Here is a 57,671-nt window from a genome sequence, read left to right as displayed (position 1 = left end):
GATCCGGAACTCCATTTCCAGTTTGGCACCATCGGCTAGGGTGGCGATATACTGACCTGGATCAACAAATTCTACGTCTGATGGTAGATCAAACTGAGCCGATCGCACGGTCGAAGGTCCGGTGATCATGACTCGACCAATATGGGGTCCGGGCGTATAGCTTTTGAGGACGACTTCCTTCATATTCAGGAGAATTTCCAGGACATCCTCTCTGATTCCCTCAATGGTGGCAAACTCGTGATTGACTCCCGCAATCCGGACAGCGGTAATGGCTGTTCCTTCTAGGTTAGACAGGAGAACCCGTCTCAGGGCGTTGCCCACTGTTGTACCTTGACCGCGTTCTAGAGGTTCTAGGACAAATTTGCTATATTGACTTTGATTCTTTAGTGTTTTGGATTCTACGCACTCAATCTGAAACTGCGCCACGGAGTGACCTCCCTCCTTTAATTCATAGGAACCCATCAAAAGCACTCAGCCAGTACTTTTGAATTTTTGTTGCGCCTAACCCACAATTTGGTACAAGTGGCACTAAGCAAAGTATCAGGGGTTGGCATAATTGGCTCGATGCTGACACTTGATTTTGGTGTCGAGTCGAGACGGATGCGGGGTCAACTGACTTAAAGGTTTGATTGAGGGTATATCTCAATCAAACTCTGGGTTTAACCGCCCCCATTCCCGTTCCCGATTTCCCGATCCTAGACGCGGCGTCGTTTCGGGGGACGGCAACCATTATGCGGAATTGGCGTGACATCCCGAATCAGGGTAATTTCTAGTCCTGCGCCTTGCAGTGCGCGAATCGCGGTTTCTCGACCTGCACCAGGACCGCTAACCATTACCTCAATTTGACGCATTCCTTGGTCTATGGCTCGACGGGCGGCGTTATCGGCAGCGGTTTGAGCGGCAAAGGGGGTGCCTTTCTTCGCGCCTTTAAAACCACTCGATCCGGCTGATGCCCAGGAAACCACATCGCCCCGTGTGTCCGAAAGGGTGACGATGGTATTGTTGAAGGTAGACTGGATGAATGCCATTCCATTCGGAACGTTGCGTTTCTGTTTTTTTGTACCTGTTTTTTTAGTTGGTCGCGGCATATCGTTTTATTTGTGCTGTCTTAGGAGTGGGTGTGAACTGAATCAACGTCTTACTTCTTCGCCGGTGCTTTTTTCTTACCCGCAACGGCAATACGTCTACCCCGCCGGGTACGGGCATTGGTGCGGGTGCGTTGACCGCGCACAGGTAACCCTTGGCGATGGCGACGTCCGCGATAGGTGCCAATATCAACGAGACGCTTGATATTCATGGCTTCCCAGCGCCTTAAGTCACCCTCGACCTGATAGTCGCCCTCGACTACCGATCGCAGGGTGGCTACGTCAGCATCGCTTAAATCCTTGACGCGGATATCCGGATTAATACCCGTTTTGCTAAGAATTTCTTTGGAGCGAGATAGACCAATTCCGTAGATGTAGGTTAGACCAATTTCTATTCGTTTATCGCGAGGTAGGTCTACACTGGCAATTCTTGCCACGGTATTTTTCTCCCTTTTGCTGGTTTTGTGCTACAAATGAGTCTTATAGAGTCTCTAGATTACCCCTGACGTTGTTTGTGCTTGGGGTTTTGACAAATTACCATTACTCGACCTCGGCGTCGAATAATGCGACATTTTTCGCAAATTTTGCGGACGGATGCTCTAACCTTCATGGGTTTTTTAGTTACAACGCAAGCACATTATCATATCATTTTTTGGTTTTCGCGTCAAATAAGCCAATCAATCAGCCCGAACGATGTTTATTTTTTACGCAGTCGGTAGGTGATTCGCCCCTTGCTCAAGTCATAAGGGGTCAATTCGACTTTGACGCGATCGCCCGGTAGAATTTTGATGTAGTTGCGGCGAATTTTGCCGGAAATATGGGCAAGGACGTTGAAGCCGTTATCCAAATCAACCCGAAACATGGCGTTCGGTAAGGATTCGGTTACCGTCCCTTCCATTTCAATTAAGTCTTGTTTAGCCAATTTTGTCGTTCCTCAATACGATTGGTCACTAAGTCCCCCTCCACACAGTTAGAGATTTGTCCAGGGAGTTGTTAACTTATGTTATCAAAATCCTCCCTAAAACGGCTTTTTGATCCCGCGAGTGTTAAGAAAAGTTGAAACACCAGGAGCGACTTCCCAGAAGCGTTGCTGTCACATTAAGGGAAGCCTTAGAAATAGTAACCACATCACAGAGACGAGAACATCCCTCCAAAGTGGGACGGTGTTCGTTTTCCGGCTTGGGCAATTGATGAGTGAACGGGTTCAGGACATCACCTGCTTGAGAGAATCCGTCACCTCCTCCATGGGTTGGTCTCCATCAATCTCGCGTAAGATTGAGTGATCGCGGTAAAACTCAATCACCGGCGCCGTCTGTTGGCGGTAGACATCTAGGCGTTTACGAATCGTCTGCTCATTATCATCTTGGCGTCCTCGTGAGAGTAACCGTTTCAGGATTGATTCATCGGGGACATCCAAATAAATGGCATAATCGCACTGCTGATCGAGATCCTGAAGCAGATTCTCCAGAAAAGCCGCTTGGCTAACATTACGCGGAAACCCATCCAAAATCCAACCTGATTGAGTATCCGGTTGCTTGAGGCGATCGCGAATCAGATCCAGAATCAATTCATCTGGCACCAACTCGCCGCCATTCATATAAGACTGCGCCTTTTGTCCGAGGGGGGTAGATGCGGCGATCGCACTCCGGAGAATATCCCCGGTCGATATGTGAGGAATCTGATAAAGTTCAGCGATATGCTGCGCTTGTGTTCCTTTGCCTGCCCCTGGTGGTCCTAAAAAAACTAATCGTGTCATTGGTTATTTGTCATTCGTCCTTTGTCCTTTGTCATTTGTCCTTTGTCCTCTGTCAATTTGATGTCTTTTCTACAACGCGGAGCAAATCCAGCTCTCACCTCTAGAGAAAACCTAACACTGAACAAAGGACAAGTAACCAATGACATAGCCAAAATTTTACTGCTTCACCATACCCTCGTAACGCTGTGAAATCACATACGTTTGAACCTGTTTTGCCGTATCAATTGCCACACCGACCAAAATCAGTAACGAAGTCGCCCCTAACCCTCTAAAGGTTGTCACTCCCGTCGCACTTTCTACAGCCGTTGGCACAACCGCCACCAGTCCCAGGAAAATAGCGCCCAAAAACGTTAACCGATTCAGCACTCGCTCCACATAGTCGCTGGTAGCTTTACCGGGGCGAATTCCCGGAATACTCGCGCCCATTTTCTTCAAATTCTGCGACATATCAACTGGGTTGACGATTAATGACGCATAAAAGTAGCTAAAGAAGAGAATTAACACCAGATAAACCAGTACATACAGCCACGGCGTTGGACCATTGGGACTAATATACACAGCCACCTGATTTACCCCTTGCATGAATGAGCCAAAAACACCTTCACCGGTGCCACCGCGAGCAAAGCCAGCAATAGACGTGGGCAGAATCAACACCGCTGAGGCAAAGATGATCGGCATTACCCCACCTTGATTCAGTCGCAGCGGCAGATAACTCGTTCGTTCCCGATAGAGGCGACGCCCAACTTGTCGTCTTGCCGAAATAATTGGAATTCGGCGGGTTCCCTCCTGAACGAAAACAATCCCGACAATCATCACCAGGAAAACCAGGAGCAAAATGACCACCTTACCTGCCATTTCTCGCCCCCCCGTCTGTGCCAATTCAATCGTTTGACCCAATGTCCGGGGCAGAACTGCCACGATATTGACAAAAATCAACAACGACGCGCCGTTGCCAATCCCGCGTTCGGTAATCAGTTCCGAAATCCACATGACAAACATTGAGCCAGCCGTGATTGCCAGAACGGTTTCCACAAAGAAGAGGGTTCCGGGATTAGTCGCAAATTGGCTAGCAAAAATTGCCAGACCGATGCTTTGCAATATCGCCCAACCCAGGGCAACATACCGGGTAATCTGAGAAATCTTCCGACGTCCAGCTTCCCCTTCATTCTTCTGTAAATTTTCCAACGTGGGGATAGCTGCCGTCAGCAACTGTAAGATAATCGACGCATTAATATAGGGCAAGATTCCCAGGGCAAAAATCCCCAAAGCCGAGAATCCTCCCCCGGAGAAAAAATCTAAAATGCCAGCGATGGGAACATTGCCACTTTGGATAGCGGTGGCTAGTTGTTCCCGATCAATTCCCGGTACCGGTAAAAAGACACCAAACCGGGCTAGGATCAACAAACCGATGGTCAACAGCAACCGACCTCTAAGTCCGGCTGCTTGTGCCATCTGCATAAATGTTTCTTGAGCCGTTGGAGTTTTGTCTCGACTGACGACCATAAAGGACTACCTCTAGAGGACACGGTGGTAAGGGAACTCCGCCGCCACAGACGGCAACTTTAAAACCGAAAAGTTACGCCTCAATCGTTTCACAACTCCCGCCAGCCGCCTCAATTTTTTGGCGAGCGCCCGTCGTGAAAGCAGCAGCTTTAACGTTTAGCGATACATTCAACTCCCCGTCACCCAGAATTTTCAACGGTCCGTCATCCGTGGTGACGATCCCCGCGTCCATCAGTGACGGTAACGTCACCTCTGTATTGGCAGGGAGCGATGCCAACTTACCTACATTTATCGTAGTGTAATGTTTGGGATTAATCACCGTAAAGTGTTTTAACTTAGGGATGCGGCGATACAAGGGCATCTGACCCCCTTCAAATCCAGCTCTTGTCCCCCGACCCGATCGCGACTTTTGACCCCGCATCCCATAGCCACAGCTTGCGCCTTGACCCGCGCTAATCCCGCGACCAACACGACGACGACCTTTCTTTGCCCCATCTTGGGGTGCTACAGTATGGATTCTCATAATTTAGCTCACTAAACTCAAAACTCTCTCATTTAAGGTCAATGGTGGTAGGTGTTAGGTTTTTGAGCCGACACCCGACACCCGACACCCTTGCTCAACCGAGCTTTTCACCTTAAGTTGACGCGGATGGTTCCTAAACCCGCCCCTACACAATCAGACATAGAGCTTCTCAATCTCAACCCCGCGTTCTTGCGCCACTTCCTTGAACGTCCGTAGCGCATCTAGGGCGTTAATGGCGGCTCTAGCATTATTCAAGGGATTATTAGACCCCAGTTGCTTGGCTAAGATATTACGAACTCCTGCCAATTCCAACACCGTCCGTACCGCGCCGCCAGCAATTACCCCTGTACCGGGGGCGGCGGGTCTTACCATCACCTTGGCACCAACAGCCGCCCCATTCGAGGGATGAGGAATGGAATTGGACTTGGTTAAGGGCACATCAATGACTTGCTTTTTGGCATCAACTACCCCTTTGCGAACAGCGCCAATTACATCACTGGCTTTGCCCACACCAACGCCAACTTGACCCCGCTCATTGCCAACCACAACGATCGCTCGGAAACTTAATTTTTTCCCCCCTTTCACCACCTTGCTGACGCGACGGATTTGAATCACCCGTTCTTGCCAGTTGCTATCTTTTTCTTTAGCGCGGTTGCTTTTGCGACGATTTGCCATAATTTAAATTGTGCTTTCCTTAACGTCTAAAAGTTTAACCCAGCATCCCGCGCCGCTTCTGCCAAAGCTTTAACGCGACCATGGTAAATATTTCCGCCTCGGTCAAATACCACCTGAGAGATCCCTTTTTCCAAGGCTCGCTGGGCAATTAACTGACCCACCTTCACCGAGGCGTCACAGGTGGCACCGGATTTTAACTCTGACTTGAGTCCAGGTTCTAACGTCGAAGCCGCCACTAGGGTATGTTGCTGATGATCATCAATCACCTGCACATAAATGTGCTGATTCGACCGAAAGACCGATAATCTCGGACGTTCAGCATTCCCTTGTACGGTTCGGCGCACCCGCCGATGTCTACGGCGAACTGATTCTTTACGAGTAAGTTTCATTGTTTATTTCTTACCTGCTTTACCAGCTTTACGTCTAATCATTTCATCGGCATAGCGAATGCCTTTCCCTTTATAAACTTCTGGGGGACGCACCGCCCGAATTTTCGCCGCTGTGTTGCCGACAATTTCTTTATTGATCCCACTAACAATGACGTTAGTATTCCCTTCAACCGCTAACTGTATGTCTTCAGGAGGAACAATTTCCACCGGTTGACTGTAGCCGACATTCAGAATTAAGTTCCGTCCTTGCACCTGGGCGCGATAACCGACGCCTTGGATGGCTAAACGCTTCTGAAAGCCTTGGGACACCCCTTCCACCATGTTGGCAACCAGGGTACGAGACAAGCCGTGGCGCTGACGGGCAAGTTTGGATTCATCCCGCCGCAAAACTTGGATGGTTTGTCCTTCTTGTTCAACTTTGACTTGTTTGGGCAGAACTCGTTGGAGTTCGCCTTTGGGTCCTTTAACGGTAACCTGTTGACCGTCAATGGTCACGGTTACTTTATCGGGAATTGTGATTGGGCGTTTGCCAATACGCGACATGATTTTATACTCCTTATCCGGGCAAAAGAATGTTCAGGTTCTGAAGGGCTGATTGTCGCCGTGTTACCAGATGTAACACAATACTTCACCACCGATTCCTTGTCGTCGGGCTTCCCGGTCGGTCATGATCCCACTAGAGGTGGAAATAATCGCAATCCCAATACCACCCAGAACGCGGGGTAATTCCTTGCGGTTTTTGTACACGCGCAGACCGGGTTTACTCACCCGTTTCAGCGCTCGGATAATGGGTTGGCGAGTTTTTTCCTTGTATTTCAACGAAATCACCAAGTATTTTTTAACGCCTTCCCCAGCTTCTTCAAAGTCGGCAATAAAGCCTTCTTCTTTCAACACCTGGGCAATTGCCCGGGTCATTTTTGTTGCGGGGACATTTGTGGTTTGATGTCGTACCAAACACGCATTCCGAATGCGGGTTAGCATATCTGCAATTGTGTCGTTTGCCGCCATTAGTTCCTTCCTATGCTTACAGGCTTATTTCTCCCGGAAAGGCATTCCCATCTCTTTGAGTAAAGCGCGACCCTCTTCATCGGTGTTTGCGGTGGTGATAATTGAGATATCCATGCCCCGAATTTGATCGATACTGTCGTAGTCTATTTCCGGGAAAATCAGTTGTTCTCGGATGCCTAGGGTGTAGTTGCCGCGACCGTCGAAACTGCGAGGGCTAATCCCACGAAAGTCACGAATTCGCGGTAGGGCTAAACTAATTAAGCGATCCAAGAACGAGTACATCCGTTCTGAGCGCAGGGTAACCATGACCCCCACGGGCATTCCTTCACGGATTTTAAAGCCCGCGATCGCTTTTTTGGCACGGGTGACCACAGGTTTTTGACCGGTAATGATCGCCAGTTCACTCAAGGAGGATTCCAGGGCTTTCGCATTTTGAGAGGCTTCGCCTAATCCTCGGTTGACGGTGATTTTGGTCACACGCGGGACTTGATGGATGTTGGTATACCCAAACTGTTCTTTAAGTTTGGGAACAATTGTCTCTTGATAGAGTGTTTTCAGTCGGTCAGACATGGTGGTTTATCCTTTTCCCTGGGCTTGGTCAGGGTAATTTGTCTTATGTCTTTTGTCTTATGTCCTTTGTTTTTTTTGATAACTCCAAAGGACTTGACGAAAAGATTAGTCGATGATTTCACCCGTTTTCTTCAGCATTCGTACCTTGCGTCCCTCTTCAGTCAAGGTATAACAGATACGACTTGCCACTTTTTGCTTGTCCGAATACAGCATGACATTGGAACTGTGAATCGGGGATTCAATGGTCACAATTTGACCGGTTTCTCCTTCTTGCTGAGGCTTAACGTGTTTGGTTTTAACATTCACGTTTTTGACCACAACCTTACTTTCTTTCGGTAAGGTTTCCAGAATTTCTCCGACCTTACCTTTATCGTGACCACTAATCACTTGCACCGTGTCGCCTTTTTTGATGTGCATTTTGTAACGCACTGGCGCTTTTTTTGTTGTTTTAGCCATCAGAGTACCTCCGGCGCTAAGGACACAATTTTCGTGTAATTTCTCTCCCGTAGTTCTCGCGCTACTGGACCAAATACACGAGTTCCTCTGGGATTACCTTCCGGGTTAATAATCACAGCCGCATTATCGTCAAAACGAATACTCATGCCGCTTTCCCGGCGCAATCCTTTACGAGTGCGGACAATAACAGCCCGAACCACATCGGACTTTTTAATTGCCATGTTCGGAATCGCATCCTTTACCACAGCAATAATCACGTCACCCACACTACCGTAACGTCGATTTCCAGAACCGACGACGCGAATGCACATTACTTTACGCGCACCGCTATTGTCAGCCACATTTAAATAGGTTTGTTGTTGAATCATCTGATTTGTACTCTTGATTCCGAGTTATGAATTGTGAGGCAAGTCGGAGTGGGTTTGACGATTCTCGTTTCTGACCGATTCGTGAACATTCAAAACCCAAAACCATACCCTTGCGGGGGTTAAATTGAGGCACTACTGAGAATGTCCATAACCTGCCAGCGTTTCGTGCGACTGAGCGGTCGGGTTTCTTGAATGCGGACGCGATCGCCTTCTTGACAGCGATTGTCTTCATCGTGTGCCTTATATCGCTTGGTCTTGACAACGATTTTGCCGTATTTCGGGTGGGGCGATCGGTTTTCGATAGCAACAACTACGGTTTTATCCATTTTGTTGCTGACAACTACACCAACTCGTTCTTTAACTGCCATCGCGGTTTACTCCTCTTCGTTTGCCTCAGATGGTGAGGATTCAGGGGTGGCTTCAGTTGCCTGTTCACCCACTGACCCTTGCTCATCGGCTTTAACTGCCTCTTCCGCCTCGGCTTGAGGGGGTTGAGTCGTCGCCGTTGTCGCTGTCGGGGCTGAATCGCTCACGGATGGGGGGGTTTGTTCAGATGCGGCTGCCAATTGCCGTTCTCGTGCGATCGTCATCATCTGAGCAATGCGATGTTTGAGATGCTTAAACTGATGCGGTTTTTCTAAGCGGCGAGTGGCTTGTTGCAACCGCAGTTCAAATAGCTCACGCTTGGCAGCTAAAATTTCATCGGCTAGTTCTTGATCGCTTAATGTTCTCGCGTCATCTATTTTGGACAAAGGCATAACGTATACTTATTCCCCTTCACGGGTAATGAACTTCGTTTTAATGGGAAATTTGTTAGCCGCTAGACGCATGGCTTCACGGGCAATGGGTTCGGATACACCGGCGATTTCATAGAGAATTCGACCAGGTTTCACGACCGCCACCCAATATTCAGGAGACCCTTTCCCCGAACCCATACGAGTTTCCGCTGGACGCATGGTCACCGGTTTATCGGGGAATACACGAATCCAAATTTTTCCGCCCCGGCGAATATAGCGAGTCATCGCTCGACGACCGGCTTCAATTTGACGGGCAGTAATCCAGGATGGTTCAGTGGCTTGTAAGCCAAAGTCCCCAAAATTGAGGGAGTTGCCGCGAGTGGCTTGACCTCTCATCCGCCCGCGATGCTGTTTGCGGAATTTTGTTCGTTTAGGACTTAACATAGTGATTTTTGTCCGTTATCAGTTAATCGTGCTGGTTTCTCCTTTGCCTGTTTTCAGCTGATCCAGGACAAAAGACTATTCATTAGACCGATCTTCAAATTGCTGGCGACGCCGTTGTTGACGACGACGGGGTTGAGCGGTTGGCGGGGGAGCGACTTCTTCGGTAGAGGGAATAATTTCGCCTTTGAAGATCCAAACTTTCACGCCAAGAATCCCATAGATGGTGCTAGCGGTACGGTAGGAATAATCAATATCCGCCCGCAGGGTATGCAGGGGAACTCGACCTTCCCGAGTCCACTCCGTTCGGGCAATTTCCGCCCCATTCAGGCGACCACTCACTTGGACTTTGATGCCTTGGACATCTGCCCGTTGCGCCCGTTGAATCGCTTGACGCACCACGCGACGGAAGGACACCCGACGTTCGAGCTGTTGGGCAATGTACTCGGCAATTAGCTCCGCATCGGCATCCACCCGGGCGACTTCAATGACATTGATGCGAATTTGACGATTGCTCCCTAAAAGGTCTTGGAGACCTGTACGCAAGGATTCAATGCCACTACCGCCCCGACCAACCACGACACCAGGTCGAGCTGTATGAACTTCTAAGTCAATTTGATCGGCTTTGCGTTCAATCCGGGTCATCGAAATCCCGGCGTTACTCAGGTTTTTTTCGACATATTGTCGGATGATGTAGTCCTCTTGCAGGACTTCTGGGTAACGCTTGGTATCAGCAAACCAACGGGAGCGATGTTCTTGAGTGACACCTAAGCGAAAACCAATTGGATGAATTTTTTGTCCCACGAATCCTTCCTTTACTTTGTGTTTATCCGTTGTCAATCAGGATTGAGCGATGACAATTAACTACTCCTCAACTTGAGGGGAAACCGCCACCGTGATGTGACAGGTTGGCTTGCGAATCTGATAGGCTCGACCTTGGGCTCTGGGGCGATAGCGCCTAAAGCTAGGTCCCATATCAGCCGAAGCATGGCTAATCACCAAGGTGGTGGGATCTAGACCCGCATTATGTTCGGCATTCGCCACGGCAGATCGTAGGACTTTCAGCACGGGTTCGCACGCCCGGTAGGGCATAAATTCCAGAATGATCAGGGCTTCGCGGTAGGAACGCCCTCGAATCTGATCTAGAACCCGCCTGACTTTTAAGGGGGACATCCGAACGTAACGTGCGATCGCTTTGGTTTCTACTGTCGTATCTATCGTCGCCATAGTTTTTCTAATCTCTAATCGGCAAGAGCGAGATCAAAGCTGCCAACTCCAAGGGACAGCCTTGTGCTAATTAACGCGCCCGGCGATCGCCCTTAGCATGACCGCGAAAGGTACGAGTTGGGGCAAATTCGCCCAGTTTATGTCCCACCATCTGCTCATTGATAAAAATCGGCACATGGGTTCTACCGTTATGCACGGCGATGGTATGACCCACCATTTGCGGCAGAATGGTTGAGGCGCGTGACCAGGTTTTAATCACCTGCTTTTCGCCTTTTGTATTCAAGGCTTCAATCTTACTCAGAAGACTGTCGGCAATAAATGGACCTTTTTTTAACGAACGACCCATAATTTCAACGTAGTAAATGGTCAGTAATTGGATACAAGCCTTAAGCTTGACGTCCACCCCGTCCTCGCTTCGAGGATTTGCGCCGACGGCGGACAACCAGAGAGGAGCTTTGTTTTTTCGGTTTGCGAGTTTTCGCGCCCAATGTGGGTTTACCCCAGGGTGTAACTGGACCGGATTTCCCAATCGGCGCTCTCCCTTCACCACCGCCGTGGGGATGATCCACCGGGTTCATGACGCTTCCTCTGACTTTGGGGCGCCGTCCCAAACGACGGCTACGACCTGCTTTTCCTAAACTTAAGTTACGAGCCTCACTATTCCCGACCTGTCCAATCGTGGCATAGCAGTTCCGCTGCACCATACGGACTTCTGTGGAGGGTAGCTTCAGGGTGACATAGTTCCCTTCTTTGGCGACAACTTGGGCGCTCACCCCAGCCGCACGGACGATTTGACCGCCTTTTCCAGGGACTAATTCCACGTTATGTACGCTGGTGCCTAGGGGGATATTGCTCAACGGTAAAGCGTTACCCACTTCAATCGGAGCATCGGGACCCGAAATCACAGATGCCCCGACTTCTAAACCTGCTGGGTGCAGAATATAGCGTTTTTCGCCATCCTGATAGTAAAGTAGGGCAATCCGGGCATTCCGGTTGGGGTCATATTCAATGGCGGCTACTTTCGCCGGAATATTATGCTTTTTGCGGTGAAAGTCGATGATCCGGTAGAGGCGCTTATGTCCTCCACCCCGACGCCGACTGGTGATCACCCCCCGATTATTGCGACCTTTGGGACGGTGATTAGAGGTGGTTAGTGATTTTTCTGGCTCACTGCGGGTAATTTCCGCAAAGTCTGAGAGTGTAACCTGACGGGTACTTGGGGTATACGGTCTATAACTACGAGTTCCCATAAAACTATCCTTTATTTGTCATTTGTCTTATGTCATTTGTCCCTGAAAACTCGGTCGGGGCGGGTTTAGTTGCATCTGGATTGGGTAATAAAAGATAGTAGTCAAACCCGCCCCTACACATGCAACACTCACCATTGTTTTATACGTCTGGGAACAACGTAATGGAGTCTTCAGGAGCCAAGGTAACAATTGCCCGTTTATACTGGGGCTTGTACCCGATAAATCTGCCGACGCGACGCTTTCGGCGCGGTGGCATTAAGGTGTTAACACCCGTAACTTTGACATCAAAAAGGCTTTCTATTGCCGCTTTGATTTGCGGTTTAGTGGCTTGGGGAACCACATCAAAGACATATTTATTATCTTCTAAAAGCAACGTGGCTTTTTCAGTCACAATTGGGCGCAGCACCATATCTGCCAAGTCGCGGGGGTTAGTTGATTTAGTCACTGTAAACCTCCTGAATTTTGGCAAGGGCTGTATTGGTGGTGACAATTTTGTCAGCGTTCAATACATCGTAGACATTTAAGCTATCCGCATAAATTAGCTTGATGCTTGGCACATTACGGGCTGACAAATAAACCTGTTGTGCGGGTTGAGGTAAAATCAACAGGACTTTTTGATTGGGATCAATTCCCCAACGGGCGATCGCCTCCATCAAGTCTTTGGTTTTCGGACGAGGCAGTTGATCGGCAAACTCTTCGACGACAATTAGATCCTCCGCTCGACTCTGCAATGCGGTTCGCAGTGCCAAGCGCCGCTCTTTGCGGTTCATCTTCAGGTTATAGTCTCTGGGCTTGGGACCAAAGATAATGCCCCCGCCGCGCCACAAGGGTGAGCGGTTTGTACCTGCCCGGGCGCGACCTGTTCCTTTTTGCCGCCACGGTTTGCGTCCGCCGCCTCTAACTTCGGCGCGGGTTTTCGTGGATGCGGTTCCTTGACGAGCATTGGTCATTTGTCGAACTAATGCTCGATGAACAATGTGAGACGCACTATCTTCTTTGGCGACTTTCAGCTCCAGGGTGGCTTGTCCCACTTCTTCCCCTTGCCAGTTTCGCACTATACAATCGACCATAGTTTTTAGTCCTTAGTCTTTAGTCTGGTTGTTCAAGATTCATCGGTGGGCATCAACAATCAGCCATGAACCCTAAATAACTATTTTCCGACTTTATTGGTGGGTGCAATGTTTAAAAGCGCTCCTGGCTTACCGGGAACAGCCCCTTTAATAATCAGCAGGTTTCGCTCTGAGTCTACGCGCACCACCTGTAGTTTGCGAATGGTTTGACGTTTACCGCCATAACGACCCGCCATCTTCTTTCCGGGGAAAGTACGACCGGGCGTTGTTCCGGCACCAGTGGAACCGGGTAAGCGGTGGTTCTTGGAACCATGTGCCATCGGTCCGCGCTTAAAGTTATGGCGTTTTTGATAGCCAGCAAAGCCACGACCAATGGTATTTCCAGAGACATCCACCAGTTGACCTGCACTAAAGATCTCGACATTCACCACTTGACCGAGTTGGAAGTCGTCGGTGCTATCGAGGCGATATTCGCGCAGATGACGTAAAGGGGGAGCCTCAGATTTGGCTAAATGCCCCTTTTCTGGCTTATTGACTGCCTTTTCTTTAACTTCGTGATAGCCCAGTTGCACAGCACTGTAGCCATCCGTTTGCTTGGTTTTGATTTGAGTCACCCGACAAGGACCCGCTTGAACGACTGTGACAGGAAGGGCGCGTCCTTCCTCGTCAAAGACTTGGGTCATGCCGAGTTTGGTGCCGAGGATACCGACAGACACGGGCTTCTCCTTTCTAGACGGTACAGCGAGGCAGGTTTGGCGTTGATTCACGAGTGAATCCGCTAGTGCCTCAGCAGGTTATCTTCCTGACTAATCGACAGGGATTGCCTCGATTGAGGGTAATTCTTGCCTGGTTAGTTGGGGAAAGTTGGGTTAGTAGTAGACTAACCGCGTCGCCTTGGAACGCTGGGACTTAAAGAGTTATCTCCTCAGTATCCCTACGAGGCGCAGTGCAAGTGCCAAAGGTCAGAAGCTGCTACTACAAGCGCCTTATGGCTGTTTTATCTGAGTTCACTCGAGTTCTACAGGAGAACGAGCTGATCTCAACTTGGTGGTTTGACTGGATAAATCCAAGACCACAGCTTCTGTTGACCTGAGTTGCGATCGAGTAAGTCGCGATCGCGCAACCTGGCAATTTGGTCACAATTGCTCAGTATAGAATAATTCTCTAGCTTTGTCTAGGAAATTGGCGACAATTTTATCCATCCGAGCCAGCCAGCCTCCAAAGCCGCATCAATGAGGAGGAGGGGCATAGCTGGTATTGCCACTCCTGACCTCGGTTAGGACGCATAAGAATATGGAACGTCCCAACCACAGTTCGTTTGTCCCAAGAATCGTTATCTTATGGTCGTTTAAGCGAAATGGCTTACCCAACAAACAGTTTATCTGTCATCAGCCAAATATAGGAAAGCAAATTAAGAATTATTGCTGAGGTATTTGTTTACCCGACTGAGGCAGTCTGGAAGTGAAGACAGAAGGAGTAGCCCAACCGTGATAAAGACTCTTCGCTGCATATCTTCTATGGCTCACCTGTTCAATCATCCAGACACGGGGGGATTGCTTCTGTAACGCAAATTGTGTTTTCACAAGGCTTGTGAAGGACAGGATATTTTTGGGTAAAATTGGAAGAAGGGAGCAACTGACTCAATTTAAAAAATGGATGCTAAAAATGTTTTGAAGTCTTATCCAGAGAAAGCAAGGATTTTTCCTGAAGTATACCCTAGTCACACCAACCTGGAACAGGTAACGTCAAAAAGAAGTCAACTTTACACTGACGAGTGGACGCCACTCCCAAATTGGGGAACTTTTTTCATTGAGCTAGGTCGTCGTGTTGCAGAATGGGAAACTGGCTCAAATCGGTTAGTCGTAGCACTTGCTATTCCTACTAGGGCTTACGCCGCCGCTTTAACTGCCTTTGGTGTGGTCGTTACAAGAGCTACTCTTTCCAATTCTCAGATTGAGGATACAAACAAGTATTTTGAACGACTATGTAATTTATCCCAAGGTACACCTGTCACTTTCTTCAACAAAGGCAGAAAGTTTAAAGGTTTTTATGAAGGTCTTGATAAAAGTAGAGGTCAACGGCGACTTAGAATTCGAGTTGAAAGCCGCAAGACAGGGGGATTAACCTATCTAGTGCCGTTAGAAGAAGCTCACAAGATTGAAATTAGAACTTCTCCTATACGAAATCTCCCTAAAAAACAAAATGGCAGGAAAATTTTTGCTCACAGTAAATTCCTTGAGGATATACTTGGTGTGGAGAAAGCTAAGACCTGCTTTAATGAATCTCAGCTTGATTGCATAATTCTCGGCAAAAGAAATCTTTTAAATAAAGAAATAAAGCAAACAAACTTTGCTTTAAATCCATCATTTAAAAAAATAGGAGTATTGCAAGATGTGTTACGAGTGCGACATTTTTTCTCAACTGACAACCCAGCTTATCGTTCAGAGGTGTTTTCAGTTACGGCTAGAAAACGTCCTAGTCTATCAGATAGCAAAATTCCCTTTGTAACTATATTTGATGGTGCATCTAGTTTTATTAAATGTCGGGATGATTGGCGTAGTTCTCACTGGATTATCTTATTAGATAGAACAGAGATACATTTTCAAGAAGCAGTTGATATCGTAAATCAGGATTATATAAATCGTGTCGATGAAGAGGAAATACCAAATTTGCCATCGCGCCCCCCTGGAGTTGAACTTGTTAATTATCAGGAAGCAGATTAATGATTGATATGTCTCTGTCAGACGTTAGAAAAATTTACGATTGTAGCAACCGTGTCAAAATTACATATCATCCAGTAGAACAGAGCAACTTTGAGGATTTTTGTGTGGCACTCAAAAATTTTAAGCGTTTGCTGAATGAAGCTGCTGAAGATGATTACTGGAGAAATTTTTTGTATCCTCTAAGACGGTATCAATTTGAATTATCCGCAGCTCCGTTACCATTTAATACTACCTCAGCATCTGACTATATAAACTTAGCGAATCTTCAGAAACAACTGTCACGTCTGGAAGTTAGTTATCCAGATTTGTTTTTACCTGCTACTGGGCTTTTAAGTCAACTATATATTTTATCAAATTCTTCTTCAAATCCTCTTTTATCCATTTATTCATCAATATATAAATCTAACAAACAAAGAAAGATAGTTTTACTACTAAAAGAATCACGCCTGATACCTCCAGTAGAAAAATTAATATCTCAAATTAATTTACTAAACACAGTAAAAGTTATCGTCGCTTCACAACTTCGTAGTTTGGTCTGCTATGACAAAGTAATTCTTATTGGTTCCCCATATTGGTTTCCCAAATACGTTTTAACAGCACCGCGTACTTCGGAGATTGATATAGTGTACTATCGTTGGATTAGAAGTAAATGGAAAGACGAACCCGTATTTATTGGTTCAGTTAACTCCTCTCAGTCACCGATTAATACTGAAATAAAAAATACTGTGAAAGAAGTTCAACCCAAGATAGATAGTGAGATAATTGCCGCTAAACTAGAACCCAAAGATGTTTTAATGCCTACTATTGACTGGAGCGATATAAGCCAGAAAATTAGTCAGTTACATTCCGTTAATAGTGATAGGGAAGAAATAGAAGCAAAGCTGTTCCTCTTAGAAGGAAGTACATCGGCTGTTTTTTTAGATAGAGAGGCTAAAACATTTGTTATAGATCTACAAGAAGAAGTTAGTTCAAGGGTACAGAGAATTTCTGTCGCTGATATCGAAGCGGATATGTTCATCCTATTACGGACAAGTGGTGGTGGTGATTACATTGTGCCTGTAGCCAATCGGATTTTAAAGAACTCAGGAAAAGATGTGGAAAAGATTAGAAACTTGCAACAAGAGTGGAAAGGTCGTCTGAAACTAGCTGTAAAGCGTCAAGGTTTACATTCTGTTAGTCAAAATCTGGTTAAACAAGGTTCTAAAATAGCCAAGAATGAACTTAATATCCGAAACTGGACGTCTGAGTTAAGTATTAAACCTAGAAAAGAAAAAGACTTTGAAGCAATTTTAAATTTTGTAGGATTGGGGGATAGATGCAATGAATTTTATGAAGCGGCATATTGGCTGGATACATCTCACAGAAGCGCTGGTAAACATATTCGGAAGTTACTGCTTCAGGAAGTTTGTAATGCTGATCTCACTCAACTAGAACAACTAGGCAGCATGGAATTTGAACTAGAGCAAGCAGATGGAGGTAGTATGACGGCTTTCAGAGTAGTAGATATTGCTCCAGAAATTCATAATATTTCTATCTCCAAAATTGCACAGATTTTTGAAATTTAGGCAAAGGTAATCATGGCTAAACATATACAAAACAGAGAAAATATCATTCAATTTTTACGAGAAGAACTTGTCGGATCTTCACCCCAAGGAGAACCCAAAGACTGTTCTGGGGAAGTAAATTTCCAATCTGAACAAGAATTCTATCGTCCTTGGCGGCAAGCAAATGGTGAAGAGATTCTTCAGCGAGACCCTCCTCTAGTTCGCTATGGCGTAGGTGTTCTTTATCCACTGGGTAAAAAACATGAAGACGAAGAATCTCAGAAAGACAGGGAAACCGATGAAATTAAACCTGATGAAACTGAATCTGTGATTGAAGAAAATGCCTATCAAAGTCTTGAAGAAAGTCAAAAAGAGATAACAAAGAGTACGGAAAGTGAATCAGATAATTTTGACTTGTCAACAGCTAATACCTATCTACCTAGTAGCATGGGTATAAGTTTTTTAGGAGAATTTCATCAAGATTCACAGCTATTGGTTAAAGCCTGGGGTGGGTGCTATCGAGCCAAAATTGTTAAAGTGTCCGGAAAGGAAAGAACTTGGTGGTTGAGGAAACCCATAGAATTTACAGTTGAGTTCGATGGCAATCAACTCTGCCAGCAACAAGAAAAGAGACTTAATCAAACTGCGAAAATACAGGGACTAGATTTGAGCGTAGAAGTATTTTCTCGACCCGATCCAGAAAAACGAGAGGGAGTTCGTCTAATCACAGTTTGTCTAGTTAATCGCAGTAGTAGTGGTGTTCTTGGTCGTCATGAAATAAATTTATTCCAGTCAGGCTTTGAAGCCACTCTAGTTTCCCAAAAGGGAGAGGCGCACATTTTACCCTATCCAGGTCAACGTCTCTCTGGGATTGAAGATGATGAGGAAGAGCAATCTCTGGCGCTGCTTTACCGTCACATGAAAACGTATGGGGTGGGACATGGTTGTGCAGCAAATTGGGATAAAGAAGCGACTAATGACCGAGTTAAAACTGTCATAGCTGAGTGCTTGCCTACTTTTGAAACTCCTAGTATTACGCCTGACATAAAACGTGAGGATGGTAGTAGCTTAGAAGTCCCTATGGCTACCTTAGCCGGGTTAGTGGAGGGCGACGATGGCTTTGCTGCTTTGCAGGAAGTTGTTGAACGCTACGAGAATTGGATCGAGGTGAAACGAAATGAAAAAATTACCACGCTTGAGGGACAATACCATAATGCAGCACACAGTCACTTGGATGAATGTGAAAGAGCGGCTCAGAGAATGAGAGATGGGCTAAATTACTTACAGCATGATACTAGAGTCAAGAGAGCGTTTCAATTAGCCAACCATGCCATCTTACTGCAACAGATTAGCAGTCGCGGTAGTCTTCGGAGAGCAAACTACGATAAAAAAGCCAGAAAGTTGAATTTTTCTGCACCCTATCAAGCGCCTAATTCCCTGCAAGCTGGAGAAAATAGGGGTAAATGGCGTGCATTTCAAATCGCTTTTCTACTCATGTCTCTTCAGTCTACTGCTCAGGGGAATAGTCCAGAGCGTGAGACAGTTGAACTGATTTGGTTTCCTACAGGTGGTGGCAAAACTGAAGCCTATTTGGGTTTGTCAGCGTTTGCTCTATTCATGCGACGGTTGAACAACAAAGATGATGCTGGAGTTCATGTGCTGATGCGCTACACGCTCAGGTTATTGACAGCACAACAGTTTCAGCGAGCGTCAGCATTATTATGTGCAATGGAGTACCTCCGTCGCCAACATCCTGAACTGGGGAAAGACTCTTTTTCTATTGGGATTTGGCTGGGGAGTGCGACAACCCCTAATACTCGGAAAGAAGCAGTCTATAGCTTGAATCAACTACAAAGGAGTTCATCAGCAGAAAATCCTTTTATTATTGGCAAATGCCCTTGGTGCAACGCTCAGATGGGGCGTTATAATGGACAACTACCAAGGGGAGTCCCAAAGGTTTTAGGATATCAGCCAAGTGCTGGTACTGTAGTTTTCAAATGTCCCGATCAGGCTTGTGAGTTTAAAAATGGACTTCCTATTTATGTCATTGATGAGGACATTTATTACTATCGTCCTTCGTTAGTTATTGGTACAGTAGATAAGTTTGCCCAGTTAGCTTGGAAGCCGAAAGCACGGGCTTTATTTGGCATTGACTCTGATGGGCAACGGCAAAGTTCTCCACCAGGACTGATTATTCAAGATGAGTTACACCTGATTTCGGGTCCTTTGGGATCAGTTGTGGGGCTATATGAAACGGTGATTGAAGAAGTTTGTACCGACAGGCGGGGAGAGCAAGCCATTAAGCCAAAAATAGTTTGTTCTACAGCAACCATACGCCGCTACGCTGACCAAGTGAAAGCGCTCTATGGACGAGAGGATGTAGTATTGTTTCCACCACCAGGATTAGATGCGTCGGATTCATTTTTCTCTCGCTATGCCAGAAATGAGGATGGCACATTACGATCCGGTCGAATTTATGTAGGTGTTCATGGACCGGGTTTGAAATCTTTGCTCACGGCTCAAGTACGGACATCAGCAGCTCTTTTGCAAGCGCCAGTTCCTTTGACTGCTGAGGAACAAGACCCTTGGTGGACTTTACTGATGTTCTTTAATAATCTCAGGGAATTGGGCTTTACGCTTTCCCTGTTGCAGTCAGATATTCCTGGTTACTTTAAGGTAATCCAAAATCGGCTCGGTTGGGACAGACAACAAACACGCCGCATCTGGCAACCTTTAGAACTGACTGGGCGTATCCGCAGCGATCAAGTTCCTGAAGCGATCGCCAAACTAGAGATTAAATGTGATAACACAAATAATCAGCATCCGATAGATGTCTGTTTAGCGTCTAACATTATCGAAGTCGGGGTTGATATCGACCGCCTATCGCTTATGGCTGTAGTGGGTCAGCCCAAAACTACGTCTCAATATATTCAGGTGACAGGTCGTGTGGGGCGCAGATGGGGGGAACGTCCTGGTTTAGTCGTAACGTTGTATAGTCCTACCCGCCCCCGCGATCGCTCCCATTTTGAGAAATTTCGTAGCTATCATGAACGGCTTTATGCCCAAGTTGAACCCACCAGCGTTACTCCCTTTTCTCCCCCAGTCTTAGACCGTGCCTTACACGCAATTATGGCAGCTTATGTCAGACAAGCTGGAGATGAAGAGATAGCCAAAAGCCCTGATCCTTATCCAGACAATCTGATTGAGCAGTTACGGGAAATTCTCATACCTCGAATAAGAGACATCGATCCAGATGAGGTAGAAAATTTCCAACGAGTTTTTGACAAACGAACCTCAGAATGGCAGCGCTGGCAAAGAACACATTGGCAAGGAACTCGCCAAACAGCCGATGACATCTCTTTGCTAAGAGTTGCAGGTGATTACGCTAGTCCAGAATGGCAGCGTTTATCTTGGGCTACACCGACATCTATGAGAAACGTAGACGCAGAATGCCAAGCGGAAATTACTCAACTTTACTTACTTGAAGGAGGGGAAGAAAATGCCTAAAGGACCTATTAGACGCGCCCAATTAATTGCACCTTATGGGGTGGGTGCAATGATAGTCGTGAGGGATGGAACATCATTGATTACGGCTGGTTTAGATCACTGGTATGAGCGTGAAAACGGTCGTGATGATGTTGATCTCTCAGAATTTAGAGTTGAGGAATGGCGGTTGGCACAGCAGTTAGGAGTGGATCACTTCCGACTTCCCCCAGACTTTAGAATAATTAAAGGGGAATCAGTTCCTAATGCCTATCTAACCGTTCCGTTTTTACGTTTCCCTCAATGGCATTACTGTCAATCTTGTGGACACCTTAAGGAGTTGAAACTGTCCCAACGGAGTAAAGAGAAATGCCCCAAATGCGAAGAGAAGAAAAGAAATAGGTACTTGGTGCAGGTTCCGATTGTTGCGATGTGCGATCACTGTCATATTCAAGACTTCCCCTGGCGCGAGTGGGTCCATCGCTCTGATAATCCCACTTGCAAAAAACCAATGCGTCTAGTAGGTACAGGAAGTGCAACGTTAGGAGGCTTGAGTGTTCAGTGCGAGTGCGGGGAGAAACGCTCATTATCTAGGATTACTGAAACTGAGCAAGCTAATAATGGAAATGACACTACATTTCTGAGTAAATATCTTAATAAAAAGCCTGATGATGATTCTGATCGTCAGGAGTTTCTCTGTCAGGGAAAACGTCCTTGGTTTGGGACTGAAGAAAGTGAACCTTGTTCTCGACCCTTGAGAGGTTCTCTCCGCAGTGCGTCTAATGTTTATTACTCTCAGGTGCGGAGCGCCATTTACCTAAAAAGGGGCAATGATAGCGAACTCATTTCTATTCTGGAAGAACCACCTATTTCAACGCTAATCGAACCACTAGCTAAAGCCAACGTTGATCTAATAACACCAGATTTTTTGCGAGGGCAACACCCACAACTGTTGCAACCATTCTCCAATGAGGATATTAAAGTTGCCCTAAACACTATTCTTTCAGAAGAAGATAACAACTCAGACGAAATTTTTGTTGAGGGTGATGACCCAGAAACCCATTTCCGTCGTCCAGAATTTAACGTGCTGCGTACTGAACGTGACGAAAAGCAACTTAAAATCAGAAAGATTGATTTGAATGAATACGATCCAGATATAGCCCAATACTTCTCCCAAATCATGCTAGTTGACAAACTGAGGGAAACTAGAGCTTTAACTGGATTCACCCGGATTTTTCCGGAAAATGAGCAAAATATAAATTCCTTACAAGTGCTTCTGCGACGCCATCCATTACCACCACAGGATTCATGGTTGCCTGCTTATGTAGTTTATGGTGAAGGCATCTTTTTGGAGTTCAACGAGAGGCGACTTCAGCAGTGGTTAATTCAAAATGGCGATGCCGTTCAACAGCGAATTCAACCTCTAGTACAACGTTACCAACAAGTACAAGAAAGACGGCATTTACGCGATCGCCCTCTCACGCCGCGATTCATCCTTTTACACACCTTTGCTCACTTGCTCATGAATCGTCTCACTTTCGAGTGTGGGTATAGTTCGGCTGCTCTGCGGGAAAGATTGTATATATCAGATAATCGTGATGCTCCCATGGCTGGAGTTTTGATTTATACTGCTGCTGGGGATTCCGAGGGAACAATGGGAGGACTGGTGCGGATGGGCAAACCCGATTATTTTAAGCCAATGTTTCATGCAGCACTTGAGGATGCTAAATGGTGTTCTGCCGATCCTGTTTGCATGGAAATCGGTGCTAGGGGGGGACAAGGACCTGATTCATGTAACTTGGCGGCTTGCCACAACTGCTCTTTAGTGCCTGAAACAGCCTGTGAGGAATTCAACCGCTTTTTGGATCGAGGGGTTGTTGTCGGTGATATCAACAACCGTAGCCTTGGTTTTTTTACCTAAGATGATATCCCTACTTGAAGTGAGCATTCACAATCAGGAGTTACGCACCACCACCATAACTATTGAGTCAAGGTGCGTTACGCTGTGCTAACACACCCTACCGATAGAGGCTTGGCGTAAGTCCTAACAATATTAACGATCTGGACCATAGATACACTTATTTGGGAAACTAAGTGAAGAAAGCTCCTACCCAAGTTAATTTAATGCAAACTCGTCAACCTAAAGACTCTATTGATATATTCGTCCGCGCAGAAGATGACTTTTGTCAAGAACAGAACTGCGTTGATACGACTAAAAGTAACAGTGCGAATTCCCAGTTACAGAACAGTCAAGACACATTACCGATTATCTCTATTTTCTCCGGTGCCTTGGGGTTGGATCTTGGTTTAGAACAAGCTGGATTCCAAGTAAGAGTGGCAGTGGAATGTAATAAGTTTGCTGCTGAGACTATCCGAAAGAATTGTCCTCACCTTCCTGTCATTGAACGAAAAATTGTGATTAAAGATGAAAAAGAGTATACAGTTACTCAGGATCTGATCGGAGAATTTAAAAAATCCATAGCCGCAATAGAGAGCGATGAAGCCAGGAAAACAAATGACCCTGACGGCTGGGAGCTGATGAGAAGTTCATTACAATCTCATCTCGATAAATTAAAAGCAGAAATCACTGAATATGAAAGACTTACATCCCACGATCGCCACAGCCCTATCGTGCTGAAGCTCAACGATCTTGACTATTTACCGCAAATTTTAATTAAAGCGCGTATGGCGGCTAAACTCAGTCATCAAGAACTAGCAAACTTAGCTGGACTTACGGAAGAGCAAATCAAACGCTATGAAGGTAATGATTACGAAGATGCCAGTTTCCTAGATGTCAGATTTGTGATTGATGCCCTAGATATTAAAATTCAAAACGGGGAGTTTTTAATTCCTTTAGATACGCTGAGAAGAACCCCAATTACTAAAGAAGAATTGCTAACATCTCAGACAAGAAACCGGGAGCCAATCCGTAGGAATTGAGAGTGTTAGATAGTGCGATCGCTACTTATGTAAATATCATTTTTATTTATTCTGCGGAGAATTGTAATGTGAACTTGACTATTTTAATTAAAAGTTAGATATAATTTAGAATCGAGATATAGCTGCTTCTAATATTTACTGAAGTATCTATACTTAATTTCTGGATGCTTTGCTAAAAAGCGTTCTATTTCTAGCCGAGACCACTCATCTGTTTCAATACTTGTCTGGTCAGCAATTGCTTCTAACTTATCATATAGTGCAGAGTCGATAACACCGCTGGTCATTACACAAAATCCGCCTGCTCCATACTGAGCCACTGTATCAGAAACGTCAGTAAGCTTCTTCTAGGGGGAACAATTCACTTTTGCATCCACCAAATTTACTTAGTAAAGTTTCGGCATTAACTCCCAATGGAAGTATCCAGCAATGTCTAGATACGTAGAAATCATAACCGATATTATTACTGGCAAATGATCTCCAAAATTCATGACGACGTTCAGGATATTTGCTATGTAATTCTTTGATTTCTTCATCACTTAAACATAAATCACATTCCCCTGCCACAATATTAGCCATATATCCATCAGCTATTTCCGGAAAATAAAGCTTCCTTGTTTCTAGAGAGTCTGCAAAATCATCGTATATTTCTTGAAATTGGATATCTTATTCGGAATCTTCTTCAAAGGGTGTTGCTAACCAAAGAAGCTTACTTGTTAATTCAGTTGAATTTTTAGGGACAAATAAAAACTCAATTAAACAGCTTTGCTCGTTAGCAACAATTGATTCACAAAATTCAGCTATATTTTCTCCAATAAACAATGCCCATAGGTAATCAGATGCCCAATCTAGATTTGAGCTTGCACCACCAATTGAGATGGAAAGCACAAAGTTTGTCTTGGCATAATGCAGACTATTATACAGCTCGATAAAATTCATGTTTTGGATTTTTTGTATCGTTAGTTCCATATTTTTTTAGTAATTAATAGCTTTGAATAATTTTCAAATAGTTTTCATCCTCAGAGTAATTTGATATAAAACGAATGAAATATTGTACTATAAGAACTCAATTATCAGAGTACCAAAAGTCACTTGTTTCTCACCAGCATCACCTCGAATAATCGCGATCGCATAATTTCATTCATCATAGCACGCTGAGTCGTTCCTACCCAAACCAATTCCGACTTATCACCAGGAATTACTAACATAGAGGGTTTGTCTAAGTCCTAGGGATGTTACGTCAGAGGTATGGACACCATTCTTGCGCCCTTGGTGATGTACAATTATACAAGCAATCATTAATAGAATAAATTGCAGCAGCCTAGCATAACGGTCAATGAAATGGCAGAGGTATGGGTACAATAGGAGAAAGAACATGAGGTTTATTGATTCGGTATATTTAAACGATGGCATACAGTAGTTTCACCTTAGCTAAAGCTAAAAAAGAGTTTAACTTAACGACTGTTGAAGGAGGACGGTTTCTACCACCCATTGATCCAATAGCTCCTAGTGTTCGGCTACAAGAAGCGTTGACCGATTTACCGTGGGCTATTGCGGTTGGCTCAGAAAAGGCTAAGTCAGAGGGGATTATTTATCCCATTTTGCAAGAGGTGAGACGAATTTGTAGAAATCAGATCAGCCTGTTTTCGGGTCGGGATTTTACGGTAGATATGAGTAAAGGACTGAATGGCTATGTTGATTACTTAATTAGTCGTTCTCAAGAACAATTGGAGATTGAAGCGCCAGTGGTGGTGGTGGGGGAAGCCAAACGGGATAATCTGAATGAAGGCTTGGGACAGTGCATCGCAGAAATGGTTGCTGCTCAAATGTTTAATCAAGCGAATCAGGTGAATATCTCGACAATTTACGGGTCAGTTAGTAACGGAACTCAATGGCGTTTTTTGAAATTAGAAGGGTCAACCGTAACTATAGATTTGATGGATTATGCTCTACCTCCAGTAGACCAAATTTTAGGTTGTTTGACTTGGATGGTTGGAGGATCTACAAATTCGTCTCACCAGCATCACCTCGACTAATCGCGATCGCATCGTTTATATGGTGAGTGATGACCGCATTGATTTTCTCCAAGCTCGATACCACTATAGCGATCGCGGATAATTGAGATAAGAGAACTCTCGCCAGCGATTACATCTTGTTAGAACATACTGTAACAACTCAAACCACAAGATGTCCCAACCCACAAATGCGTCTCACCAGCATCACCTGTGCTAATCGCGATCGCATTTACCCGATTTGCCCCTAAGCCACTATTGTGAACGTCGAATTGATCGACCTTCCAGCCCTGATCCTGACTCACTAAGCCAAATAATCCCCCATCGGTTCCCACCCACAAACGGCGGGTATTCTCATCCCAGGCTAAGGCTGTAATCGGGCGATGCTCAACCTCAGATACTATTTCCCACTTGTCAGATGTGCCTAAATACAATCCCTGAGTCGTCCCCACCCAAACCAACTCCGACTCATCACCCGGAATCGCCAACAGCGATCGCACTTCACTATCGCCTAAAATACCCTTAACTCGGCTCAGTTGCCCAGTCTCTGGTTCATACCTCAATAATCCGGCTGATGTTCCCAGCCAAACGGGGTTTGTCCCGGCTGTTACCGCTTGCAACCATCCTCTCACGGGCAATTCCTGAACCGAAATGACCTGTACCCAGGTAGAGTTTTGATATCGATACAAACCCTCTAAGCCAATCGCCCAGCATTGAGAAACGCCCGCCGTTAACCCCAGCATCGGTTGAGCAATTGTCGGTGTGGCGTCGGGTTCAGCCTGTTGGGTTATCTTCTGTAAACCACTTGACCAACTCGCCACCCAAACCGTCTCTTGATCGGAATGAGTGACAATCGCCCGGATATCCTGGGTTTTCAACCAACCATAGCGCCGCCAACTCTGTGTGAATAAGTCTAATCGAAATAAACCATGAGCTGTCCCTATCCATAAGATAGAGCGTTCGGCTAATCGCTGCACTGATAGCGCCTGCACCAGATTACTCAATGTAGCCGGAGACTGATCGCGCGACGGTAAGCCAATTACATCAGGAGGCGTATCCGTTAAGTGCCACTGTATCCCCTCTTCACCCCGCCGTAGTCCATCGTGAGTACCAATCCACACCTGCTGATTATTAACCGCTGCCAAACTGGTAATTGGGGTATTAAGTCTCTTGTCTCTCAAAGGAGTCCAGCCTGTTTCTGTCGCCAAGCCTACCCATCCCCCACAAGCCGCCCAAACACCTTGCTCTGTAGCCGCCATCGCTGTGACTTCGCCGCCGATGGTAGAATCGATGGGGTGAGGTTTACCTGTGGTTAGGTCAATTCGCACTAATCCTTTGAACATCCCTAACCAGAGATTGTTACCTTGAAGCGCTAAGGTGAGGATATCCGGCTGGACGCGATCGCTCAACTGTTCCCAGCCTGAACCTGAATCACAATAGACGCCTTGAGCATTACACAACCAAATCGTATCATCATTGGCAATTGCCATCGCCCTAGGTGGATGACCAATCGGCGATCGTTCCACCGTCGGTTTCTCGTCTGGATGATTAATCCCATAGATCCCGCTAGCTGTGCCAACCCAAAGCCGTCCGGTATAATCTAGGGTAAAACAGCTCACTGTGATGTCCCCTAGAAGGCGATAGGGATACCAACTCTCGTTGTTCAGATAACTGAGTCCGAAATGTTCACTAGCCGCCCAAACTTGCCCCAATCCATCTACAGCTACCGCCACGACGGAATTACCCGGTAAACCATGTTCACTGGCGTAGCGGGTAAAGCGATTTTCCTGCAACCGCCAACGCAGCACTCCACCTCCCGTCGCCAGCCACAACTCCTCCTGAACCGCGTCTAGGGTTAAATCTCGAATATGCCGCTGACTCGCCCAATTCAACCATTCTAAATGAGGCTTATCGCCTACCTTTTCCTCCTGGGGTCCCGCATCGGCGACGGGGATGGGTAAATCCTCACCGCCGATTGGCACAGGTAAGTCCAGTCGGTAGTCTTGGCTGTTCATCGGTTACTCGTACTCGTGATTCGTCCCCACTCTTCTCGGAGACTATCTAATTCTGCTTGTAATTCATAATTTTGGTCTTGCTGCTGTTCAACACATTGATCCAGAAACCTGCGCCAGTCATCTTCTCCTTTTTCACGCTGTTGCCATAATCCATAACGTTGGTCTTTTTGCAAACGTTCAGTCGCGCGGTTTAAGTTCTCCAACTGTCGCCTCAGTGCTTGTTCCCAAATCCTCAGACGGCGGTGCTGGTTGGCTAAATTCTCCTCAACACTGCGCTTTGTCCAGACGAACCCCCACGGTAACTCTTCCAACACATCCGCTAGACTCGCCATGGGGTCACTGCATAATCCCTGGAGATTTGCCAGTAACTCCCCATCCTCATCGTTCACCATCGGGTCTAAGACGCGGAACAGATGCTCTAACAGCATATCTTTATCAACCGCTTCTGGGTCTACTGAATCAGAATCTATGGTTTCTGCCTCTTTGACATAGAATAATTGATCATTACCTTCATCCGACTCCAAGGAATCATCTGGGTCGTGAGTGAAGCGGTCAATTTGAGTGCGAAGGGTGGCAATTTCCGTTTGCAGGCGCATCGACTGGCGGCGCAACCCACCGACTACCGCTTGAAATTCATCGTACACGGCGACTAGATTGGCTTCCAAGGGTGCAATCGTTTCCCGCGCGATCGCAATTTGCTGGCGTAGTTCTTGCAGTTGCCCGAGTAAGGCATCAACCTGAGTTTGAGTAATTGTAGACGCCGAGTCAGTCATCAGGCAACCCCTCTTCCGGCAGGTGCTTGGGCGATTCGATAATAGGGAGAACTGTAGAGTCCGTAGGCAAGTCCCAAGGGATTATTGTACTCGTCTAAAAAATAGCGACGAGTTTGATACAATGCCTTGCCAATCATCATTTTTTCGGCGATAAAGAAGTTATAGAAAACTTTGGCAAAAGCCGCCGCAAATGAATCGGGAACTGGACAAGCCGTCGCAATTACAGCCGCCGCACCATGCTGAATAAATTTCTCCGGTAGGTTGAATGTCTTCCTCAAGTCATCAACACCCCCGGCTGACTGGCAAGCATTGAGAAAAATTAAGGGCTGACACTGAAAACTACCACTCACATCGCTAAAATTATAGGTTTCCAGTTCTATTTCTTTCGCCTTGTTTTCATCTTCAATTATGGAAATCAGTAAAGCATCCACCTCATCCTCATACTGCATACAGGGGCGACAATGGCAGGCAAAATGCAGGATATTGTGCTGAGTTTGGTAGAGGTGGGTGACTAATGCTTCACCATCATCTAATTTTTGCAGTTCTTTGGTTAATTGCAGTAAATAGAATTTCCCCAGCGTTCTCACGACTTTTTCGATTTCTGGTCGTTCTTGGCGATGAGCTTGCTGGAGTCGGTGATGTAAGCAAAACAGCATATCTAAGGGTAACACTTGCTCTTGGGGAGAAAGTTTACCAGGATCTAGGTTACGTGCAATGGGGTAGCGAAATCCCCAAAACTGTTCCGCATTCCCTTTTTTATACTCTCCTTCGTAGAGAACTTCCCAAGGAAAAGGAATCAGCTTGGAGACAAAGATAGGCGCAAACGGCATTAATTGAGAATACTGAACAGTCGCTTTTTGGGCATCTTTATTAAAAAATTCTTGGTAAGCCCGTCGTCCCCATTTGGCTAATTTAATTAAATAGTGATCCCGTTCTGCTGACGTTAGCTGTAACTGCTTGGTTTTATTAATCGTCCGTTCAATTTCTTTAAACGTCTGCAAAACATTTTTAGTAAAATTCAGCAGCACTGTATCCGGTGCGGTTCGGTCAAAATCGCTAATACTAATCCGATAGGCATTTTCAGTAATCAGAATCTCTAAGGGAAAAAACTCTGTTTGTGCTGGAATCGAACGACTAATTCCTCCCACAGCTAATCACCTCCCTCGGCTGCAATTGTTAGCGAGAACATCAGGCTGTGAATGGGTAAGATTCCATCCATTAAGAAAACCTGCACCAAAGCCGAGTTTCCTACCATTTCTGGAGGAGCAACTAACGTAAACCAGCCTAAATAATTTCCTGTGGGAGCCAAATTCATCGTAATGGGAGAATCGGGAGTCACCTGTAATCCGAAGGTTTTAACATGAGCTTGTAAATTGTCAAAAGTAAGGGTTTCAGCCACTTCTATGACTCGCTCCTCGTGCCATACTGGAGGGGTGCGGCGCAGGCTGAGACGGAAGCGCACCGGGACATTTGGCGGTAACGGTTCATCGATGTCTCGACCAATGGGTTCAACCACAGCATACCCTTTCCCTTCCACGGGACGATAGGGACGCGCCATGGGATCACCAAAAAGAACATAACTGAGCCAATCCAGGGAATCGGGAACCGCCGCACGCGCCAGGTGACGGCTGGCTTGAAAGGCTTCTCCTAAGGAATCCCCCATCCAAAGACGATGATAGAAGCTGCTAATAAAAGCCGCTTCCACGGCTGGATTAACCGCCCACAGGGAACCTGTAAAGGCGCTACATCCGGCGCGGATAAAGGCGGACGCCCAGGTTTGTTCTAAAGGGATTAATTCGGGTTGGTCTTGTCTCACAGAACCCAGACTAACCAAAGGTCGATGGCGACGCAAGTTCAGTTTAGCGGGACGAATCTGGCGATCGATATCCTGAGCTTGATTCCCATTATCCAACCTGACCGGGGCATTTTGGCGGTTAGTGGCGTCTGATAAACTGTAGCGGATTAAATGGAGACCCCCCATGGCTGTGGTTGAGTCCAGATGGCTGAGTACACCGTCAGGTAAAGGTAAAGCCGGAGGTGCGCCGGGGGGTTCTAGTAGGTCAGTCCACAGTTCTGGTTGTTCAACGGTATTATAGTGAGCAACATGAATCGCACCCACTGGAAACTCGTGAGGTCTAGTCGGGTTCAACTCCCAAAACCAGCGTCCGATAATAAAGCGATCGCTCAAAAACCGTTCACCATCGTGCAACAGTTCCCAAGGGAGGGCGGAATCTTGGTCAGCTAGGATCAGGAGCGTAAAGGTGCGATTGAGCCGAGTAACCGTGTGCAGGTCATTTTGGAGTTCCCTGGGAAGTAGGTGAGTGAAGAGATATTGACCCAGAGACATGAGACGCGATCGCCCGTCTTCGGGGAGAGCCTCTGATATCGTTTCTAGTGTAGTTCCTAACAACCCCTGCATCTGTTCTAGCCAACGACTGGAAAGGAATTCTGAGTGATAAGTAATTTCGCCAGGAAAGAGTGATGGTATCCGGAAGCTTCTGAGTTGATATTGGAATTGACAGGCTGAATGGGTGTCATTCCAGATGGTTTGGATGCGGAGGATAAAGTCAGGTTGGGGGACAGGACGAGGTTGGGTGGTGATGCGCTTAGGAGTGAAGCGGGTTGTGTCAAATTCGGCGACTTGTACTTGGGTTTCTAGGGTTGTCTCGAAGGTGTCTCCCCGGTAGAGTTCAGCATTGATAGTAGCTGTGCCAGAACGGAGTGCAGTCAGGCAAAATGTTGCAGTTTGAGTTAACTGTCTCGTAATGGTTTCTCCGTTAACATCTGGATCTAAGGGTAAGCTTGCTGTGTTATCACCATCTAACTGGAAACCAGGAGCATTGAGTAATATATTCAATTCGCTGCCGATAGCTTCGCTTTTTGGAAGTTGAAACATATAATCCCTTTCATCAACTTCCCCAACTGACTTGAGAGAGATTGAAACTTCTATGTCCCCGCCAACTGAAGTTGCTTCTGGGAATATAGTTAATGAGATGCCATAAACTAAGTTGCTTTCCTGAACGAGAGTCTGGTAAGCACTGACATAAGCCTGGTATGCCAGTTCATCTACAAAAGCAAAAATAACCTTCTCTAGGTGACTTCCACGCTGTAGGTAATTCGTGACAATCTTCAAGATTTCTGGAGCTAAACTAGCTGGATTCAACCCCGCAGCACCAGTGCCGACAGAAGGAAAAGCTATTGTCTTGACATTATCTATGTTTTCAGCCTGAGTTAAGGCAGCAGTAATACTCTGCAAGACAGTTTTAGCGGTAGGATATACATCATATATTGGAGTGTGGAATAGGTAGCCAGCCGACAGAGGACTAGCAGAAGTTACAAGAACTTCACCTAATGATGGTCTAGGCTGGTTCTGTAATCTTTTGTACAAATCAGACCCCAATCTTTCCAGAAGCTGTTTACCAACACGCCCATTAAAATTTAGATCTGGACTGGTGGGGATAACAATTGCATCTACTTTTAAATCCAGAATATTTTCCCGAACCAACTCGATACGTGCAAGTGCCTGATCACGGCTTATAGGTTGGGATTGGTGTAGATTATTAATCAGGAGTTGTCTCGCTAACCGACGCACCCTTTCATCAGAATCATTTTGAAGTAGTGCTAGTTGTTCCCCAGCGCGATCGCTAATTCCATCACTGATCGCCAAATACAGTTGCTCATAGTCTTTTGCCCGTTGGGATTCGCCTAGGGAATCGTAAGCACGGCTTAAATTATACAGAGAGTCGGAAATGCCAGAACGGTCATCGATTTCCTCAAATATCGCCAAAGATTGCTGATAGTATTCTATGGCTTGTTGAAATTCTTCTAGAGACGAATAAACATTGCCCAAACAATTCAGAGCATTGCCAATACCTACGCGATCGCCGATTTCTTCACTAATTCCCAAAAACTGCTGATAGTAGTCTTTTGCCCGTTGGTATTCTTTGAGAAAATGGGAAAACCCATGACCTAACTTCTCCAGAGAGTGAGCTTCCGCAGAGCGATCACTAATTTCTCGTGCAGCGACTAACGCCTGTTCATAACTCCTAATTGCCAGTTTTGTGTTTTCAGTCAAATCGCCCCACAATCGTCCCATATAGGCATCACCCAAGTTATTATGGGCTTTCACCCACTGTTGAGGAGATGACTCGCGGGTGTAGACTTGTAGCGCCGCTTCATAGGATGCGATCGCACGTTCTCTATTCTCTATATTTGCTCTCTTAATTTTATGACTATAGGCTTCTCCTAGACTATTTTGAGTGATCGCCCATTGTTCAGGAAACGCCTCACGGGTATAGATTTCTAAGGCGGCTTGAAAACAGGCGATCGCCTCGTCTATATTTTCTGCCTTATCTCCCTGGATACGTTCGCTGTAGACTTGTCCTAAAGACTGTTGAATTTCTGCCCACTCTTGAGAAAATGCTTCACGAGTATAAAACTGTAGAGCCGATTTATAACAAGCGATCGCCTCTTCATAACGTCCCGATTCAGCGTATGCCTTCCCCTGCTCAACCTCAAGTTCATGATCTTCTAAATTCGCTGCATCTAGATTAATTAGATAACGTGACATAGGCTCAATTTCAGAGCCTTTAAACCATCGATTATCAGGCTGCCAACTGCCATTATTATTATCTCGTTGGCGAGTTTCAACAGTTAATTGGTTGTCTTCTATCTTGAGTAAGTTATATTGCCAAGGATAAGCCGAACTCCGCTCTTGAGTTAAGACACCAAACTTTCCAGCACCAATGATATTAATGATCTGTCCACCAGTACGGTAATGATAGTGGTAGGAACTACTCTCCGCCCGATGAATGCCACCGTGAAGACAAAGGCGAAAGCCAGCAGCCGCCAAGCGTTCCATAAACCCCTGTTCTTTTATACAATCCTCCGAGCCATTATTGAGTGGATGATGCCAAACAGCAATCTTGAGACAATTTTCATAATCTGAACTACGGCGAATTTGGCTTAATACATTACTGATAACTTCAGGATGGATACTGGCACGAGACCGATAATAATGATCGATTTGCCACGCTGAATTTAGCCCCAAAATTAGCAAATTTTGTTCCGGGAGATGCTGTAAACTATATTGTTGGTCATACTCTAAGGGGTAATTATCACCCGTTATCTCCTGATAGAAGCGGCTGAAGTGAGCAAATTTCTGTTTATATATAGCTTCATTTCTAACTTTAATAACACTCCCACTTTCTTCTAGATAACAGCCTTCTCTCAGTTCTCCCTGATAATCTTCTCGGTTAGTTCGTATGTAAGCTGATTCTGCCAGTTCCCAGTTCAGATCGTGATTACCCGGAACGATGACAATCTGTTGCGGCTCAAGCTGGAATTCCTGGCATAAACGACTGATAAATAATTTGGCAGCAGCATACTCATCAGGAGTAGATTGGCTGGCAATATCACCGGAAAGTATAAGTGCATCCAGACGAGAACAGTTTAGCTCGTAGCGTAAATCTTCAGCTAACTGAGCATACCAGATGCGGGCATTGTCAGTCGTGCCAAAGTGTAAGTCAGAGAGGTGAAGAACCTGACTTAACCGATACATTAGAGGTTGTCGGTTTCCCTGGCAGTTTATCTGATTTTCTATATATTCAGTTTTTAACCATTCTCTTAATATCTTAAATTTACCTTTTTTAGCACTATTAAGAGCCTGACAACTGGGAGCAAAAACAGCATAAACGATTCCTAATCGCCTTTGTAGTGTTACTTCACTTATATACAAGTCTTGGGCAACCTGGATATGTGACCGTGCCAGGTTTCGTTCAGCAAATCTAAAGAGAAATACCTGTCTATTATCCTCATCAAACAGACCATGGATGTCAGCAACTTCTTGTAGAAATGTATCCCACGACATAGATAATTTTTAATCGCTATGATCTGTTGAACTGAAACCCAGGCAGCTTTAGGCTAAATCCGGATTAAATACGCCCGTTTTGGTAGAAACAATGATCCCAGGCAGATGGTAGAGGGATTCAATGGAAAAGTCCCCAAGATATAAAGGGGATTATCAAAGCTGATTCTCTTTTATCAAGAGATGATGCTCACGAAAAAAATGATACTAAAAAACTTGCTTAATTATGTAGAAAACATTGGTGGGCGCACGTCGGTGCGCCCCTACTTATCCTGTTGATAATGCTCACTATTTCTTTGCCAGATCAGGAATAACCAACATAAACAGAATACCGAAAACAATAATCGCCAAAGCTTGTTCTGTAGTCAGTAGATTGGGTCTGACTAAATATAAGACAGCAAAGCCCAGCAACGCAATCGTTAGGTTCCGAGACAACAGTCCCGGCATTACCAGAGTCGCAATGATACAAAACGCGATTATAGCAATAGCTATTTCCATGGTTCCTGTTTCCTTGTTTCGGGTAATTACAGGGCGTTGAGCAAGGCGGGAAGCCTAACCGATCGCCTCCTATCAATCAGCCGTTACCTGTGACCCGATTAGTTTTCCCTGTACGCTATACGGCACTCGGTAACGTAACTCTAAACTATCTCAAAACCGCTCAGACGTCAGCAGTGAGTAACTGCTCATCTGGACAAAGGGCGATCGCACTGCCCCGAAACCCCCTCTATCCCTTATCTCACTAAGGCTTTCCCTGACTCCGAGTCCGGGTAAACTTGTGTTAAAATATTAAAAGAAAGAGGCACATTTGAGCAAGGATTCGGGTTAAACAGGGCAGTTTAACTCTATTTTTGCGCGTTTTTTGCCTAAATCCTGAATTTTTATGGAGTTTTTCGTTCTATGAGTACCTCCCAAGAGCGGATTGTCCCGACAAATCTTCGCAGCGAAATGTCTAGGTCATACCTAGAATATGCCATGAGTGTCATCGTGGGTCGGGCGCTACCCGATGCGAGGGATGGACTCAAGCCAGTACATCGGCGGATTCTCTATGCGATGCATGAACTGGGACTCACGCCCGATCGCCCCTTCCGTAAATGCGCCCGTGTTGTGGGTGAAGTCTTAGGTAAATATCACCCCCACGGCGATACAGCGGTGTACGATGCCTTGGTTCGCATGGCACAGGATTTCTCCATGCGATCGCCCCTAATTAACGGACATGGTAACTTTGGGTCGGTGGATAATGACCCACCTGCGGCAATGCGTTACACAGAATGCCGCTTGCAATCCTTAGCCACAGACTCCCTACTCCGGGATATTGAGTCAGAAACGGTCGATTTCCTAGATAACTTCGACGGATCACAACAAGAACCCATCGTTCTTCCCGCCCGGGTTCCCCAGTTACTCCTGAATGGATCATCAGGTATTGCGGTGGGAATGGCAACCAATATCCCGCCCCATAATCTGGGGGAATTGGTAGATGGCTTAGTCGCCCTGATCCATAACCCAGAAATCACCGAGAAAGAATTGATGCGGTATATTCCCGCCCCTGACTTTCCTACTGGCGGTCAAATCCTGGGCAGATCCGGCATCAAAGACGCCTACACCACCGGGCGCGGCTCAATCACCATGCGGGGTGTGGCGCAAGTTGAAACCATTGAACACCGGGGACGCCCGGATAAAGAGGCGATTATTGTCACCGAATTGCCTTACCAAACCAATAAGGCGGCACTAATTGAAAAAATTGCCGAACTGGTGAATGATAAGCGCATCGAAGGCATTTCCGATATTCGCGATGAAAGCGATCGCCGGGGAATGCGGGTGGTGATTGAACTGAAGCGGGATGCCTATCCCCGTGTAGTTCTGAATAATCTCTACAAACAAACCCCCCTACAAACCAATTTTGGTGCCAACATGTTGGCATTAGTCGGGAATGAACCCCAACTGTTGACAATCAAACAGTTCCTCAACGTCTTCCTAGAGTTCCGCATTGAAACAATTACCCGGCGCACCCAATACGAACTCCGCAAAGCGGAGGAACGGGATCATCTACTGCAAGGGTTACTCATTGCCCTGGATAACCTAGATGCAGTTATCGCCGTCATTCGTGCGGCTAATGATACCGCCACCGCCAAGAGTCAATTAATCGAGCAATTTGGACTGTCTGAACCCCAAGCCGATGCCATTTTGCAAATGCAACTGCGACGGTTGACGGCATTAGAAGCCCAGAAAATTCAAGCCGAACACGAAGAGTTACGAGTTCGGATTGCCGATCTGCAAGATATTCTGGCGAATCGACAGCGGATTCTGGAAATTATTGAAACCGAAGCGATTCAGATTAAAACCACCCACGATACACCCCGTCGCACTGCCATTCAAGAGGTGGAAGGGGAACTGGATGATATTGACCTAATCGCCAATGAAAAAGCGGTGATATTAGTCACCGAACAAGGGTATATTAAACGGATGCCGATTCACTCCTTTGCCGCCCAAGCCCGGGCAACCAGGGGCAAAGCCGCCGCCCGGATGAAGGAAGATGACGGGGTTGAGCATTTCCTCACCTGCTGTGATCATGATAGTTTGCTCTTTTTTAGCGATCGCGGTGTCGTTTATTCCCTACGCGCCTACCAAATTCCCGCCGCCTCTCGCACCGCCAGAGGGGTTCCCATCGTGCAGATGCTACCGATTCCCCACGATGAAAAAATTACCTCGGTTGTCCCTGTTTCCGAGTTCACCGATGATGTGTATTTGGTGATGTTAACTCGTAAAGGGTATATCAAAAAAACGGCGTTGGATGCCTTTAGTAATATCCGGGCAAATGGGTTAATTGCCATTTCTTTGGGTGAAGGCGATCAACTGCGCTGGGTGCGTCTATGCCGAGCCGAAGATAGTATTATCATTGGTTCGAGTCAGGGCATGGCAATTCATTTTAAAGCCGATCACGATCAACTGCGTCCCCTAGGTCGGGCGACACGAGGGGTGAAGGCGATGAAACTGCGCTCTAAGGATGAGTTGATCAGTATGGATATTCTCCCGGCTCAAGTTGTCGAGAGGCTGATTGCTACAGCTAACAGTGAAGAGGTGGAAACAGAAGACGATACCAGCGATGAACTGAATGGGGAAGAAATTCACGAAACCGCCGGTCAAGGACCCTGGGTTTTGGTGGTTACCACAGGCGGTTTAGGTAAGCGAGTGCCAGTGTCTCAATTCCGGCTGCAAAATCGCGCCGGAATGGGATTAGTGGCAATTAAGTTCCGCCATAACAAAGATAAACTCGCTGCATTGCGAGTGGTGAATGAAGGGGATGAACTGATGATGGTAACCATGCGAGGAATTATTATTCGCCAAGCCTTGGATGCCATTTCCCCCCAATCCCGAATGGCGACAGGGATACGAGTCCAGCGCTTAGATGAAGAGGATGCGATCGCAGCGGTGGCGTTGGTTCCTTTATCGGGTTCTGAGGAAGAAGCTGAAGCCCTGGATGAGGCGTTGTAACGTCAATTAGGCAACAGGGAACAGTTTTCATCTGACTTCAATCCTAACGTTTAGATCCCCCTAAATCCCCCTTAAAAAGGGGGACTTTAATCCAACGTTCGGCGCGGATAATCAGGGATTTTGGAATGCCTAAGAATTGGGCAATCATATTTAATGTAATCGAAAAAGTCGGAGGGTTAATGCGGCGAAATAGAATAGTCATTTTCGTTCAAGAGTCAATGATGTATATTTAATATTTTGGACATTTCACCTTTAATATTAATCATTGCAAAAGCCTTGTAGTGCGGGCATCTGGCTCGCTACTACCCCATTGAAATGCATGACAGCTTAGATAAAAACTTAAGCAGGTTTACCGATAAGAAAACTGACTGAGACTAACTCAAATCGGCGGAAACATCAAAGGTGATTTCAAATCGGGCGGCTGGAATAGAGCGGTTGAGAACTCTGATATAATCTTCAGCATCTTGACGGTTGTAGAATCGAGCGATAGTGTAGCGTTGCTCATTCGGAAGCAGGCGGACGATCGCCCAGGGACGGTTCAAGGCTGGAATGTTGGACTGGACTGGGTTTGGCAGGTTTTTACCTCGGAGAATATTCAGCGTGGATTGGATCAGGTTCCACAGAGTTTGATAAGTTGGCGTGGTGTCGTGGGGGAGTAAGTTCCAATCCGTTACAGGTTCAGGTAGCCAGGTTAAGGTGTAGGAATTGCCATTTTTTTGGATTGTCCAAGACAAACGGCGGGGTTGTTTCAAGCATTGGTAATTGTGCTGTCTCAGCAAGGCGCAAAGTTTTTCAGCTTCGATTTGCAGTTTCAGCATTTTAAACAGGGCGGGTTTCCTTTGTCAGTTAGCGGTGAGATAGGGCGGGTTTTGTTGCTCAGTTATTTCTGAATGGCTGATTTTATTTCCTAAACCCGCCCCTACAATTGTGCCTAAACCCGCCCCTACAATTGTGCCTAAACCCGCCCTTATAATTGACCATTCACGGCGTTCGATGGTATACGTATTATGTATCAAATTGCTAATGAATCGTGTTAATTAAGGATAATTGCCCTTATTTCTTTATTCTGCCTCATCCGTTTCCAAAACCTAAAAAAATAAGTCTCAGTAGGGTGGGTTAGGCGGTCATACTATCTCAAAAGCAACCCTCTAATTTGATATCCGCCGTAACCCACCAATCACAAAGCTTGAGGAAATATCAACAGATAACGATTATACTATTTTGCTAATGGATGTGGTTAATAAGTTACACAAATCAAGCTTATATTATGCCATTGGTGCGTTACGCTTGGCTAACACACGATGGCGGCTTGACACAGCTAAAATTGTGGAATAGATTTCACCATTGAATCGGGCGCAAAGCTTTGCGCCCCTACATTTTTTTGATGTAATGGTAAACTATCAATTCAGGTGTGCCACGCCACTACATAAACTCATCCGTTGCTAATAAGTTGGGTTTCGGCACGTCAACCTAACCTACTAATACCATTCGCGATCGGTTCCCATATAGCATTTTACACTGACATTGAGCTGTAGGTTCATTTTAATGTTAGGCAACAGCTAGAAGCGGTTCATAGACAAGCAGCATCAACCTTTCGCCAGGGATGGTTTAAACCCGTTCGGGAGCAATAACCACCTGAATATACTTCTCACAACACTGTTGAGATAACTCCTGGATTTGCTCATCTCGGTTCTTCCCCGGTTTTATGTTATCCAACAAGCCTTGAAAGCCGAGAAAAGCCAGCTCATACATAAGTTGCTGACTCAACTTGCCATAAAAGAAACCGCCATGGGTATTAATTTCCCCTTTAACAAAGTATGCAATGCTCAATCGCAAGTAATCAAACACCACTAATGCCGATTTTTTCAAAGACTGACTAACCACACCTGTTTGTTTATTAGGTTCTGAGTCAGTAAAATCACAATAATCCGTGCAATCAAAATAGGTAAACCGATCCGCAACTCGCACGTCCTGTAAATCGATAGTGGAGACATCAGAACCTTTCACAATCTCCTTCTCAACCTGACCGACGGGAACCAGTTCATCGAGTTGTTGATGTTCCCGATTAGACGCCCGAATTTCTAGACAACAATACGGCGATTCAATTTGACCATTTTTATTGTTCACAATTCCGTAATCATTCTCAGTCAGTTGTTTATTGCGATAGTCATATTGATCAGCAAACCGTTGTACTGTTAAATTCCCCAGTCGGTAACCGCGAAAACGAGTTTTGGCGGGAAAACTGATGTAATTTACCGCCGTTGATGCCAGTCGCAGGGCTAAATCGCCTTCATTACTAAACAAATATGCCTCTTCGCAACGACGTAATGCCGATCGCAAGAAGTTTGACCGCACAGGCATAATCGAGTCAATGGAGATATCGGGAGCTACCAGAATTAATCGACCCAAACTAAAAACGCGACCAATATAGTTAGAGGGTTGTTTGTTAATGGACTCTGTATCGAATACATCGGACAGAATGCGGACAACATTAGTAACCACAAAACAGCCCATACTGTGACCCAAAAAATTCAACTTGATTCGGATATCTTCGCTTTGCGGGCATTCGATCACAGCTTGGTCAATTTGCCGGATTAATTCCACTAAATCCACAACACCATAGTTCATCGCCCGGTTGCGATCGCGTAGATACGTTGATAACCTGAGTGCTAGTAACGCCAGGATTATTCCCACTGACAGGATAAATAGGATTAACAGAATGACGAATAACCCATTAACTACCCCATTGAGTGGCAAAGGTAGGAAAATTCCCAGCCCACCGATGAGCAACCCACCTAAGAGGATGTAAATCGGTAACCGAGGTAGTAAATCCTGTAAATCGGTTTTCTTCAAAACAGCTTTAGTGCTAAAGAATGAAACGATGGCAACTAAAGCCAATGTAATAAATTGAGCAGTCGTGTGACCCAATACAAAAGGTCTGGCAATGCTTAAAAAAACCGTAATAAATCCCAAAATCAGCCCAAAACTTAAAACAATACTTAGAAGTGTTGGCAGTGATTGGAAGGCATAGTTTAACTTGTCACCAATAGTCGTCGGTTCATTACTAGGGGGTTGTGGGTCATCTTGCTTTGGGTTTTCTGCGGGCCAACGATATCCAATAAAAACGGTTTCTTTCGGTTTTTCAGGTTCGCAATTCTCTGTAACATACTTATAAATTTTCCGGTATCGTTTTTGCGCCTCAGAGCGTCGAGTCCCATAGCCATGAACCGAGATCACGATTTGCGGATTTTCACTGTTGACGAGATAGTCAGCAATTTCTCGGAGTCGCTGTTGGGTTAATGGATTTTCCTGCTGATTTACTTTTTGAACCAGATCTTCAGCATTAATCGGTGCCGTACTATTGACGTAGTACCCCCAAACGGCTTTCTCTTTGCTAAATTCTTCGATGGGGACAATTTCAAATTCGGAAATTTTCGACTGGATTGATGTCATCGGTTACCAATTTTACAGACAAATAATGTTTAAGAGCTTCAGTTTACTCGAATTGGTGCTTTTTTTAAGTAATTGTTATTAAAATCAATAATTTTTATAGAATTTTAATCTCTCTAGCTCCCTTCTTGCTCCCCTCTCCCGTGCAACAAAAGTGAAACATCCTTAGTCCTCCCCCCTCTTCGTAGGGGGGAACGAGGGGGGTTGGGAGAGGGGCTGGGGGTGAGGGCGGCTTCCCTTCATTTGGTTTCCTCTGGTGAGGGAGAAGAAGAATCTGGAGACCAAACCCCAATATCAACCGTCATCGATATAATACCTGCGATCGCGGCGGCTATCCCCAGAATTCCCCCCACTATTTTCCCCACCTTCACCCATTCCGCCTTCGTTTGCGGAAATCCAGCAACCCTTATCCCTCGCCTGATTCCCAATAACGCTAACCACTCCTCCATTGTTTGCGGGCGATCGCCATATTCCAATTTCATACCTTGGACAATCGCCTGATTCACCTGCTCAGAAATATCAAACTTTAGCGTCTTCGGTTCAACTAACTCAGCAATATCATCCAAACGATCTAACGCCGTCGCAGGTAATTTCCCGGTTAGCAAAACATACAAGGTTGCGGCTAACGAATAAACATCCGTATACGCCCCCCTTTCTCGGTTCGTTGAACTTAACTCCACTGGGGCGAATTGCTTATCTTTCCAACGAGAGGTTAACGGATTATTAAATTCCCCCGCTAAATCAAAATCAATCAGCACCGCCTGCTGCTTTCCAGCGTGTATCATAATATTCTCCGGCTTCACATCCCGATGCAGTAATCCCTGTTGATGTACCTCAATTAACGCTTCACCCACCTGTTGGATATAACCTAAGGCTTCCTTTTGGGGTATGGGTAGCGCCAAGTCAGAGAGTTTAATCCCAGCGATATACTCCATCAAAATACAAAAAACTTGCCCCTCTTTAAACGTGCGGTAAACTCGGACAATATGAGGATGCTTGCAACGTTCCAGCTTCAGCGCCTCATCACAAAATTTTGACTCGATGCTAGTTCGTTCTGCATCCGGAAGTTGACTGAGAATATCCTGATTGAGGGTTTTGACGACAAAATCCTTTCCGGTATCATCTTTGACCCGATAGGTAATCGCACAACGTCCCCGTCCTAATTCCTGTTGTATCGTGTACTTGCCATTTTGTAACGTCTGTCCCGTTGTCCAAGCCATTACCGTAAATCCAAGACGTTACCTTAATTCTGACACAAGGGCAAGATAGAAGGCAGAAACAAAGGCAGAGGGCAGAGGGCAGATGGCAGAAGGTAGCAAGGTAAAAGGAAATGATGACTGTTGAAGTCGGTGGTAAAAATTCAACTTAACAGTGGTAATCGTCGTTTTGAGTTTGTAAAAATTTGAGTAATTATTAGCAAATTTATGAGACAAGTCTACATTAATGCAGTTGTATTTTAGGGGATATAACGCATAAATAAAAGACAATTAACACTTAGCTTAACTCGGTTTTCTGAAACCAACCAATAATTAAGATTTATTTTGTTTTAAGTTTAACTAGCTGTAGTCAAGATATCCTAGACGTTATTAGCGAGAAAAATTAGTTGACTCATTGACTAATTCAGGGTAAAGACAAAAAACGAATGGATATCGTAGAATACAATCGCATCAAGCTGACCATCCGCCACCGACCTCTGTTGCTGTGGCTTTTGAGTAGTGTTCTCGCCGCCGTTGGGCTAGGGGTAATTGCCTTTCAAGGCGGGTCAGCCCTAACCTGTCAGCGAACTGGACAAATGGGCAGTTGTGAATTGGTTAACTCTCGGTTAGTCGAAGCAGAGGTGAGAACTATTCCTTTAGACAGTTTACGAGATGCCAGCGTTGAGATAGATCCGAGAAATGAGAGTAATGATACTTATCGGGTTGTCCTGTTAACGAGGAGCGCAGCAATTCCCTTCACGTCGGATTATAGTGCCGATAGTAATCAGCAAGAGTCTATTGCGTCCCAAATTAATGCCTTTATTATGAATCCAAGCAAGACATCTCTGAACGTTCGGCAAGACGATCGCTGGTTTGGTTATTTGTTTGGCAGTTTATTAATTGGCGTGGGGTTGTTCGTGGCGACACAGAAGGGGAAAGTCGTTACCTTAAGCTTTGACAAAGTGCGCGATCGCATGACGCTAAAGCAACGGGGTTTACTCAGGGGTACAACAATCGAACTTCCCCTTGCCGAGATTGTTGATGTGACGATAGAAACAATTAGAGATGCCAAAGATCGCCAGATAGAGCGAGTGGCTTTGGTTTTGAACTCAGGTAAGCATTTAGCCATCACCCCCGATGCTGATCCGTTCTGGGACTACAAAAAAGTGGCTCACTGCATTCGCCTCTTTCTCAATCTCCACTCGGAGCAGTCGGGAAAGACGCCACAGATCTGAGCTGGGGGAGCAATGTTCCAGACGTGCCATGGCACGTCTGGGAGATGAGGACGGGTTTTGAACCAACGTTATCATCAATAGCTGGCGCAAAGTCCCTAAACCCGCCCCTACACACTATGCCCTCTTTCCGAAGCGAAGGATCAACACTCAAAACTTTATAACAACGCGCTAACCTATTCCTGGTAGGCTGATAGCTGAGATTAACAGCGTAGATGGCTAATATGGGACTGAATCGGCGGACTTTCCTACAAAAAGCTGGCTTGGGGTTGGCAGCACTGGGAGTCAGTGAAACGGTACTATCACTCCTCGGTGATAAGAGTTTAGCCGTGCCTTTGTTGGAGCGTTATTTTCAGGTGCTGGCACAACCCGGTGGACGTAAGTTGGCACTTCTGGTGGGGATCAATGAGTATCCGCGCACGACAGCTTTGGCGGGGTGCGTAACGGATGTGGAGTTGCAACGAGAACTGTTAATTCATCGGTTTGGGTTCAAGCGTGACGATATTGTAACGCTGACAAATAGCCAAGCCAGTCGCGAGGCGATTGAAACCACGTTTATTGAACATTTGACCAAGCAAGCCGAGGCGGGTGATGTGGTTGTCTTCCACTTCAGCGGTTACGGTAGCCAGGTGCAGATACCTCAGCCGGAGGAAACCTTAGCCTCGTCGATACCCTTGCAAAACAGTTTTGTACCCGTTGATGGGATCTTACCCACAAAAGGCGAACCGGCAGCGAATGATTTTTTAGTCGAAACCTTGGCATTGCTGTTGCGATCGCTCGCCACGGATCAGGTGACGACGGTTCTGGATACCAGTCATACGCAAGCGGCGAATCTTCTCCAAGGAAGTCTCAAAGTCCGCTCTTCTTCCCGCCAAGCCGCCCCAGCGCCGAATCCAGACGAACTGGCGTTTCAAGAGCAACTGGTGTCGCGGATCAAAGCCTCATCAAAACCCTGGAAATCATGGGATAAGTCCATGCAAATGCCGGGACTGGTGTTAGCGGCGGCGGGTTCGTCTCAACCTGCAACTGAGGTGCAATGGAATGGCTTTAGTGCGGGTTTATTTACCTATGCTCTAACTCAGCATCTTTGGCAAGCCACGGCTGCAACCAGTGTTCAGGTTAGCGTCAGTCGCACCAGTGGGATTGTGAATCAATTTGCGGGTAATGAACAACAGCCTCGGTTAACGGGTCAAAAGAGCCAAAATCCCCTACTTGCCTATTATTTATCCCCCAATCCCCCCTTGGGAGCAGATGGAGTCGTCACGGGGATTGAAGAGAAGGGCAAAATAGCACAGCTATGGTTAGCGGGATTACCTGCACCCGTGCTGGAGTACTATAGTCCCAATTCGGTTCTAGAGTTGCTCGATGGGAAACCTGTAAATTTACCGCCGTCGTCACCAGATAATTCCTCAACCCCGGATAACCCTGCCCAACCTGCCCCTAAATCCGTTCAACTTCAACTGCGATCTAAAGACGGGTTAACCGCCAAGGCACGTATACTAAATGGGAATGGCGGGGAAAATGTGCCACCGCAAGTCGGTCAACTGGTACGCGAACGGATTCGAGTATTGCCCCGAAATCTGGGCTTAACTGTCGCCCTGGATACTCATTTAGAACGTATTGAACGGGTGGATGCAACCAGTGCTTTTGCCAGTATTCCCTCGGTGTCATCCGTCGTCGTGGCTGGGGAACAAGCGGCAGATTATTTATTTGGCAGAGGCAAAAAACAGGCAACAGGAACGTCAGAACCGAAGTTTAAAGGAGGCTATGGACTCTTTTCCGTTGCCCGGAATCCAATTCCGAATAGTCTAGGCGAGGAGACTGAGGCGGTTAAATCGGCGGTGAATCGCTTAAATCGTAAATTTAAAACCTTGTTGGCACTAAAATGGCTGCGGTTGACGGCGAATGAAGGGTCATCCCGTGTCGGGATTCGGGCGTCGCTGGAAATGATTTCCCCAGAAACCAAGACAATCATCCAACGGGAAACCTGGCGCACCTCTGCCGGATTCGCGACTGATAAACCGAAAAAAAATGGGGATAAGGCATTACCCTCAGTTGGATCAGCAACCATGCCCAGGTTGCCAATTGGCAGTCGGGTGCAGTATCGCTTAGAAAATTATAGCGATCGCCCCTTGTATTTCCTGCTATTGGGTTTGGAAAGTAGTGGCGGTGCGATCGCGTTTTATCAGCAACAACCGTCTCCAGAAGGATTGGAGTCAGAACAAAATCCACCGTTGATCCGGAGTGTAATCCAGCCCGGAGAAACTCTGATTCTGCCCCAACCCTCGGCATCCTTTAATTGGACTGTTCCGGGTCCTGGAGGTGTGGCGGAAATTCAACTGATTTGCAGCCCTTCTCCGTTCAAAGGTGCGATCGCGGCATTAGAAGCCGCCATGCGTCCCAAGGGAGAGGGAGAACGAGTGGGTGATTTGTTTAATCCCCTGGAAGTCACCCGGGCGCTGCTGCAAGACTTACATCAGGCGAGTAATATTACTCCAGATAAGTTGGGTATCGGTTCTGATGTGTATGCATTGGATGTGAATGTTTGGGCAACCTTGAGTTTTAATTATCAAGTGGTTTCTTGATTCGTCATTCGTCATTTGTCATTTGTCATATATATTATGTCCGCCTAAATAGTCATTATTCCTTTGACCATTCGCTCTCCGATTCAAGCTGCCATTGCCATTGGGTTACTCGTCATACTGGTAATGGCGCTAAACGCCGCAGGTGCAGCGGGATTGGGTGTGGGGGGTATCATCGGCTTTGGTGTGCTGTTCCTGTTGGCTGGATTGCTGGGTTGGTATTGGCTGGGAGCATCTCTGAACCTGGTGGCTCAATTGTTTGGGGGACAAGGGAATGGTCGGGAAAGTTTGAGTGCGATCGCCCAAGGCTTGTGGCCCCTACTCCTCACAGGAGTTGCGATCGCGGCAAGTCAATGGTCTCAAACCCTGGGCGCTGTGTTTTCTCTGGCGATTACCGTTGGCGTGTTGGGGACTCTGACGATCGCCATCCGTCGGGTGCATCAGTTGAGTTGGTTGTCATCGATTCTCGGTGTGGCAATTACCTTGAGTCTTTCTGTCTTAGCCCTATTCGGACTCATCCTGTGGCCCCTAATGATTATTTTGGGTACCTAAACGCGAGAAATCAGCCATTGTCTGTGCCGAAAAATTGTTAGGATTTGTAACATGGCTAATTCTCGTATCCAAAAATTATTGGGCTATCTGCGCCCTCATACCACTCAGGTCTCATTAGGCATCCTGGCGCTGCTGATTGTCAACGCCGTGGGGGTCTACATTCCTCTGCTGATTCGGGATAGCATTGAGGAACTCCGCATCGCCTTCGCCTTTGATCAGGTGTTGCAGTTAGTCGGACTAATCTTTATCCTGGCATCCTTGATGTGGGCGATTCGCATGGGATCGCGTATCCTCATCTTTGGAGTGGGGCGTCGGGTAGAATTTGACCTCAAGCAAAAGATTTTTCAGCATCTGCTTACCCTAGAACCGTCTTATTTCTCTACGAATACAGCCGGTGATTTGATTAACCGCGCCACGAGTGATGTGGACAATATCCGCCGCCTTGTCGGGTTTGCGGTGTTGAGTTTAGCCAATATTGTCTTTGCCTACGGCTTAACGCTACCCGTGATGATGTCGATTGAGTGGCGGCTGACGTTCTTGGCGCTGGCGGTTTATCCAGTCATGTTGATCACAGTGCGTTTGTTTAGTGATAAGCTGCGTACCCAACAACAGGCGGTTCAGGAAGAACTCTCTAATCTTAGCGAATTGGTTCAGGAAGATATGAGTGGGATCTCCCTGATTAAAATTTACGCCCAGGAAGAAAATGAACGCCGTGCCTTCCGGGGTTTGAACCAACGACTGTTATCAGCAAATCTAGGATTAGCCAGCACTCGGAATGTCCTGTTTCCGGTGATTGAAGCCCTATCCTATATCAGCTTACTCTTGTTGATGTGGTTTGGATCGGGTGCGATCGCGCGGGGGGCGATTACCGTTGGGGATTTTGTCGCCCTGATTCTCTATGCGGAACGCTTAGTCTTCCCCACCGCCTTACTCGGATTCACGATTACCACCTATCAACGGGGTGAGGTGAGTATTGACCGAGTAGAGTCAATTTTGACGATTGAACCTAAAATTAAAAATGCCCCGGATGCGATCGCGCTGCCGCAACCGATTAAGGGAGAGTTGAAAGCCGATAACCTTAGCTATACGTTCCCTGATGCCAAAACTCCCGCCCTGCAAGCCGTTGACTTTCATATTCATCCCGGTGAAACGGTGGCAATTGTCGGGGCGATTGGTGCAGGAAAATCAACCCTGGCAAATGTTTTGCCTCGCCTGTTGGATATTGCCCCGAATCAGTTATTTCTGGATAACTCCGATGTCACGAAGATACGCTTACCCGATTTAAGATCTGCGATCGCCTATGTTCCCCAAGATAGCTTTTTATTTAGTACCAGCCTAAAAAATAACATTGGCTACGGCGCACCGGGAAGCGAACAGCCGGAGATAGAACAGGCGGCTAAACAAGCCCAAATTCACGCCGAAGTTCTCAATTTTCCCCAACAGTATGAAACAATGGTGGGAGAACGGGGAATTACTCTGTCTGGCGGTCAGCGTCAGCGCATCGCCCTGGCTAGGGCTTTAGTGATGGATGCGCCAATTCTGATTTTAGATGATGCCCTCTCTAGTGTGGATAATCAGACGGCCACCCAAATTTTGGCAAATCTTTCCACAGGGGTTGACCGCAAAACGGTGATTTTCATCTCCCACCAACTCTCAGCCGCCGCTACCGCTGATCGGATTTTTGTCATGGATGCTGGGAAGATTGTGCAAATGGGGACTCACAGTGAACTGATCCAACGGTCGGGACTATATAAAGACTTGTGGAGTCAGCACCAGATTGAGGAAGTTTTGCATTAGTTACGGGGAACGGGGAACAGGGAACAGGGAAATTGTAAAGTTTTGGTAAGGAATTATTAGAATTGTCACCGATTTAATTAAAGGTAAAAATCGATACAATTCTCCATCAGTACAGTAGGTTAGTATTCAAAGGGACATTGTGAAAAGCAATAGTCAAATGTTTAGCATTTGCCTCAATCGTGCATTTGACCTATCGTTGCTTTATGCAGCTTCATGGAATACCAGGGATTCGCGCTCAGGGTGTTTGGCTTTTGTCACTTCCCCAGGTTTTAATTAAACAGGGAAGAACTGAGAAATCTTAAACGGAATAATTAATCCAGATTGCAATAAGATGATTAATTAATTGATCACGTCAACAACAAAAAGCAACGGTTAAAGGATTATTGGACAGTAGAGAGGCACTTAACGGGAGAACATTTCGGGAACATCAGTAATGAGCGAATTCAACCAGTCAGTGATCAGATCTGGTGCTGCGATCCGTGTTGGCATTTTACATTCTTTAAGCGGCACGATGGCGATTAGCGAAGCCTCGTTAAAGGATGCGGAACTGATGGCGATCGCGGAAATTAATCAAGCGGGTGGTGTCTTAGGACATCCGATAGAACCCGTGATCGAAGATGGCGCATCGGAATCGGCGACGTTTGCGACCAAAGCCAGAAAGTTGATCGAACAAGACCATGTTGCTACAATTTTTGGCGGGTGGACGTCTGCAAGTCGCAAGGCGGTTTTACCCATCGTCGAAGAACTCAACGCCCTGATGTGGTATCCGGTTGAATATGAAGGACTCGAATGTTCTCGCCACATTTTTTATACGGGGATTTGTCCGAATCAACAAGTCGGTCCAGCGGTTAACTGGTTGCTGGAACATAAGGGGAAGCGCTTTTATTTGATTGGGTCTGACTATGTTTTTCCCAGAAGCGCCAACAAGTTAATTAAGGCGCAACTTAAACAGCAAGGGGGAAGTTTAGCGGGGGAAGAGTATGTTCCCTTAGGGATGACCGACTTTGGTGATTTGATCGCCAGAATCAAGCAAGCTAAACCGGATGTCGTCTTTAATACTCTGAATGGAGACAGTAATTTAGCCTTTTATCAACAGTATCAAGCAGCCGGAATCACAGCAGCGGAAATTCCCATTTTAGCCGTGAGTATCGCGGAAGAGGAACTGCGGCGAATTGGCGGAAGTATTGCAGCGGGTCATTATGCCAGTTGGAGTTATTTTCAGAGTATTGATACCCCGAAAAATCGGGAATTTGTCCAGAATTTTCAGGCGCGTTATGGTCACGATAGAGTCACCAGTGATCCGATTGAGTCGGCGTATACCCAGGTTTATCTGTGGAAACAAGCCGTAGAAAAAGCGGGTGGCTTTGATGTGGAATCAGTGCGAGAAGCGGCGTATGGGCAAACGTTGGCAGCGCCGGGGGGGAAGATTCGGATTGAGACAAATAACCATGTCAGCAAACATTGCCGGATTGGTAAGATTTTGGAGGGGGGTCAATTTGAGATTGTCTTTACCAGTGTCGGACGACTAAAACCTCAACCTTGGTTGGGAATTGAGCAATTAAGTGATCAGATATCGCCAGTGGTAATTGATATGCTGGCAGAGGTGTCCCAATCGATTCAATATAACTGCCAACTGGAACAAAAGTCCCGTGAATTGGAAGCGGCGATGGCGCAATTGATGGCGACGAATGAAAAGTTGCAACGCACTCAAGACCAATTATTGCAAGCCGAAGCCCAATTTCGCCAGTTACAAGATCAAGAAAAATTGCTAAAGCGTCGCTTGTCGAGTCAAATTCGCAGTTCGCTGGAATTAGAACAGATTTTGAAGACGGCGGTAAGTGAAATCTGTAGTTTATTGCATATCGATCGCTGCCAGTTTTTGTGGTATCATCTCCAGAGTAGTCCCCCTCGCTTTGAATCCATGGAAGTGGCGGGAGAGTTGAGTGAGAATGGGGGAGTAAAATGGAATACAGCGGACGAACTTTTGCCGGATTTCCCGTCAATGATTCAGCAGCAATCGTTGCTACGGATTGACGATATTGCCAGCGATAGCCAGCTTAAGGGGAAGACTCGCGATCGCTTCCTCAATTCTGGACTGCAAGCCTTACTCATTGTCCCCCTACAAACTCGCAGCAATAAAATTGGTGTGGTGGTTTGTGAACATTATCAGCAGAGTCGCTACTGGAGTGAACAAGAGGTTGAATTAATTGTTTCGGTAGTTGATCAACTATCCAGTGCCATTGATCAAGCGGAATTATATGCCCATAGTCGCACAACCGCCGCATTAGCCACCGCCCAAGCGGAACAACTGAAGCAAGCGTTGCATGATTTAAAAGCCTATCAAGCCCAGTTAGTGCAGACGGAAAAAATGTCCACATTAGGGACATTAGTGGCGGGGGTAGCCCATGAAATTAACAACCCTACCAGTTTTATTTACGGTAATCTCCACTACGCCAAAGAATACACCGACGATTTATTAAACATGCTGCAGTTGTATCAACAGTATTATCCTGAACCTGCACCGGAAATTCAAGATCACGCCCAAGAGATTGAGTTAGAGTTTCTGATGCAAGACCTGCCCAAAACTTTGGGTTCCATGGAGATTGGGGCGGAACGAATTCGTCATTTGGTGTTGAGTTTGCGGAATTTCTCGCGTTTGGATCAAGCCCAAATGCAACCGATGGATATTCATGAGGGGATGGAGAGTACCTTACTATTATTGCGGAATCGGCTAAAAGGGAATGGTCACAATCCAGAGATTGAATTAGTGAAAGAGTATGGGGAATTACCCTCGGTTGAGTGCTATCCGTCGCAGCTTAATCAAGTGTTTATGAATCTCCTGGGGAATGCCATTGATGCGTTAGAGGAGGTTGTCGCCCGGAATGGGACAAGGTTCTCGCCGATGATTCGGATTTGTACGGAAGCGCCCTCGGCTGATTATGTGCGGGTGAGAATTAGTGATAATGGATCAGGGATGACAGATGATGTGAAGTTAAAGTTATTTGATCCGTTTTTTACGACTAAGCCGATTGGGAAGGGGACAGGATTGGGGCTTTCGATTAGTTATCAGATTGTTGTGGATAAGCATAAGGGAATTTTGCAATGTCACTCTACTCCTGGACAAGGAACAGAGTTTATTATTGAGATTCCGGTGCGACAAAATTGTAAAGTTGCTGTGAGTCAGGAGATGAATATCCGACTGAAGGCTCAAACCCATTAAAGATATGATAGAACGGGGCGGTTAAAACCGCAGCTACACAAACGAAACCCGCCTGCGCGGGTTTCATCTAGCTGGAGGTTCCGAGAAGTGCGATCGCGTTCCTGTTTAGAAATGCCAGATTAACCACCTGTAGGGGCGACCCGCTTGTATCAATTAAAAACTCCCATCCATTTAATTGGGTCGGGTCGCCCTTTCCTATTCATTTAGCTGGAAATGCTAAAACAACAGCAGCATTTCAGTTCTACTAGCCGAGTGATTTCCTGTTCTTGATGATTCTTTGTGGAGTTGCACTGAATTCAACTTTCAGTTGCCTTGCTCCCCATTGACTAGCTTAGGAAATATCAGCGTTTAAATGGTTTGCTGCTGCTGTTTTTAGATGAGACAGATTGATTAATTTAGCCAGCGTTTTTACCTCTTCTTTTGAATCTAAACGTTGCTGCGTGTATCTGTCCGGTGAAGCTTTATTTGCTTCATAGTTCTACTTTAGCACCTTTGACTGAAAGGACAAGGGAATGATACGTAAGTTTACTTTTATGGAGGAAAATGTGAAGTTTGATAAATGCTTTCCCGATTCGGATATCCTTGAACTCCATCTAGGATAAGAGGAGAGCTTCCTTGCGATCGCGGTTTCTCCCTTCCTGAAACACTTGCTGACATCCGAGCTGAGAGGAGAGGGCGACCCGAGTAAATTGAGTGGACTACGATTGTTAATTAATGCAAGCGGGTCGCCCCTACCAGGTATATTTATATTGACAAAATGCAAAATTGGTTAAAAGCATCATTTTGGATCACCACATGAGGATGGAGAAAGCCAGGAGCTGAGCCAACCGGATCTCCTAAATCCACCCAATAGATATCACCTTGTTTAACTACCATTCTGTTTCGACGACACGACGATGAGTTGAGCGCATTGCTTGTAGAAGTTGCGTTTCCTCTTCGTCAAGTCCATCGGAGTAAGCCACATTGACCTGTTCTAGCAGTTCCTTTCGTTCACGGTATCGACGCAGAAATTCACTCAGAGCCAGGGTGATCAGCCGACTCCAAGACATATTTAGCTCTTTAGCCAGAGCTTGGGTTTCGTCTATCAAGTCTCGTCGGATGGGAAGATTGGTTGGCGAATCAGTCATGGAGGGATGAGTCGAGGTCACTACTCAAAGTATAGCTGAGTAATTCATCGAGCCATAAGCTTGGTGCGTTCCCAATCGGCGATCGATAGAGCAGTAGAAATCGCTTCCAGGAACGCACCCTACAACCGAACGGCTATTACTGGATCGACGCTCTAGGTGGAGGTTCCGAGAAGTGCGATCGCGTTCTTGGTTAGAAACGTTCTTGGTTAGAAATGCCGGATTAACCACCTGTAGGGGCGACCCGCTTGCATCAATTAACAATTTCCAATCCATTTAATTGGGTCGGGTCGCCCTCTCCTATTAATTTGGCTGAAAATGCTAAAACAACAGCAGCACGTCCGATCGACTTGCTGAGTGATTTCCTTCTTTGGTAATTCTATCTGGAGTTGCACTGAATTCAACTTTCAGTTGCCTTGCTCCCCATTAACTAGCTTAGGAAATATCAGCGTCTAAATGGTTTGCTGCTGTTGTTTTTAGAGAAGACAGATTGATTGATTTAGCCAGCGTTTTTACCTCTTGATTTGAATCTAAACGTTGCTGCGTGTATCTGTCCAATGAAGCTTTATTTGCTTCATACTTTTACTTTACCACTCTCAAGTTGAAAGACAAGGGAATGATATATAAGTTAACATTCATCCCCCGAAATATTAAGTTAGGTTACGATTATGGGCAACGATTGATGCTCCGGCGATCATCCGGGACAAGTTGAAAACAGGATCAAGTTGAACGGTTGAGTGTCTGGATTAAGTGAAAATACTTAGAGACTATGTGCAGAACACATAATTTGTGGGGTGAGGGTGGGTTTTCTGAAGGGGTGACAAGCTCACGTCAAAGGTAGGCAAAGGTAGGCAGGGTGTGGGGAACCGGGTGTGGGGTGTGGGGAAAATCGGTAAGAAACACAAAAGCCCATAACGAGGAGATAGGGTAAGGAGTGAGCGCTCTCCACTGAACTGGCAAGTAGCTAGAGGATAGGGTTAGTATAGCAGGGAGTATTTTTACAAAAGTTCATTCTTTAGACTCAGAAATTTCCATGACGGATAGGGTAACAACGATGTCGAATGATGCTGAGGCGAAGGCGAAACAAGTCCGCCTACTGCTTTACTTGTGGGATATGGGGGGTTCGGATGTTAGCAAGGGTGAACTGACGAAACGACTCAAACGCAAGAAAGAGACAGCCGCCGATTATCAGGATAGTTATCAGCAGTTAGAAGAGGATGGTGCGATCGCGCGTTCTCGGTATAAGGTATCTCTAGTACAGCCCAAGGGATTGCAGATGCTGGAAGCGGGGCTGAAGAGTGAGGCGTTTGAGTTTGAGAGTCAGATTGGCGCAAGAACCGCGAATGCGTTACTCAAATGGATTCGAGAACAAGCTATGTCGGCGGGTACTGTTGGTGATGGGGCGGTTGCAGCACAGAAGACTGGGGAGAGTGCGATCGCGTCTTATGATCAGTTTAAGCAGGTGGCGCTGGATGTCTATGATCAGCTAAACCGCGACTATAACTTAGATGACTTAGTACCGATATATCGGATACGGCGAACCATTGGCGATCGCGTCTCTCGTTCCCAGTTCAACGACTGGATGCTGGAAATGCAGGCTAACGATATCTTACAGCTTCAAGGTGGCAGCGTAGAAGATAGCGCACCGGACAAGATTGAAGATTCGATTACAACCGAATTGGATGGATTACGCTGCTATGCCCGACGTTTAACATCATAACTTTTACAGTCTTTCTGTCTCATATTGGATGTACTACTTATTCACTTCACATCACACAACAAGGACTAGGTTCATGTCTTCCATTGAAGAATTAATCAGAAATAAAAACCCCTTTGCTGGACATACTGTAGTTACACCACTACAGATCTGGGGAAAAAGCTTTCCTGATGTTCCCTCAATAAACGCTCATGCATCTGATGCAGTGTTTGAGGCGGTTGCTAAAGTGCGTGAAGGGGAACGTCAAACTGTAGGAATTACAATTACGGCTGAAAAAGGGTTAGGCAAAAGCCATATTATCAGTCGGATTCGCCATCACTACCAAGCTAATAGTGATGCGTTGTTTATATACATGAATAAATATGACAACTTAAATAAGATCAATACTCTATTTAACCAAAATGTAGCGACTAGCCTTAAAGCCTTTGGTAGCCAAGGGGTCATGCAGTGGCAAGAATTGGCGGCTGCTTTGATTAATGAAGCCAAAAGCTGGAATTACACTCCTCAGCAATATATTGCAAATTTCCCCAAGTGGTTGAGCAAATACTCAAATAAAACTGTCGAAATGCTCACCAATCTGGTTCTTCAGGTTAAACCAGATATTGATAATCCTTATATCGTAACAGCAATTTTGTGGACGCTTTCTTCTGCTCATGCTCGATATGCCATTCACTGGCTTTCTGGTGGCGAGTTAAGTCAGATACAAGCTGAGACAATGGGGCTACCCAATCCTAAAGGAGAAGACAGAGAAGCCGACGCATTAAATAATGCTCGCCAGATTCTCGACATCACCAGTGATTATCGAGTACCCGTGATTTGCTTTGATGAATTAGATCTTTTAGCAGTTGATGACAATGGCTTTACCGTCGCCCAACTTGTTGCCAGTTTGGTCAAGGATTTGTATAACACTCTCAAACGGGGTGCTTTCTTGCTAGCCATGTATGCTGACACCTGGAGTTATCAAGTTAGAAGTTTACCTCAAGCTGAGGCGGTAATGGCTCGTTTGGCTAGTGAAAGGGCAAATATGCAACCGCTAAAACTTGACTATTTAAACTCAGATAAGGTCGTTGAACTTGTTTCTTATTGGCTCAAAGAATTCTATAGTGAAAATCAACAAACACCACCTGATCCGATTTATCCATTTGAGGAAAACAAATTAAGGGAGCTTGGCAAGCAAAAACCTACGGTAAGGGCAGTGATTCGGTGGTGTGCAGAAAACTTTAAGCTTTCAGAAAATGGCGAAACCAAAAATATCGTTGAGCTGTGTTATCAAACACAATTAGATGATATTCAGCGAAATATAGATATCTTGTCAGAAGAAAAAAACGATGAAATTGCTGAGGCTTTAAAATTAGCTTGCTCAACTCTCATACAACAAACAGTAGAGGGAGTAACTATTGATAGAGTAGAAGAAATTCAATGTAGCAAAACGGATCAAGGATACATTGACTTCAAAATCGTCGGTACAGAAAATGGGCAAGAGGTTAAAATTGGAGTAGCTGTTCTAGAGCAATCTGGAGGTAAATATCAGGGGGCTGCCTTAAAGCGGCTAATTGATTATAAAAAATTTGACTTAACTCGCGGTTGCTTAGTTCGTTCTAAGAAAATTAACTCTGGAGCGAGATTAGCTCAAAATAATGTCAGGAAGCTTTTGCAAGAGAAAGGCGGAGAATGGGTGCTTTTGCAAGCTAAAGATATAACTCCACTTCTGGCTATTCTATTCGTCCATGAAAATCGGGAAAGTTATGAACTCAGCGAAGATCAAATATTTGATTTTATCAAGCAGAAGCAATTAGCCATTGATAACGCACTCATTCGAGAAATTTTAAGTGATCCGTCGGGTCAAGAACCTGATAATCTAACGGATGATGATTTGCCAATGAGAGTTCCTCAAACTGTTGCTGATGTAGAAGATAACATCGAATTAAACGTATAACTTTATAAAAATGAACCAGCAGGTTTTACTTCAAACTGCATTTTGTCTACCCACCCCCGATATCGAAGCCTTAATCGAAGGGCGAATGATAGCCGCTATTCCTCGAATATTCTTGAATCCGGGACGACAATTTGCTCTCTATCCCTCAGATACATCTACTAACGCTCTGCCTATCGAACAATATTATCGCTCTAACTTCATCCCCACCGCCCAAAAAAGTCTGGCTGAACTCGGTTCGGAGACGGTTCAAATTAAAGCCTGGGCAAAATGCGAACGGTGTCAAGTCTTGGATGATTCCGAATCCCTGGATTTCTTATCCCAGCTAACCGTATGGACAAAAGCCGGATTAGAGCAAACTCGTGTCAAACGAGGTCATATTTTTTTAGCCTACCTGCGGGTTTATCGACTCCCGCAACCCATTGAAATTCCTGTCCATCCGAGTCCCCGATTTATTCCGCTTCCCCAACCTTTAACCGTGACTCAAAATACACCTGTTTTGAGTCAGACATGCTTTGAACAACGCTGTCACCAGATGGAAAAACGACAGCCGCCGCCGTATCCAGAATTAGAGGAATTACAGAGTGCGATCGCGTCATTATCAAACTATAATCTAGCCGCGAAAGAACTCGACCAAGATATCAAGCAATTCTTGGGATGGAGTAGCCAATCAATTGGAAGATTTGACTCTGATTTCATCTGGATTAAAACAATCGCCGATGTCGGTAACTCTAGCGATGGTCATCAATTTGAAAAACTGGTGCGAAAAAGCTTACTGAAGCTAGGATTTACCAACTCTAGCACAAATCCCCAAATTAGCCTTGACCCTGAAGCAACTGGAGGGGCGGGCGGTTTAGATTTTTATTGTGAAATGCCCTATCCGGTTGTCGGAGAGTGTAAATCAACGAAGAGTGAAAAAGTCCCCGATGGAACACCCGCTCAACTGATTAAATTGGGGTATAAACATT

At 45.9% G+C, this 57,671-nt stretch carries 55 protein-coding genes and 1 pseudogene (2 of these 56 cut by a window edge); 16 read left to right on the top strand and 40 right to left on the bottom strand.

Annotated features, from left to right (window positions below):
• From RIE73_RS27540 to rplC, 25 genes and pseudogenes are all read right to left on the bottom strand, one after another.
• Window positions 1-426 carry the start of a DNA-directed RNA polymerase subunit alpha gene (locus RIE73_RS27540; protein ID WP_446404217.1) on the bottom strand. Its footprint begins 522 nt before the window's first position, so only the first 426 of its 948 coding nucleotides appear in the window; the start codon lies at window positions 424-426; its stop codon lies off the left edge, out of view.
• 269 nt (window positions 427-695) lie between these two features.
• On the bottom strand, window positions 696-1,088 hold the full coding sequence (rpsK, locus tag RIE73_RS27535) for a 30S ribosomal protein S11 (protein WP_446404201.1): 393 nt from the start codon (window positions 1,086-1,088) through the stop codon (window positions 696-698).
• Window positions 1,089-1,138: 50 nt separating this feature from the next.
• Window positions 1,139-1,522, bottom strand: coding sequence for a 30S ribosomal protein S13 (gene rpsM / locus RIE73_RS27530; protein ID WP_446404200.1), 384 nt, complete (start codon window positions 1,520-1,522; stop codon window positions 1,139-1,141).
• A 59-nt stretch (window positions 1,523-1,581) separates the two neighbouring features.
• Window positions 1,582-1,695, bottom strand: a complete 114-nt coding sequence (rpmJ, locus tag RIE73_RS27525; protein WP_446404199.1) for a 50S ribosomal protein L36 — start codon at window positions 1,693-1,695, stop codon at window positions 1,582-1,584.
• An 87-nt stretch (window positions 1,696-1,782) separates the two neighbouring features.
• The gene (infA, locus tag RIE73_RS27520) at window positions 1,783-2,007 is read right to left on the bottom strand and encodes a translation initiation factor IF-1 (RefSeq protein WP_006100613.1); all 225 of its coding nucleotides are present in this window, start codon (window positions 2,005-2,007) and stop codon (window positions 1,783-1,785) included.
• A gap of 282 nt (window positions 2,008-2,289) precedes the next feature.
• Window positions 2,290-2,841, bottom strand: a complete 552-nt coding sequence (locus tag RIE73_RS27515) for an adenylate kinase (protein WP_446404198.1) — start codon at window positions 2,839-2,841, stop codon at window positions 2,290-2,292.
• 156 nt (window positions 2,842-2,997) lie between these two features.
• Window positions 2,998-4,344 carry a preprotein translocase subunit SecY gene (secY, locus tag RIE73_RS27510; protein WP_446404197.1) on the bottom strand — a complete coding sequence of 449 codons (1,347 nt, stop codon included), beginning with the start codon at window positions 4,342-4,344 and terminating at the stop codon, window positions 2,998-3,000.
• A gap of 73 nt (window positions 4,345-4,417) precedes the next feature.
• Window positions 4,418-4,867 (bottom strand): 50S ribosomal protein L15, encoded by a 450-nt coding sequence (rplO, locus tag RIE73_RS27505; protein ID WP_446404196.1) that lies wholly within the window; start codon window positions 4,865-4,867, stop codon window positions 4,418-4,420.
• Window positions 4,868-5,020: 153 nt separating this feature from the next.
• On the bottom strand, window positions 5,021-5,542 hold the full coding sequence (gene rpsE, locus RIE73_RS27500; protein ID WP_446404195.1) for a 30S ribosomal protein S5: 522 nt from the start codon (window positions 5,540-5,542) through the stop codon (window positions 5,021-5,023).
• 26 nt (window positions 5,543-5,568) lie between these two features.
• The gene (gene rplR, locus RIE73_RS27495) at window positions 5,569-5,931 is read right to left on the bottom strand and encodes a 50S ribosomal protein L18 (protein WP_446404194.1); all 363 of its coding nucleotides are present in this window, start codon (window positions 5,929-5,931) and stop codon (window positions 5,569-5,571) included.
• Window positions 5,932-5,934: 3 nt separating this feature from the next.
• Window positions 5,935-6,474, bottom strand: a complete 540-nt coding sequence (gene rplF, locus RIE73_RS27490) for a 50S ribosomal protein L6 (RefSeq protein WP_446404193.1) — start codon at window positions 6,472-6,474, stop codon at window positions 5,935-5,937.
• A 63-nt stretch (window positions 6,475-6,537) separates the two neighbouring features.
• Window positions 6,538-6,939 (bottom strand): 30S ribosomal protein S8, encoded by a 402-nt coding sequence (gene rpsH, locus RIE73_RS27485; protein ID WP_446404192.1) that lies wholly within the window; start codon window positions 6,937-6,939, stop codon window positions 6,538-6,540.
• Between the two features lie 24 nt (window positions 6,940-6,963).
• Entirely contained in the window at window positions 6,964-7,509 is a 546-nt protein-coding gene (rplE, locus tag RIE73_RS27480) for a 50S ribosomal protein L5 (protein ID WP_446404191.1), read from the bottom strand.
• A gap of 105 nt (window positions 7,510-7,614) precedes the next feature.
• Window positions 7,615-7,965: a 50S ribosomal protein L24 gene (gene rplX, locus RIE73_RS27475; RefSeq protein ID WP_446404190.1), complete on the bottom strand. Its 351-nt coding sequence runs from the start codon at window positions 7,963-7,965 to the stop codon at window positions 7,615-7,617.
• Complete coding sequence (gene rplN, locus RIE73_RS27470; RefSeq protein WP_006100476.1) at window positions 7,965-8,333, bottom strand: 50S ribosomal protein L14; 369 nt, start codon at window positions 8,331-8,333, stop codon at window positions 7,965-7,967. Before rplN ends, rplX begins: the two co-directional genes overlap by 1 nt.
• Window positions 8,334-8,452: 119 nt before the next feature.
• Window positions 8,453-8,701 carry a 30S ribosomal protein S17 gene (gene rpsQ, locus RIE73_RS27465; RefSeq protein WP_446404189.1) on the bottom strand — a complete coding sequence of 83 codons (249 nt, stop codon included), beginning with the start codon at window positions 8,699-8,701 and terminating at the stop codon, window positions 8,453-8,455.
• A gap of 159 nt (window positions 8,702-8,860) precedes the next feature.
• A pseudogene (rpmC, locus tag RIE73_RS27460) lies at window positions 8,861-9,091 on the bottom strand (50S ribosomal protein L29); the annotation flags it as partial.
• Window positions 9,092-9,100: 9 nt separating this feature from the next.
• A complete protein-coding gene (gene rplP, locus RIE73_RS27455; RefSeq protein WP_446404188.1) occupies window positions 9,101-9,514 on the bottom strand; it encodes a 50S ribosomal protein L16 in 414 nt (137 codons plus the stop codon).
• Window positions 9,515-9,589: 75 nt separating this feature from the next.
• Window positions 9,590-10,315: a 30S ribosomal protein S3 gene (rpsC, locus tag RIE73_RS27450; RefSeq protein ID WP_446404187.1), complete on the bottom strand. Its 726-nt coding sequence runs from the start codon at window positions 10,313-10,315 to the stop codon at window positions 9,590-9,592.
• 60 nt (window positions 10,316-10,375) lie between these two features.
• A complete protein-coding gene (gene rplV, locus RIE73_RS27445; protein ID WP_446404186.1) occupies window positions 10,376-10,738 on the bottom strand; it encodes a 50S ribosomal protein L22 in 363 nt (120 codons plus the stop codon).
• A gap of 70 nt (window positions 10,739-10,808) precedes the next feature.
• On the bottom strand, window positions 10,809-11,084 hold the full coding sequence (gene rpsS / locus RIE73_RS27440; RefSeq protein ID WP_446404216.1) for a 30S ribosomal protein S19: 276 nt from the start codon (window positions 11,082-11,084) through the stop codon (window positions 10,809-10,811).
• Window positions 11,085-11,124: 40 nt separating this feature from the next.
• Window positions 11,125-11,988 carry a 50S ribosomal protein L2 gene (rplB, locus tag RIE73_RS27435; protein WP_446404185.1) on the bottom strand — a complete coding sequence of 288 codons (864 nt, stop codon included), beginning with the start codon at window positions 11,986-11,988 and terminating at the stop codon, window positions 11,125-11,127.
• 139 nt (window positions 11,989-12,127) lie between these two features.
• Window positions 12,128-12,433, bottom strand: coding sequence for a 50S ribosomal protein L23 (locus tag RIE73_RS27430; RefSeq protein ID WP_446404184.1), 306 nt, complete (start codon window positions 12,431-12,433; stop codon window positions 12,128-12,130).
• Window positions 12,426-13,058, bottom strand: coding sequence for a 50S ribosomal protein L4 (gene rplD / locus RIE73_RS27425; RefSeq protein WP_446389075.1), 633 nt, complete (start codon window positions 13,056-13,058; stop codon window positions 12,426-12,428). The genes RIE73_RS27430 and rplD overlap by 8 nt, the downstream gene beginning before the upstream one ends.
• 80 nt (window positions 13,059-13,138) lie before the next feature.
• Entirely contained in the window at window positions 13,139-13,774 is a 636-nt protein-coding gene (gene rplC / locus RIE73_RS27420; RefSeq protein ID WP_446404215.1) for a 50S ribosomal protein L3, read from the bottom strand.
• A 936-nt stretch (window positions 13,775-14,710) separates the two neighbouring features.
• Between rplC and RIE73_RS27415 the strand changes: the two genes are divergently transcribed.
• The 5 genes from RIE73_RS27415 to RIE73_RS27395 all read left to right on the top strand — a co-directional run bounded on the left by RIE73_RS27415 (window position 14,711) and on the right by RIE73_RS27395 (window position 23,748).
• On the top strand, window positions 14,711-15,781 hold the full coding sequence (locus RIE73_RS27415; protein WP_446404183.1) for a hypothetical protein: 1,071 nt from the start codon (window positions 14,711-14,713) through the stop codon (window positions 15,779-15,781).
• Window positions 15,782-15,885: 104 nt separating this feature from the next.
• Window positions 15,886-17,346 (top strand): hypothetical protein, encoded by a 1,461-nt coding sequence (locus RIE73_RS27410; protein WP_446404182.1) that lies wholly within the window; start codon window positions 15,886-15,888, stop codon window positions 17,344-17,346.
• Window positions 17,347-17,358: 12 nt separating this feature from the next.
• Window positions 17,359-20,832 carry a helicase-related protein gene (locus RIE73_RS27405; RefSeq protein WP_446404181.1) on the top strand — a complete coding sequence of 1,158 codons (3,474 nt, stop codon included), beginning with the start codon at window positions 17,359-17,361 and terminating at the stop codon, window positions 20,830-20,832.
• A complete protein-coding gene (gene drmB, locus RIE73_RS27400; RefSeq protein WP_446404180.1) occupies window positions 20,825-22,729 on the top strand; it encodes a DrmB family protein in 1,905 nt (634 codons plus the stop codon). Before RIE73_RS27405 ends, drmB begins: the two co-directional genes overlap by 8 nt.
• A 173-nt stretch (window positions 22,730-22,902) precedes the next feature.
• Window positions 22,903-23,748: a DNA cytosine methyltransferase gene (locus RIE73_RS27395; RefSeq protein ID WP_446404179.1), complete on the top strand. Its 846-nt coding sequence runs from the start codon at window positions 22,903-22,905 to the stop codon at window positions 23,746-23,748.
• Between the two features lie 128 nt (window positions 23,749-23,876).
• Here RIE73_RS27395 and RIE73_RS27390 read toward each other — a convergent pair whose 3' ends face one another.
• The 3 genes from RIE73_RS27390 to RIE73_RS27380 form a co-directional block, all read right to left on the bottom strand.
• On the bottom strand, window positions 23,877-24,065 hold the full coding sequence (locus RIE73_RS27390) for a hypothetical protein (RefSeq protein WP_446404178.1): 189 nt from the start codon (window positions 24,063-24,065) through the stop codon (window positions 23,877-23,879).
• A gap of 13 nt (window positions 24,066-24,078) precedes the next feature.
• Window positions 24,079-24,324 (bottom strand): hypothetical protein, encoded by a 246-nt coding sequence (locus RIE73_RS27385; RefSeq protein ID WP_446404177.1) that lies wholly within the window; start codon window positions 24,322-24,324, stop codon window positions 24,079-24,081.
• A gap of 87 nt (window positions 24,325-24,411) precedes the next feature.
• Entirely contained in the window at window positions 24,412-24,714 is a 303-nt protein-coding gene (locus RIE73_RS27380; protein ID WP_446404176.1) for a hypothetical protein, read from the bottom strand.
• Window positions 24,715-25,151: 437 nt separating this feature from the next.
• Here RIE73_RS27380 and RIE73_RS27375 point away from each other — a divergent pair, with 437 nt between their 5' ends.
• Together RIE73_RS27375 and RIE73_RS27370 are read left to right on the top strand one after the other, a co-directional pair.
• Complete coding sequence (locus RIE73_RS27375; RefSeq protein ID WP_446404175.1) at window positions 25,152-25,781, top strand: hypothetical protein; 630 nt, start codon at window positions 25,152-25,154, stop codon at window positions 25,779-25,781.
• Window positions 25,738-25,863 carry a type II toxin-antitoxin system YoeB family toxin gene (locus tag RIE73_RS27370; RefSeq protein ID WP_446404174.1) on the top strand — a complete coding sequence of 42 codons (126 nt, stop codon included), beginning with the start codon at window positions 25,738-25,740 and terminating at the stop codon, window positions 25,861-25,863. The genes RIE73_RS27375 and RIE73_RS27370 overlap by 44 nt, the downstream gene beginning before the upstream one ends.
• A gap of 37 nt (window positions 25,864-25,900) precedes the next feature.
• Here RIE73_RS27370 and RIE73_RS27365 read toward each other — a convergent pair whose 3' ends face one another.
• The 5 genes from RIE73_RS27365 to RIE73_RS27345 all read right to left on the bottom strand — a co-directional run bounded on the left by RIE73_RS27365 (window position 25,901) and on the right by RIE73_RS27345 (window position 34,909).
• Window positions 25,901-27,772, bottom strand: a complete 1,872-nt coding sequence (locus tag RIE73_RS27365; RefSeq protein ID WP_446404173.1) for a ligand-binding sensor domain-containing protein — start codon at window positions 27,770-27,772, stop codon at window positions 25,901-25,903.
• Window positions 27,769-28,545 (bottom strand): hypothetical protein, encoded by a 777-nt coding sequence (locus tag RIE73_RS27360; RefSeq protein WP_446404172.1) that lies wholly within the window; start codon window positions 28,543-28,545, stop codon window positions 27,769-27,771. The genes RIE73_RS27365 and RIE73_RS27360 overlap by 4 nt, the downstream gene beginning before the upstream one ends.
• Complete coding sequence (locus tag RIE73_RS27355; protein ID WP_446404171.1) at window positions 28,545-29,693, bottom strand: CHAT domain-containing protein; 1,149 nt, start codon at window positions 29,691-29,693, stop codon at window positions 28,545-28,547. The genes RIE73_RS27360 and RIE73_RS27355 overlap by 1 nt, the downstream gene beginning before the upstream one ends.
• Before the next feature lie 2 nt (window positions 29,694-29,695).
• Window positions 29,696-34,414 carry a tetratricopeptide repeat protein gene (locus tag RIE73_RS27350; RefSeq protein ID WP_446404170.1) on the bottom strand — a complete coding sequence of 1,573 codons (4,719 nt, stop codon included), beginning with the start codon at window positions 34,412-34,414 and terminating at the stop codon, window positions 29,696-29,698.
• A 285-nt stretch (window positions 34,415-34,699) separates the two neighbouring features.
• Window positions 34,700-34,909, bottom strand: coding sequence for a hypothetical protein (locus RIE73_RS27345; protein ID WP_446404169.1), 210 nt, complete (start codon window positions 34,907-34,909; stop codon window positions 34,700-34,702).
• A 399-nt stretch (window positions 34,910-35,308) separates the two neighbouring features.
• Between RIE73_RS27345 and gyrA the strand changes: the two genes are divergently transcribed.
• Window positions 35,309-37,900 carry a DNA gyrase subunit A gene (gene gyrA, locus RIE73_RS27340; RefSeq protein WP_446404168.1) on the top strand — a complete coding sequence of 864 codons (2,592 nt, stop codon included), beginning with the start codon at window positions 35,309-35,311 and terminating at the stop codon, window positions 37,898-37,900.
• A 43-nt stretch (window positions 37,901-37,943) separates the two neighbouring features.
• Here gyrA and RIE73_RS27335 read toward each other — a convergent pair whose 3' ends face one another.
• The 5 genes from RIE73_RS27335 to RIE73_RS27315 all read right to left on the bottom strand — a co-directional run bounded on the left by RIE73_RS27335 (window position 37,944) and on the right by RIE73_RS27315 (window position 42,570).
• Complete coding sequence (locus RIE73_RS27335) at window positions 37,944-38,102, bottom strand: hypothetical protein (RefSeq protein ID WP_446404167.1); 159 nt, start codon at window positions 38,100-38,102, stop codon at window positions 37,944-37,946.
• 172 nt (window positions 38,103-38,274) lie between these two features.
• Entirely contained in the window at window positions 38,275-38,718 is a 444-nt protein-coding gene (locus RIE73_RS27330) for a hypothetical protein (protein ID WP_446404166.1), read from the bottom strand.
• A gap of 24 nt (window positions 38,719-38,742) precedes the next feature.
• Entirely contained in the window at window positions 38,743-38,916 is a 174-nt protein-coding gene (locus RIE73_RS27325; protein WP_446395037.1) for a glycine zipper family protein, read from the bottom strand.
• A 592-nt stretch (window positions 38,917-39,508) separates the two neighbouring features.
• Window positions 39,509-41,353: an alpha/beta hydrolase gene (locus RIE73_RS27320; protein ID WP_446404165.1), complete on the bottom strand. Its 1,845-nt coding sequence runs from the start codon at window positions 41,351-41,353 to the stop codon at window positions 39,509-39,511.
• Window positions 41,354-41,589: 236 nt separating this feature from the next.
• The gene (locus RIE73_RS27315) at window positions 41,590-42,570 is read right to left on the bottom strand and encodes a serine/threonine protein kinase (protein WP_446404164.1); all 981 of its coding nucleotides are present in this window, start codon (window positions 42,568-42,570) and stop codon (window positions 41,590-41,592) included.
• 422 nt (window positions 42,571-42,992) lie between these two features.
• On the opposite strand from RIE73_RS27315, the gene RIE73_RS27310 reads away from it, so the two are divergent.
• From RIE73_RS27310 to urtA, 5 genes are all read left to right on the top strand, one after another.
• Window positions 42,993-43,781, top strand: coding sequence for a hypothetical protein (locus RIE73_RS27310; RefSeq protein WP_446404163.1), 789 nt, complete (start codon window positions 42,993-42,995; stop codon window positions 43,779-43,781).
• Between the two features lie 212 nt (window positions 43,782-43,993).
• On the top strand, window positions 43,994-46,363 hold the full coding sequence (locus RIE73_RS27305) for a caspase family protein (protein WP_446404162.1): 2,370 nt from the start codon (window positions 43,994-43,996) through the stop codon (window positions 46,361-46,363).
• A 63-nt stretch (window positions 46,364-46,426) separates the two neighbouring features.
• A complete protein-coding gene (locus tag RIE73_RS27300; RefSeq protein ID WP_446404161.1) occupies window positions 46,427-46,912 on the top strand; it encodes a Yip1 family protein in 486 nt (161 codons plus the stop codon).
• Between the two features lie 51 nt (window positions 46,913-46,963).
• Entirely contained in the window at window positions 46,964-48,709 is a 1,746-nt protein-coding gene (locus tag RIE73_RS27295) for an ABC transporter ATP-binding protein (RefSeq protein ID WP_446404160.1), read from the top strand.
• Between the two features lie 433 nt (window positions 48,710-49,142).
• Complete coding sequence (gene urtA, locus RIE73_RS27290) at window positions 49,143-51,929, top strand: urea ABC transporter substrate-binding protein (RefSeq protein ID WP_446404159.1); 2,787 nt, start codon at window positions 49,143-49,145, stop codon at window positions 51,927-51,929.
• Between the two features lie 744 nt (window positions 51,930-52,673).
• On the opposite strand, the gene RIE73_RS27285 is transcribed toward urtA, so the two are convergent.
• The gene (locus RIE73_RS27285) at window positions 52,674-52,805 is read right to left on the bottom strand and encodes a type II toxin-antitoxin system PemK/MazF family toxin (RefSeq protein ID WP_446404158.1); all 132 of its coding nucleotides are present in this window, start codon (window positions 52,803-52,805) and stop codon (window positions 52,674-52,676) included.
• Window positions 52,799-53,077 (bottom strand): hypothetical protein, encoded by a 279-nt coding sequence (locus tag RIE73_RS27280; protein ID WP_446404157.1) that lies wholly within the window; start codon window positions 53,075-53,077, stop codon window positions 52,799-52,801. Before RIE73_RS27280 ends, RIE73_RS27285 begins: the two co-directional genes overlap by 7 nt.
• A 1,009-nt stretch (window positions 53,078-54,086) precedes the next feature.
• Here RIE73_RS27280 and RIE73_RS27275 point away from each other — a divergent pair.
• From RIE73_RS27275 to RIE73_RS27265, 3 genes are all read left to right on the top strand, one after another.
• Window positions 54,087-54,773, top strand: coding sequence for a hypothetical protein (locus RIE73_RS27275; protein ID WP_446404156.1), 687 nt, complete (start codon window positions 54,087-54,089; stop codon window positions 54,771-54,773).
• Window positions 54,774-54,846: 73 nt separating this feature from the next.
• Window positions 54,847-56,706, top strand: a complete 1,860-nt coding sequence (locus tag RIE73_RS27270; RefSeq protein WP_446404155.1) for a hypothetical protein — start codon at window positions 54,847-54,849, stop codon at window positions 56,704-56,706.
• 10 nt (window positions 56,707-56,716) lie between these two features.
• Window positions 56,717-57,671, top strand: the 5' portion of a protein-coding gene (locus RIE73_RS27265; RefSeq protein WP_446404154.1) for a DUF1802 family protein. 503 nt of this gene lie beyond the right edge of the window; 955 of the gene's 1,458 nt are visible here — the first part of the coding sequence; the start codon lies at window positions 56,717-56,719; its stop codon lies beyond the right edge, outside the window.

The organism is Coleofasciculus sp. C1-SOL-03, from assembly GCF_040220555.1.
In the GTDB taxonomy this organism is placed as follows: Bacteria; Cyanobacteriota; Cyanobacteriia; order Cyanobacteriales; family Coleofasciculaceae; genus Coleofasciculus.
This window is presented reverse-complemented; position numbering and strand designations above follow the sequence as displayed.

Coding starts and splice junctions, on each gene's coding strand:
- RIE73_RS27515 (WP_446404198.1), bottom strand. CDS start 2,841: ATGACACGATTAGTTTTTTTAGGACCACCAGGGGCAGGCAAAGGAACA.
- RIE73_RS27350 (WP_446404170.1), bottom strand. CDS start 34,414: ATGTCGTGGGATACATTTCTACAAGAAGTTGCTGACATCCATGGTCTG.
- rplV (WP_446404186.1), bottom strand. CDS start 10,738: ATGGCGACGATAGATACGACAGTAGAAACCAAAGCGATCGCACGTTAC.
- rpsS (WP_446404216.1), bottom strand. CDS start 11,084: ATGGGTCGTTCGTTAAAAAAAGGTCCATTTATTGCCGACAGTCTTCTG.
- secY (WP_446404197.1), bottom strand. CDS start 4,344: ATGGTCGTCAGTCGAGACAAAACTCCAACGGCTCAAGAAACATTTATG.
- RIE73_RS27415 (WP_446404183.1), top strand. CDS start 14,711: ATGGATGCTAAAAATGTTTTGAAGTCTTATCCAGAGAAAGCAAGGATT.
- rpmJ (WP_446404199.1), bottom strand. CDS start 1,695: ATGAAGGTTAGAGCATCCGTCCGCAAAATTTGCGAAAAATGTCGCATT.
- RIE73_RS27275 (WP_446404156.1), top strand. CDS start 54,087: ATGACGGATAGGGTAACAACGATGTCGAATGATGCTGAGGCGAAGGCG.
- RIE73_RS27330 (WP_446404166.1), bottom strand. CDS start 38,718: ATGCTGAAACTGCAAATCGAAGCTGAAAAACTTTGCGCCTTGCTGAGA.
- rplB (WP_446404185.1), bottom strand. CDS start 11,988: ATGGGAACTCGTAGTTATAGACCGTATACCCCAAGTACCCGTCAGGTT.
- rplE (WP_446404191.1), bottom strand. CDS start 7,509: ATGTCTGACCGACTGAAAACACTCTATCAAGAGACAATTGTTCCCAAA.
- rpsH (WP_446404192.1), bottom strand. CDS start 6,939: ATGGCGGCAAACGACACAATTGCAGATATGCTAACCCGCATTCGGAAT.
- rplN (WP_006100476.1), bottom strand. CDS start 8,333: ATGATTCAACAACAAACCTATTTAAATGTGGCTGACAATAGCGGTGCG.
- rplP (WP_446404188.1), bottom strand. CDS start 9,514: ATGTTAAGTCCTAAACGAACAAAATTCCGCAAACAGCATCGCGGGCGG.
- RIE73_RS27380 (WP_446404176.1), bottom strand. CDS start 24,714: ATGGAACTAACGATACAAAAAATCCAAAACATGAATTTTATCGAGCTG.
- RIE73_RS27310 (WP_446404163.1), top strand. CDS start 42,993: ATGGATATCGTAGAATACAATCGCATCAAGCTGACCATCCGCCACCGA.
- RIE73_RS27375 (WP_446404175.1), top strand. CDS start 25,152: ATGGCATACAGTAGTTTCACCTTAGCTAAAGCTAAAAAAGAGTTTAAC.
- rplR (WP_446404194.1), bottom strand. CDS start 5,931: ATGAAACTTACTCGTAAAGAATCAGTTCGCCGTAGACATCGGCGGGTG.
- rplD (WP_446389075.1), bottom strand. CDS start 13,058: ATGGTCGATTGTATAGTGCGAAACTGGCAAGGGGAAGAAGTGGGACAA.
- RIE73_RS27365 (WP_446404173.1), bottom strand. CDS start 27,772: ATGAACAGCCAAGACTACCGACTGGACTTACCTGTGCCAATCGGCGGT.
- RIE73_RS27285 (WP_446404158.1), bottom strand. CDS start 52,805: ATGGTAGTTAAACAAGGTGATATCTATTGGGTGGATTTAGGAGATCCG.
- RIE73_RS27405 (WP_446404181.1), top strand. CDS start 17,359: ATGGCTAAACATATACAAAACAGAGAAAATATCATTCAATTTTTACGA.
- RIE73_RS27315 (WP_446404164.1), bottom strand. CDS start 42,570: ATGGCTTGGACAACGGGACAGACGTTACAAAATGGCAAGTACACGATA.
- rplO (WP_446404196.1), bottom strand. CDS start 4,867: ATGAGAATCCATACTGTAGCACCCCAAGATGGGGCAAAGAAAGGTCGT.
- RIE73_RS27385 (WP_446404177.1), bottom strand. CDS start 24,324: ATGGCTAATATTGTGGCAGGGGAATGTGATTTATGTTTAAGTGATGAA.
- rplF (WP_446404193.1), bottom strand. CDS start 6,474: ATGTCGCGTATTGGCAAACGCCCAATCACAATTCCCGATAAAGTAACC.
- RIE73_RS27345 (WP_446404169.1), bottom strand. CDS start 34,909: ATGGAAATAGCTATTGCTATAATCGCGTTTTGTATCATTGCGACTCTG.
- RIE73_RS27320 (WP_446404165.1), bottom strand. CDS start 41,353: ATGACATCAATCCAGTCGAAAATTTCCGAATTTGAAATTGTCCCCATC.
- RIE73_RS27270 (WP_446404155.1), top strand. CDS start 54,847: ATGTCTTCCATTGAAGAATTAATCAGAAATAAAAACCCCTTTGCTGGA.
- gyrA (WP_446404168.1), top strand. CDS start 35,309: ATGAGTACCTCCCAAGAGCGGATTGTCCCGACAAATCTTCGCAGCGAA.
- drmB (WP_446404180.1), top strand. CDS start 20,825: ATGCCTAAAGGACCTATTAGACGCGCCCAATTAATTGCACCTTATGGG.
- rplX (WP_446404190.1), bottom strand. CDS start 7,965: ATGGCTAAAACAACAAAAAAAGCGCCAGTGCGTTACAAAATGCACATC.
- RIE73_RS27295 (WP_446404160.1), top strand. CDS start 46,964: ATGGCTAATTCTCGTATCCAAAAATTATTGGGCTATCTGCGCCCTCAT.
- rpsK (WP_446404201.1), bottom strand. CDS start 1,088: ATGCCGCGACCAACTAAAAAAACAGGTACAAAAAAACAGAAACGCAAC.
- RIE73_RS27305 (WP_446404162.1), top strand. CDS start 43,994: ATGGCTAATATGGGACTGAATCGGCGGACTTTCCTACAAAAAGCTGGC.
- RIE73_RS27360 (WP_446404172.1), bottom strand. CDS start 28,545: ATGACTGACTCGGCGTCTACAATTACTCAAACTCAGGTTGATGCCTTA.
- RIE73_RS27335 (WP_446404167.1), bottom strand. CDS start 38,102: ATGACTATTCTATTTCGCCGCATTAACCCTCCGACTTTTTCGATTACA.
- urtA (WP_446404159.1), top strand. CDS start 49,143: ATGAGCGAATTCAACCAGTCAGTGATCAGATCTGGTGCTGCGATCCGT.
- rpsE (WP_446404195.1), bottom strand. CDS start 5,542: ATGGCAAATCGTCGCAAAAGCAACCGCGCTAAAGAAAAAGATAGCAAC.
- rpsQ (WP_446404189.1), bottom strand. CDS start 8,701: ATGGCAGTTAAAGAACGAGTTGGTGTAGTTGTCAGCAACAAAATGGAT.